The following is a 56,787-nucleotide window of genomic DNA, read 5'->3' as shown; positions in this document are numbered from 1 at the left end:
CGAATGGACGGGCGCGGCATGACTTTTTTGGCCTTGAAATCCACCTGGGTCAGGCATGAACCGTACTGCCCACGTTGCGCCGGCAGCCAGCCAAAACTGAAGTTGTTACGGTCGCCGTTGACCTCGCCGATGCTCGGCACCAGGTTGTGCAGGTCCGCCTCGGCGCGTTTGAACACATCATCATGACGCGTACAGTTTTTGCGCCCGCCGGTTTGCCAGCACTGGCGTTGATGCCCGATTTGCCAGGCCGGGACGATATGTTCCCATTCGATGCGTGCGGCACGGTTGGCATTTTTGCGCGGTACGTAACCGCAGGCTTTCAAATCCACGCGGTTGCCGGTGTATTTACAGCCACAGTAGAACTCCGTGGATTGCGGGGCGTAGAGCTTCCAGGCGACTTTCTTGGCCTCGCTGAAGGTTCGAGGCGCCTGGGCGTGGGCTGTAACGGCAAAAAACAGGCAAAAAACAGCAATAAAACGGCAACTCATTGAATCAATCTTCCTTCGGCACAACCCAGAAAATTTGCACGCCGTCGTCATCCCGGTAGGCGAGGGTGACGTTGTCGTTCTCCGCAATCTCCTCCAGCAAACGCGCCCATTCGTCCTCCGGCTCATTCGGCAGGCGGAAGATCAAGGCAGCCTTGGCTTTTTGGGCATTGGTCGAATTGATGATTTTTTGCACGCGAACGGCAAGGCGTGCGTACGCGTCGGGGGTTGGCGCTGCGGAAGAGGACGTTGCCACGGAGTATTCCTTAGTGTGCTGTACGGGCATACAGTATTTAACTGTTACGATTTTCGCAACTGCTTAAAATTCAGGAGGTTTGTCTGGCAGCGTTTTCAGCGAGGTAATACAGCGCGGGGAGTCGTATCGAGGTGCAAGAGGAGAGGTAGAAGCGGGTTAACCCGCCTCTACCCGTGTTACCGGGGATCAGTACTCCCAGAACATCCGTTGCAGCTCTTTGCTGTCCTGGGTCTTGGTCAGGGCAACCATCGCCAGAATCCGGGCTTTTTGTGGGTTCAAGTCATGTGCGGCGACCCAGTCGTACTTGTCGTCAGGCTGTTCAGCATTGCGCAGAACGAAGCCGCCGGCATTCACGTGGGAAGAACGAATGATCTGTACGCCCTGCTTGCGCAGTTCCTGCAGGGCAGGCACCACCTTGGAAGACACCGAACCATTACCGGTACCGGCATGGATGATGGCTTTGGCGCCGGCCTGGGCCAGGGCTTTGACGGCAGTGTCGCTCACGTTGCCGTAACCGTAGGCGATTTCAACGTCCGGCAGGCTCTTGATGGTCTTGATGTCGAATTCCGAATCCATGGTGTGACGCTTGGCAGGCAAGCGGAACCAGTAGGATTTGCCTTCAACCACCATGCCCAGCGGGCCCCATGGGCTCTTGAATGCTTCGGTCTTGATGTTGATCATTTTGCTCACGTCGCGACCCGATTGGATCTCGTCGTTCATGGTCACCAGCACGCCCTTGCCGCGCGCGTCTTTGCTGCCGGCCACGGCCACGGCGTTGTACAGGTTGAGCATGCCGTCCGCCGACATGGCGGTGCCTGGGCGCATGGAGCCGACTACCACGATTGGCTTGTCGGTTTTTTCCACCAGGTTGAGGAAGTAAGCGGTTTCTTCCAGGGTGTCGGTACCGTGGGTGATCACGATGCCGTCCACATCCTTGCTGTCGGCCAGCTCGGCAACACGGCGACCCAGCTGCAGCAGGTTTTCGTTGTTGATGCTTTCGGACGCAATTTGCATTACTTGTTCGCCGCGTACGTTGGCGATCTGACTAAGCTCAGGAACGCCGGCGATCAGTTGTTCGATGCCGACTTTGGCCGCCTGGTAGGTGGCACTGTTGGCCGCACTGGCGCCGGCGCCAGCAATGGTGCCGCCCGTGGCGAGGATCACCACGTTGGACAGTTTGGTCTTGGTTTCAACTTCCTTTGCCTGAGCGGCAACGGGGAACAGCAGCAGGAGGGCGAGGGCCCCAGGAACGAAGGTTTTCAGTGCAGATTTCATTATTTTTCTCTCTGGTTTTTGATGAGTGCTGGTGCAGATTCATCTAGAACACCCGGGCAGTTCTGAACGCCGCGAGGTGCTGAGAAAGAGCAGGATTTGTACCAAGCTGATTGTGTGCGTGGATATAAATTAACGTGTTGATTTAAAACAACTTACGTTGGTTTTTTGGGTTGGAGTGGGCAACGCTCGTCCGGCTTTCCGAACAGCGGGACAGTATTGCGTTCGGTTGTCCGAAAATCATGATGGAATATGGGTCTGAACCTGTGTGACAGCAGCGTCACAGTCTGTCGTTTTAGAGAACGATCGGGTGAGGGCGATGTTTAACCACTGCGAGGGCAGGTGGCTTTGATGAAAGACGTTTTTCAGCCGTTGACAAATCTCGACAAGGTTCTCATAGTTTGATCAACGCAAACGTTTGCGAGATGTTTCATAGTGCAAGCGTTGCTCACAATAATCATAAGATCGGAGTGAACCCATGAAGCTGCCATTTGCTGGACGTCTTCTTGCTGTCGCTGTGCTTGCTGCCGCATCCGCTGCTCTGCCCCTTTCCTCTGCTTTTGCCGATGACGCCGCCGCCAAACCCAAGGTCGGCCTGGTGATGAAGTCCCTCGCCAACGAATTCTTTGTGACCATGCAGGACGGCGCCAAGAAGTATCAAAAAGACCACGCCGCTGATTTCGACATGATCACCAACGGGATCAAGAACGAAACCGATACCAGCGCGCAGATCGATATCGTCGACCAGATGATCCTCGCCAAAGTAAACGCCATCGTGATTGCTCCGGCTGATTCCAAGGCGCTGGTTACTGTGTTGAAAAAAGCCTCGGATAAAGGCATCAAAATCGTCAACATCGACAACCGCCTGGACGTCGATGTGCTGAAAAGCAAATCCCTGGATATTCCGTTCGTTGGCCCTGACAACCGCAAGGGCGCGCGCCTGGTCGGTGAAGAACTGGCCAAGCACCTCACCAAGGGTGATGAAGTCGCCATCATCGAAGGTGTATCCACCACCACCAACGCCCAGCAACGTACCGCAGGTTTCAAGGATGCGATGGATGCCGCTGGCATGAAAATCGTTTCTACCCAGTCGGGTGAGTGGGAAATCGACAAGGGCAACTCGATTGCCGCGGCGATGCTCCAGGCAAACCCGAATATCAAGGCACTGCTGGCCGGGAACGACAACATGGCACTGGGCGCCGTCTCCGCCGTGCGTGGCGCAGGCAAGGCCGGCAAAGTACTGGTTGTAGGCTACGACAATATCGAAGCCATCAAGCCGATGCTGCAAGACGGCCGTGTACTCGCGACGGCCGATCAGGCTGCTGCTCAGCAAGCGGTATTCGGTATCCAGAATGCGCTGAAGCTGGTCAAGGGTGAAAAAGTCGACGCGGTTGACGGCATGATCGAAACCCCGGTCGAACTCGTCCTCAAGAAGTAATCCTGGCAGCACCCAACAGCGCCCGCTCGTCCTGAGCGGGCGCCTGGAGATTTTCCTATGTCATCTTCCGCCCCGAACGCTGTCCTCTCGGTCAGCGGTATCGGCAAGACCTATGCCCAGCCGGTGCTGTCCGACATCACCCTGACGCTCAATCGCGGGGAAGTGCTGGCACTGACCGGTGAGAACGGCGCAGGTAAAAGCACCTTGTCGAAAATCATCGGCGGGCTGGTCACGCCGACCACCGGGCACATGCAGTTCAATGGCCAGGATTACCGTCCGGGCAGTCGCACCCAGGCTGAAGAGCTGGGCGTGCGCATGGTCATGCAGGAACTCAACCTGCTGCCGACCCTGACCGTGGCCGAAAATCTGTTCCTGGACAACCTGCCCAGGAACTGCGGCTGGATCAACCGCAAGCAACTGCGTAAAGCTGCGATCGAAGCCATGGCCCAGGTGGGTCTGGATGCGATCGACCCGGACACATTGGTTGGTACGCTGGGCATTGGTCATCAACAGATGGTAGAGATCGCTCGCAACCTGATCGGCGACTGCCATGTACTGATCCTCGACGAACCCACGGCCATGCTCACCGCCCGTGAAGTCGAGATGCTCTTTGAACAAATCACCCGTCTGCAGGCTCGGGGCGTGGCGATCATTTATATTTCACACCGCCTTGAAGAGCTCGCCCGTGTAGCCCAGCGCATTGCCGTGCTGCGTGACGGCAAACTGGTCTGCGTCGAGCCGATGGCCAACTACAACAGCGAGCAGTTGGTGACCTTGATGGTCGGCCGCGAGCTGGGTGAGCATATCGACCTTGGGCCGCGCACCATCGGCGGTCCGGCCCTGACGGTCAAGGGCTTGACCCGTTCGGACAAGGTTCGCGATGTGTCCTTTGAGGTGCGTGCCGGCGAGATCTATGGCATTTCCGGCTTGATCGGCGCCGGCCGCACTGAATTGCTGCGTCTTATCTTCGGTGCCGACCTGGCCGACAGCGGCACTGTGGCCCTGGGTTCTCCAGCCCAGGTGGTGAGTATTCGCTCGCCGGTGGACGCGGTCGGCCATGGCATCGCGCTGATCACCGAAGACCGCAAGGGCGAAGGCTTGCTGCTGACCCAATCCATCAGCGCCAACATTGCCTTGGGCAACATGCCGGAAATCTCCGGTGGCGGCGTGGTCAACAGCCGCGACGAAACTGCCCTGGCCAAGCGTCAGATCGACGCCATGCGCATCCGCAGCTCCAGCCCGGCGCAGTTGGTATCCGAGTTATCGGGCGGCAACCAGCAGAAGGTCGTGATTGGCCGCTGGCTGGAGCGCGACTGCGCGGTAATGCTGTTCGATGAGCCGACTCGCGGTATCGACGTCGGCGCCAAGTTTGACATTTATGCCTTGCTCGGCGAATTGACGCGCCAGGGCAAAGCGCTGGTGGTGGTATCGAGTGACCTGCGCGAACTGATGCTGATCTGCGATCGCATCGGTGTGCTGTCCGCCGGGCGCTTGATCGAGACCTTCGAGCGCGACAGCTGGACCCAGGACGAATTGCTCGCCGCCGCCTTTGCCGGCTATCAAAAACGTGACGCGCTGCTCAATGACGCAGTGCTTAGGGAAACCCCATGAAAACCACCTCTTCCCCGGGCAAAACCGGCGGCAACTTCTACGGCCTGGGCACCTACCTGGGGCTGGCCGGCGCCTTGCTCGCGATGATTGCGCTGTTCTCGGTGCTCAGCGACCACTTCCTGTCCTATGACACTTTCAGCACCCTGGCCAATCAGATTCCGGACCTGATGGTGCTGGCGGTGGGCATGACGTTCATCCTGATCATCGGCGGCATTGACCTGTCGGTGGGCTCGGTGCTGGCATTGGCCGCTTCGGCGGTCAGCGTGGCGATTCTGGGTTGGGGCTGGAGCGTCTTGCCGGCGGCGTTGCTGGGCATGGGCTGCGCGGCGTTGGCGGGCACCATCACCGGTTCGATCACGGTGGCCTGGCGCATCCCGTCGTTTATCGTGTCCCTTGGCGTGCTGGAAATGGCGCGTGGCGTGGCCTACCAGATGACGGGCTCGCGCACCGCCTATATCGGTGACTCTTATGCCTGGCTGTCGAACCCGGTGGCGTTCGGGATTTCGCCGTCGTTCATCATTGCCCTGTTGGTAATCATCGCTGCGCAGTTGGTGTTGACTCGCACTGTATTCGGCCGCTACCTGATCGGCATCGGCACCAACGAAGAGGCTGTGCGCCTGGCTGGTATCAACCCCAAGCCCTACAAGATCCTGGTGTTCAGCCTGATGGGCCTCTTGGCCGGCGTGGCGGCACTGTTCCAGATTTCCCGCCTGGAAGCGGCGGACCCGAATGCCGGCTCCGGCCTGGAGCTGCAAGTGATCGCCGCTGTGGTGATCGGCGGCACCAGCCTGATGGGCGGGCGTGGTTCGGTTATCAGCACCTTCTTCGGTGTGCTGATTATTTCGGTACTGGCTGCCGGCCTTGCGCAAATCGGTGCGACCGAACCGACCAAACGCATCATTACCGGCGCCGTAATCGTGATTGCCGTGGTCCTCGACACCTACCGCAGCCAGCGCGCCAGTCGGCGGGGCTGAACCATGGCAACGATCAAGGATGTGGCCGCGCTTGCAGGTATTTCCTACACCACCGTGTCCCATGTGGTGAACAAGACGCGGCCGGTCAGCGAGCCCGTGCGCATCAAGGTGGAAGCGGCGATCAAACAGCTGGACTACGTGCCAAGCGCCGTCGCGCGCTCGCTCAAGGCCAAGACCACTGCGACCATCGGCCTGCTGGTGCCCAACAGCCTTAACCCGTATTTTGCCGAGCTGGCGCGGGGTATCGAGGATTACTGCGAGCGTAATGGCTATTGCGTGATCCTCTGCAACTCCGACGATAACGCCGAAAAGCAGCGCAGCTATCTGCGTGTGCTACTGGAAAAGCGCATCGACGGCCTGATCGTAACCTCGGTGGGCGGCGACGACAGTGGCCTTGCCGCAGGCTTGAGCGCAGTGCGCACGCCCATGGTGATTGTCGACCGCGCATTGGACGGCATTGATGTCGACCTGGTGCGCATTGACCACGAACAAGGCGCTTACCTGGCGACCCGGCATTTGCTGGAGCTTGGCCACCGCGACATCGCCTGCATTGGCGGCCCCAGCCATACCCGCGTGGCGCAGATGCGTCTGGCCGGTTATCACCGTGCGCTGCGTGAAGCGGGTGTGGACGTGGCGGCCAATCGCACCCAGGAAAGCGATTTCACCAGCACCGGTGGTTATGCCGCAGCGGTAAAACTGCTGTCGGAAAACCCGCCCAGCGCGATTTTCGCCAGTAACGATATGATTGGTTTCGGCGTGTTGCGTGCAGCAGCCGAACGCAACATCCGTGTGCCTGGCGAGCTGTCGGTGATTGGTTTTGACGATATTCAAATGGGCCGTTATGTGTACCCGGCGCTGACGACGGTCGGGCAGTCGATCGTGCAACTGGGCGAGACGGCGGCCGAGCTTTTACTGCGACGAATTGCAACACCCCAATTGCCGATCGATCAGCGCATCGTGACGCCGAGCATTGTTTTGCGTGAGTCGACGGCGCCATTTGCCGGTGTGTTCGCCCAATACCGCTGAACCGAATTGATGAGTACTGATGTATGCCAGCAAAAGTAGTGGTAATAGGCAGCTTGAACATGGACCTGGTCACCCGCGCCAGTCGCTTGCCGCGCGCCGGTGAAACCCTGGTCGGCCAGACGTTCTCCACCGTGCCGGGCGGCAAGGGCGCCAACCAGGCGGTGGCGTCTGCGCGCCTTGGCGCTGAGGTCGCGATGATCGGCTGTGTGGGCACGGATGCCTACGGCGCTCAATTGCTTGATGCGTTGCTGGTGGAGGGCATCGATTGCCAGGCCGTCAGCACGGTGGATGGCTCCAGCGGCGTGGCGTTGATTGTGGTGGATGACAGCAGCCAGAACGCGATCGTGATCGTGGCCGGCAGCAACGGTGAGCTCACGCCCGCGTCGTTGCAGGCCGCTGACGCGGTCGTGCAGGCAGCGGACGTTATTGTCTGCCAGTTGGAAGTGCCGATGGACACCGTTGGTCATGTGCTCAAGCGCGGTCGTGACTTGGGCAAGACCGTGATCCTCAACCCGGCACCGGCCAGTGGCCCGTTGCCGGAGGAGTGGTATACCTCGATCGATTACCTGATCCCCAACGAAAGCGAAGCCAGCGCCCTGAGTGGCGTGACGGTCGACTCCCTCGACAGCGCCAAGGTGGCTGCGACGCAGCTGCTCAAGGCGGGTGCCGGCAAGGTCATCATCACCCTTGGCGCCCAGGGCGCGTTATTTGCCGATGGCAAAGGCTTCGAGCATTTGCAGGCGCCCAAGGTCAAGGCGGTGGACACCACGGCTGCCGGTGACACCTTTGTCGGTGGCTTTGCCGCGGCGCTGGCCAATGGCAAAAGCGAAGCCGAAGCTATCCGGTTTGGCCAGGTCGCTGCCGCGCTGTCGGTCACGCGGGCCGGTGCGCAACCCTCTATTCCTACGCTGCAGGACGTACAAGGTTTTATGCCCTCATGAAAAAGACGCCATTGCTCAATATCGCGCTGTCGCGCGTGATCGCATCCCTCGGCCATGGTGACATCCTGGTGATCGGTGACGCCGGCCTGCCAGTGCCGCCAGGCGTCGAGTTGATCGACCTGGCGCTAACCCAGGGCATTCCGGATTTCATCAGCACCCTGCGCATCGTGCTCAGTGAAATGCAGGTAGAAAGCCACGTGTTGGCCGAAGAAATCCTGCTCAAGCAGCCAGCTGCGCTGACGCCACTCAATGTGTTGACCGAACAGGCCGCCTTGGGCGAGCGCCGTTTGGTCAGCCATGAAGAGTTCAAGCAGCTCAGCCGCAAGGCCCGCGCCGTGGTGCGCACAGGCGAGTGCCAGCCGTATTGCAATATCGCGCTGGTGTCCGGCGTCACCTTCTAGAGTTTCCCTACGACAAGGAGTGTTTCATGCAACGTGGTCTCCCAACCCTGAAAAACCTGTTTAGGAGTGTCCTGCTTTTGTCCGCACTCACCGCAGCCAGCGCCCAAGCGGCGGAAAAAATCGACCTGATCATCGACACCGACCCAGGCGCCGATGACGTCGTGGCGTTGTTGTTTGCCATGGCGTCTCCGCAGGAGCTGAGCATTCGTGCGCTGACCACCGTGGCCGGTAACGTGCGCCTCGACAAGACCTCCCGTAACGCACGCCTGGCCCGTGAGTGGGCAGGGCGCGAGGACATTCCGGTGTACGCCGGCGCGCCAAAGCCGATGCTGCGCACGCCGATCTATGCGGAGAATATCCACGGCAAGGAAGGTATTTCCGGTGTCGCCGTGCATGAACCGAAAAAAGGCCTGGCCGAAGGCAACGCCGTCGATTACCTGATCAAGACCCTGAGCACCGCCAAGCCGCACAGCATCACCATCGCCATGCTCGGCCCGCAGACCAACCTGGCACTGGCGTTGACCCAGGCGCCGGAGATCACCCAAGGCATCAAGGAAGTGGTGGTGATGGGCGGGGCGCATTTTAATGGCGGCAATATCACCCCGGTGGCTGAGTTCAACCTGTTCGCGGACCCGATCGCGGCTGAAATCGTGCTCAAGAGCGGCGTCAAGCTGACTTACCTGCCGCTGGACGTGACCCACAAAGTGCTGACCAGTGATGCGCGTCTGAAACAGATTGCCGACATCAAGAACAATGCGAGCAAGGTGGTGGGCGATATTCTCAATGAATACGTCAAGGGCGACATGGAACACTACGGCATCCCGGGTGGCCCGGTGCATGACGCTACCGTGATTGCCTACCTGCTCAAGCCGTCCCTGTTCAGCGGCCGTGAAGTCAATGTGGTGATCGACAGCCGCGAAGGCCCAACCTTCGGCCAGACCGTTGTCGATTGGTATGACGGCCTCAAGCAACCGAAGAACGCATTCTGGGTTGAGAACGGCGACGCCCAGGGCTTCTTCGACCTGCTGACCGAGCGCCTGGCACGTCTGAAGTAAAGCGTTTGCCGGTCGGCGCTCGCCGGCCGGGTCTTATTCGCGCTCGGGGTTATGGGCGCCCATATGATCGGCCGGGTATTTCTCGAATACCTGGCCGATGAAGGCCTGTGCGGCCTGAGTGCCGAGCTCCTTGACCAGCAGGTCGATTCCGATGATGGCCAGCTCCTCCGGGCTTCCGGGGCTGTAGGAGCTTTGTCCTTGAGGCCACTTGGCTTTGATGTCGGCTTGGAGGGTCACGGTACTCATGGGCGGGGCTCACGGGGCTGAAATGCTGGGCAGTGCGCTGGAGCGCGGTTCTAACCGGGGCAGTTAACCATTTTTGCGTGGCGTTTGGCAGTGCTACTTAGGCATGAGACGTTTCGGGATGAGGCCGTTGCTGTGCGACACTGTTGCCCCATTCAATTGCCGGGGACACCAGGTGCAGATCGATTTGAGCAACCCCGAGAACCTCACGCTGGGAGCCGTGCGCCAATTGCTCGCGAGTGCCAGTGACTACGAGCACACCCAGTTGCGGGTGACCAAGGGCGGTATCGCGTTTATTTCCTCCGGGAAGTCCGTGGGCGGTGTGGACATCGACGGCCTGCTGTTTCGCCTAGAGACCTGGGCCAAAGGTTCGGGTTATGTCGGTAACGTCGCGGCCAGCGATGAAGTCTGGGTCACGCAGATTTTCAATGCGCTCCAGCAGAACTGGCCAAAGCCACCGTTTGACTACATCGACATGTATTGAATTCGTTCATATCTGGTGACGATTGATCAAGCGAATGCTCGCCGTGAGTCAGGCAGACTTGCCCTTCGGCGATTTACGTCTTGAAACCAAACCGCCAGATCGCTGTCGCACGATCTCTGTCCATTTTTTAAATAGGAGGCTTCATGCCTTGGAAGCTCGCATCATTCGGTACTTTGTTGGCAGCACTCGCGTTGGCGGGTTGCAGCACCCCGGGTGCCCCTGAGCCAGGTAAAGATGCCGCCGTTGCCGATGCAGGTCACACTCGCTGCGAATCGAAAGCCGCCGAATTCGCCATCGGTCAGAAAGCCTCGCCTCAATTGCTGGAGCAGGCGCGTACCCGTGCCGGCGCGCAGAACGCACGCATCCTCAAGCCTAACGACATGATCACCCTGGAATACCGCTCCGACCGCCTGAACCTGAACACCGACGACAACCTGGTGATTACACGGGTCAACTGCGGCTGACAGCCTCGCGGCTTTTGCAATGCCCATAAAAAACCCCGTCACATGGACGGGGTTTTTTTAGCTCAGCGGAGAATTACTCGCCGCGAACCTGTGCAGCTTGCATACCCTTTTGGCCTTTCTCAGCCACGAAGGAAACGGTTTGGCCTTCTTTCAGGCTTTTGAAACCGTCGCTTTCGATAGCTTTGAAGTGTACGAACAGGTCGTCACCGCCACCTTGAGGAGTGATGAAGCCGAAGCCTTTTTCATCGTTGAACCATTTAACGGTGCCGGTTTGGCGATTAGACATGGTGTATCTCCAAGAAACATATATTTTCAGTAGTGCTGTGCTGCTCAGGCCAACTGGGCACACCGGGGTATCATAGTCGAAATGTTCGGCTTGTAAGCCCCCCCAAGGCATTGTTTGCTAATCAATAGCGTTGCGTTTAGTGCCTTGGTCGGCTGAAAGCCCCGATATACGGGGCTTTGCTGCGAAATATCAGCTGTTAAAAAAAGCCGTAAAAGCTGCGTAATTTGTGCGAAATGGCATTTTTGAGGCTGTTTTTTCAGCCAAATGGCCGTCTGATCAGTGGTCGTTCTTACCTTTTCTTCACGACTTTGCAGGACGAAATAGCGGTGACCGCTTTGGTTTTCAGTGCCTGGCTGGCTTTCGGGTTGGTCATCAGTTCCTTGATTTCAGCAGTGCTCAATTCGGCATTGAGCTTGTCCGCGCCACATTCGCAATGGTCTTTGGCGGTTTTGGCATCAACGCTCTGCTGGGCTGATGAACTGCAATCTGCGATAAAGCTGTCGCGCGCACCGGCTGGCCAGTTCGACGGGGCGGCAGCCTGCGCGCCAAAGGAAAGGAGGGTCAGGGAAGCGGCGAGAGCGAGGGTCGAGGTAAAGCGCATCATGAAGTGCTCCTTTGATTCGTGGACAAACAGCGATTCTCAGCGGGTTTGAGGGCTTTCGTACAGCCCAAGTTCACTTTTGCAGGCATCAAGCGCGGGAATTTATGTTTCATCAAGCGGGGCAGGCGCGATGACCGTTCATCTGTGCTAGCATCACTCGCTTGGCTATTTCCAGGCGCGCCCATTGCCGCCTTGCCATGTTTTCTTTGAGTTCACTCCAGTCACTCTGGTTCGATTATCGGTTGGCCGAAAGGCTCCTGCCGCTGTAAGGCAGGCGTTCATTATTGAACGGCCTGGTGTTGGATCTTGTACTGGCTCATCCCAACCCACGTGACCTTTGGTAGGGGTCACCACTAGGAGAGGAGGCGCCATGCCAACTATTACTCTTCCCGACGGCAGTCAACGTTCATTCGATCATTCGGTTTCCGTAGCCGAGGTCGCCGCATCCATTGGTGCAGGTCTTGCCAAGGCCACCGTGGCCGGCAAGGTCGACGGCAAGCTGGTGGATGCCAGCGACCTGATCACCAGCGACGCCAGCCTGCAAATCATCACGCCCAAGGACCAAGAGGGGCTGGAGATCATTCGCCACTCTTGCGCCCACCTGATTGGCCATGCGGTCAAGCAGCTGTACCCAACAGCAAAAATGGTGATTGGCCCCGTCATTGACGAAGGCTTCTATTACGATATCGCCTATGAGCGTCCTTTCACTCCGGACGACCTGGCTGCTATCGAAGCGCGCATGCACGCGCTGATCGAAAAAGATTACGACGTGATCAAGAAGGTAACGCCGCGCGCCGAAGTGATCGACGTGTTCACCGCCCGTGGCGAAGACTACAAGCTGCGTCTGGTGGAAGACATGCCGGACGAACAGGCCATGGGCCTGTATTACCACGAAGAATATGTCGACATGTGCCGTGGCCCGCACGTGCCGAACACGCGCTTCCTCAAGTCGTTCAAGCTGACCAAGCTGTCCGGTGCCTACTGGCGCGGCGACGCGAAGAACGAGCAATTGCAGCGGATCTACGGCACGGCCTGGGCTGACAAGAAGCAGCTGGCAGCCTACATCCAGCGCATCGAAGAAGCTGAAAAGCGCGACCACCGCAAGATCGGCAAGCGCCTGAACCTGTTCCACCTCCAGGAAGAAGCGCCGGGCATGGTGTTCTGGCACCCGAACGGCTGGACCCTGTACCAGGTGCTCGAGCAGTACATGCGCAAGGTTCAGCGCGACAACGGCTACCTGGAGATCAAGACGCCTCAGGTTGTTGACCGCAGCCTGTGGGAGAAATCCGGGCACTGGGCCAACTACGCCGACAACATGTTCACCACTCAGTCGGAAAACCGCGACTACGCCATCAAGCCGATGAACTGCCCATGCCACGTGCAGGTGTTCAACCAAGGCCTGAAGAGCTACCGCGAGTTGCCGATGCGCCTGGCCGAGTTCGGTGCCTGCCACCGTAACGAACCATCGGGTGCACTGCACGGCATCATGCGTGTGCGTGGCTTCACACAGGATGATGCCCACATCTTCTGCACCGAAGAGCAGATGCAGGCTGAATCCGCCGCGTTCATCAAGCTGACCATGGACGTTTATCGCGATTTCGGCTTTACCGAAGTCGAAATGAAGCTGTCCACTCGTCCGGAAAAACGCGTCGGTTCCGATGAGCTGTGGGATCGCGCCGAATCAGCATTGGCCGCTGCGCTTGACAGTGCGGGGCTTGCGTACGATCTGCAGCCGGGTGAGGGCGCCTTCTACGGTCCGAAGATCGAGTTCTCGCTGAAAGATTGCCTTGGTCGCGTCTGGCAGTGTGGTACCCTGCAGCTCGATTTTAACCTGCCGATCCGTTTGGGAGCCGAATACGTCTCCGAAGATAACAGCCGTAAGCACCCGGTTATGCTGCACCGGGCGATCCTCGGCTCGTTCGAACGGTTCGTCGGTATCCTGATCGAGCACTACGAGGGTGCATTCCCTGCGTGGCTGGCTCCGACCCAGGCAGTGATCATGAATATCACTGATAAACAGGCCGATTTTGCCGCAGAAGTTGAAAAAACTCTCAACGAAAGCGGATTTCGTGCCAAGTCCGACTTGAGAAATGAAAAGATCGGCTTTAAAATCCGCGAGCATACTTTGCTCAAGGTTCCCTATCTTTTGGTTATCGGAGATCGGGAAGTCGAGATGCAGACTGTCGCTGTGCGTACTCGTGAAGGTGCTGACCTGGGCTCGATGCCCGTCGCCCAGTTCGCTGAGTTCCTCGCGCAAGCGGTTTCCCGGCGTGGTCGCCCAGATTCGGAGTAATTATTATTAAGCGTGAAATGAGACAAGATAAACGAGCTGCACCGAAAGCCCCGATCAACGAGAATATCTCGGCACGCGAGGTTCGGTTAATTGGCGCTGACGGCGAGCAGATTGGCATCGTCTCGATTGATGAAGCGCTTCGTATTGCTGAAGAGTCCAAATTGGACCTGGTGGAAATCTCCGCCGATGCAATCCCACCTGTTTGCCGGGTGATGGACTACGGCAAATCGATCTTCGAGAAGAAGAAACAGGTTGCCGCAGCGAAGAAGAACCAGAAGCAGATTCAAGTAAAAGAAATCAAGTTTCGTCCAGGGACGGAGGAAGGGGATTACCAGGTAAAACTGCGCAACCTGGTACGTTTCCTGAGTGATGGGGACAGGGCCAAGGTATCCTTGCGATTCCGCGGCCGTGAGATGGCCCACCAGGAGCTGGGGATGGAACTCCTCAAGCGGGTTGAAGCTGACCTGCTCGAGTACGGTTCGGTCGAACAGCATCCTAAGATGGAAGGACGCCAGCTTATTATGGTCATCGCCCCGAAAAAGAAGAAGTAATCAACAGGGCACGGCAGGCCTTCTGATTATGTTTATCAACTGAATGCGGAGTACCGAACATGCCAAAGATGAAAACTAAAAGTGGTGCTGCTAAGCGGTTTCTGAAAACTGCTAACGGTATCAAGCACAAGCACGCTTTCAAGAGCCACATTCTGACCAAAATGTCGACCAAGCGTAAGCGTCAACTGCGCGGTAGCAGCTTGCTGCATCCGTCTGACGTGGCAAAAGTCGAGCGCATGCTGCGCCTTCGTTAATTTTAGTCAAGAATAGAGGAATAACTCATGGCTCGTGTAAAGCGTGGCGTCATTGCCCGTAAACGTCACAAAAAAATTCTGAAACTTGCTAAAGGCTACTACGGCGCGCGTTCACGCGTATTCCGTGTTGCCAAGCAAGCGGTAATCAAGGCTGGCCAATACGCCTACCGCGACCGTCGTCAGAAAAAACGTCAGTTCCGCGCTCTGTGGATCGCTCGTATCAACGCTGGTGCACGTGTTAACGGTCTGTCCTACAGCCGTTTCATCGCTGGCCTGAAAAAAGCGTCCATCGAAATCGACCGTAAGGTTCTGGCTGAACTGGCCGTGAACGAAAAAGCGGTGTTTGCTGCGATTGTCGAGAAAGCTAAAGCCACCTTGGCTTAAGTACCCCCGACAGTCACCCTGGGTTGCTCCTGTAGCCCAGGGTGGTAAACGTCATAAATAGGGGAAGAGCCTTCAAGCTCTTCCCCTATTTTGTATCTGGAGTCTGTACATGGAAAACCTGGACGCGCTCGTTGCCCAAGCTCTTGAGGCTGTGCAAAGCGCTGAAGATGTAAATGCCCTGGAGCAAATCCGGGTTCACTACCTTGGCAAAAAAGGTGAATTGACTCAGGTGATGAAGACCCTGGGGAATTTGCCGGCTGAAGAGCGTCCGCAAGTCGGTGCGCTGATCAACGTCGCCAAGGAGCGTGTCACAGAGGTGCTGAATGCGCGCAAGGCGTCGCTCGAGGAGGCCGATCTTGCGGCCAAGCTCGCCGCCGAGTCCATTGATGTAACCTTGCCTGGCCGTGGCCAGGCCTCGGGCGGCCTGCATCCGATCACCCGGACTCTGGAACGTATCGAGCAGTTCTTTACCCACATCGGCTACGGCATTGCCGAAGGCCCTGAGGTTGAAGACGACTATCACAACTTCGAGGCGCTCAACATCCCAGGCCATCACCCGGCCCGGTCGATGCACGACACCTTCTATTTCAACGCGAACATGCTGTTGCGCACCCATACCTCGCCGGTACAGGTCCGCACCATGGAAGCGAACAAGCCGCCGATCCGCATCGTCTGCCCAGGCCGTGTGTACCGCAGCGACTCGGATATCACCCACTCGCCGATGTTCCACCAGGTCGAAGGCCTGCTGGTCGATCGCGACATCAATTTCGCCGACCTCAAAGGCACCATCGAAGAGTTCCTGCGGGTGTTCTTCGAGAAGGAGCTGGCGGTGCGTTTCCGTCCATCGTTCTTCCCGTTCACCGAGCCATCCGCTGAAGTCGACATGGAATGCGTGATGTGCAGCGGCAAAGGCTGCCGCGTCTGCAAGCAGACCGGCTGGCTGGAAGTGATGGGCTGCGGCATGGTTCATCCTAATGTGCTGCGCATGTCCGGGATCGACCCGGAAGAGTTCTCGGGCTTTGCCTTCGGCATGGGCGTTGAGCGTCTGGCCATGCTGCGTTACGGCGTGAACGACTTGCGTCTGTTCTTCGACAACGACTTGCGGTTCCTCGCGCAATTTCGCTAGTCGTAACGAATCTTTAGGAGAGCAGGATGAAATTCAGTGAACAATGGCTGCGTGGCTGGGTAAGCCCGCAGGTAGATCGCGACGAGCTGGTTGCTCGTCTGTCGATGGCCGGCCTTGAGGTCGATAGCGTGACGCCGGCCGCCGGTGTTTTCACCGGCGTGGTAGTGGGCGAGGTGCTGAGCACCGAGCAGCACCCCGATGCCGACAAATTGCGTGTGTGCCAGGTCAGTAACGGCACGGAAACCTTCCAGGTCGTGTGCGGAGCGCCCAATGTGCGCCCGGGCCTGAAGATCCCGTTTGCCATGATCGGCGCCGAACTGCCGGGCGACTTCAAGATCAAGAAAGCCAAGCTGCGTGGCGTTGAGTCCAACGGCATGCTGTGCTCCCAGGCTGAACTGCAGGTCGGCGAAGGCAATGATGGCCTGATGGAACTGCCGGCCGACGCGCCAGTGGGTCAGGACATTCGCGTTTACCTGGAGCTGGAAGACGCCAGCATTGAGGTCGACCTGACCCCGAACCGGGGTGACTGCCTGTCCCTCGCCGGTCTGGCCCGTGAAGTGGGCGCGCTGTACAACGTCCCGGTCACTCGCCCAGTGGTGGCCGCAGTCGCTGCAGTCCACGACGAAGTGCGCCCTGTCGACGTACTGGCGCCAAACGCCTGCCCACGCTATCTCGGTCGTGTGATCCGCAACGTCGACCTGTCCAAGCCAACCCCGCTATGGATGGTCGAGCGCCTGCGTCGCGCCGACGTGCGCAGCATCGATGCCGCCGTGGACATCACCAACTACGTGATGCTGGAGCTGGGCCAACCGCTGCACGCCTTCGATCTTGCCGAAATCAATGGCGGCATCCGCGTGCGCATGGCCGAAGAAGGCGAGAAACTGGTATTGCTCGATGGCCAGGAAGTCAGCCTGCGCGCCGATACCCTGGTGATTGCCGACCATTCCCGCGCCCTGGCGATTGCCGGTGTGATGGGTGGCGAGCACAGCGGCGTGTCCGCAACCACCCGCGATATTTTCCTTGAGAGCGCATTCTTCGACCAGATCGCCATCGCTGGCAAGGCCCGTTCCTACGGCCTGCACACCGATGCCTCGCACCGCTACGAGCGTGGCGTGGACTGGAAACTGGCCCGTGAAGCCATGGAACGCGCCACTGGCCTGCTGCTGGAAATCACTGGTGGCGAAGCCGGGCCGATCACTGAAACCGTCAACGAGCAGTTCCTGCCGTCGATTGCGCCGATTACCCTGCGAGCCAAGAGCGTCGAGCAAATGCTTGGCCTGGTGATTGAGCCTGCGCAAATCGAGCAACTGCTGTCCGCACTCGGCCTGGGTATTTCCGCCGGTGGGGAAGGGCAGTGGCACGTTGAAGTGCCAAGCCATCGCTTCGACATTAGCCTGGAAGTTGACCTGATCGAAGAACTGGCCCGCCTGTACGGCTACAACCGCCTGCCGGTTCGTTACCCGCAAGCGCGCCTGGCACCGCAACCCAAGGCCGAAGCGCGTGCGCACCTGCCAGAGTTGCGTCGCCTGCTTGTTGCCCGTGGCTACCAGGAAGCGGTGACTTATAGCTTCATCGATCCAAAGCAATTTGAGCTGTTCAACCCAGGTGTTGAGCCGTTGCTGCTGGCCAACCCGATCTCCAATGACATGGCTGCCATGCGTTCGTCGCTGTGGCCGGGTCTGGTCAAGGCACTGTCCCATAACCTGAACCGTCAGCAAGACCGCGTGCGCATGTTCGAAAGCGGCCTGCGTTTTGTCGGCCAACTCGACGGCCTCAAGCAAGAGCCGATGCTGGCGGGTGTTGTCTGCGGTAGCCGCCTGCCGGAAGGCTGGGCACAAGGCCGCGACACCGTGGACTTCTTCGACGTTAAAGCCGATGTGGAAGCAGTATTGGGCTTTGCTGGCGCACTGAATGACTTCACCTTCGTGCCTGGCAGCCACCCGGCGCTGCACCCAGGCCAGACTGCACGTATCGAGCGCGAAGGGCGTTTGGTGGGCTTCGTCGGCGCCATCCACCCTGAGCTGTCGAAAACCTTGGGTCTGGACCGTCCGGTGTTCGTTTTTGAGCTGGTCCTAGCTGAAGTTGCGTCGGGCAAGATGCCTAAATTCAGCGAGTTGTCGCGCTTCCCTGAAGTGCGTCGTGACCTCGCGCTGATCGCCGACCGTGAAGTGGCCGCCACTGCCGTTTTGGACGTAATCCGTGAAAATGCAGGGGAATGGCTGACAGACCTCAGGCTATTTGACGTCTATCAGGGTAAAGGCATTGATCCGCATAGAAAAAGCCTCGCAGTTGGCTTGACCTGGCAGCATCCATCGCGCACTCTTAATGACGATGAGGTGAATACCACGACACAAAATATCCTCACCTCGCTCGAACAAAGGTTGAACGCCACGTTAAGGAAGTGACGTATGGGGGCTTTGACGAAAGCTGAGATGGCGGAACGTCTGTACGAAGAGTTGGGTCTGAACAAACGCGAAGCCAAGGAATTGGTCGAGCTGTTCTTTGAAGAAATTCGGCACGCTCTGGAAGACAACGAGCAGGTCAAATTGTCCGGTTTCGGCAATTTTGACCTGCGGGACAAACGCCAGCGGCCTGGCCGCAATCCAAAAACGGGAGAAGAAATCCCGATCACGGCTCGCCGTGTGGTCACCTTTCGTCCAGGGCAGAAGTTGAAGGCCCGAGTTGAGGCTTATGCTGGAACCAAGTCATAACGACGAGCTACCCGTCATCCCAGGCAAACGCTACTTCACCATTGGTGAAGTCAGCGAGCTTTGTGCGGTCAAACCGCACGTGCTGCGCTATTGGGAGCAGGAGTTTCCTCAACTCAACCCCGTCAAACGCACCGGGAACCGTCGGTATTATCAGCGCCAGGATGTGCTGATGATCCGACAGATCCGTGCGTTGCTGTACGACCAGGGGTTCACCATCAGCGGCGCGCGCCAGCGTATGTCCGGTGATGAAGCCAAAGACGACACCACCCAATACAAGCAAATGATCCGCCAGATGATCTCCGAACTCGAAGATGTGCTGGTGGTTCTGAAGAAGTGATACAAGCTTTTAAAATACTTCCACATTTCAAAAGCTTGCGGTATATTCCGGATCGCTTCGTTGCGAAGCAAACCCAGTAACACGCCTAGTCGGGGCGTAGCGCAGTCCGGTAGCGCACTAGCATGGGGTGCTAGGGGTCGAGTGTTCGAATCACTCCGTCCCGACCATATTTTTCAATGACTTGGCCGAACTCTAACCAGTTCGGCTTTTTCATGTCTGCGAAAACCCCTACCGCGCCGTGGGCTGTTGTGGGCCCTGCCTCCCCTCCGTGACCTTTCCCGGCCACTGCAGCCCTGGCGCCATTTGATCTAGGAGTTGGATCAAATGGTGGGCGTACCGATGAACACAGCAGTTCAGCCGCACGCTTCAGACGACTCCATGTTCGGGGCGGATGGCGCCTCTGCTGGATATCCGGCTCGCATCGAATTCCGATGCTGTGCGTTGTCGCTGGAATTTCAATCACACCTACTGGGGCTGTCGACCTCGCCGGTGTCATCCCTGTTGATTACGCAGGCGAACAAATGAGTTGAAGCAAGTTGTTCAATCCCGGGGCTGTGTACGAAATATCCCAATTCTTTAATTCATGGGCTTTTTCTATGGATTTTTTTTGGAAAATCTATTATTCGGTCAAGTTCATACGGTAGGTCTGCGAATGACCCGTTACGCACTGAGACGGTGCCGGTAGTGCCAGTGCGTCCAATTTAGTCAGGCGCAGTTCCGTGTTGGCAGAAGACCGGCTTGTGCGCTTGAAGCCCAGGAGACCGCGGGTCAACGGTGCATGCGGATTACACAGAAGGTATTCATGGAGGAAGAATGTTCAACGAGTGGAGCCAAAAAACGATTCCGGTGATGAGGGAAATCCTCACCTCAATTAGGCAGCCGTCCATCACTGAGGCCCTCGCGCGGTTCTCCGCTGACATCGGTGCCCCACGTATCCGTCTGATGCCGAATCCGCTCGTCGTTGGTGGCTAAGTATCTCTCCCATTCAATCAGGCTGCCGGCAAATGTTCGATGGGTGGTCGAGAGGCTGTATTGCGCGATGGTCCACTTTTTCTTTTAGCCTGATCGGATGCGTCGGTTTGGCATTTCCACACATGGCGGGCCTGGCTTTCGTGGGGCGGTGGGTTAATTCCGGCTGCGCGGTTTGCAGCGCCTGCAGCAAACAACGCGTCGCCTAGCGGTCGTTGTCTCACAGTGTGCGGTAGTACCGCAGCACTCGCATTTCTTCGCGTGTCAGCCGCAGTGCGCCCTGCTAACCAATACGGTTTAGCCCCCAAACCGCATGTCTTTTTTCATTCCCCAGTACATTTCCGATCACGCTGTCGGCAATACAGTTGCGGGCTGTAAGACACTGCCTGTTACGGTATTAGAAGGTCCTGAGTGATGGCAAGCGTCCGACGCGCATCCTCATAAGTATCTGATTCAATATTCAGGACTGAGCCGTTTGATGCGGCGTTGGCGCGTCTTGCCGATAAAACGCCAGGGGCTTCACCTGCGTCTGCACATAACTGTTCGCAACAGTGGTTGGTGAGCTGACCATGACCAGAACATTCAAGCGGTGATCTTTCAAGTCGACTGAACCTGACAGGCACTGCGCCGTGAAGCCTGAACCTCCTGCTGCCGTCAGGCTAACCGATTGCAATGCCAGCCCGCTGGCTCGGGCATTGATGTCGGTGAAGCCGGACACTTCGGCCTCGCCTGTATCGACTGACAGCGTGCCGCTGACATAGCCAAACGCAGGGTGCTGGCAGGCCTGTACACGCAGGTTCAAGCGGCTTCCATCAGCGGCTGCCCAGGTACCGCTTAGGGGATCTTCAATGTCTGGCCCCGATGTGGGGGCTGTAAGCGGTGGATTTTCCGGTTCGTGGGCAACTCGGTGGTACTGCAACTTGTCGACGTAGGTCCCTGGGTCAGCAAGCCCTGGGAAGTCACTGGAGGCGACCAACAAGTGCGACAGTGTCAGCCTGTCCTCATTTTTAACCCGCAGCATTTGTCCGCTGAGCCCAGAAGACCAGTTCCAGCTGGGATCAGAGGGTTCATCACCCAAGGAGTGCCATTCGATGGCCAATGCTATCGGAAGGCCTTGTTCTGTGTGGGCACCAGGCGGCGTTTGATAGCCGGCCACGGCATATTTGCCTGTCGAACCCGTCGAGGATTGGTAGGTGCCGCAGATCCGATTCCCTTCAACCGTCAGCGTCATGACCGAACCATAGTCATTCTGCCAGGTGCCGGCGACCGACATCGGTCGCAAAGGCGCTTCGGCCTTGTCCGCGGCGCTGAAGATGAGCTTTCCGTGGGTAAGTGGTCTCGGTGCCGTTTCGAACGGTTGCGAGGACGAACGTGTGATGAGCTGCGGGCCGCCCGGGCGATTGAAGAGCCACACGCCAGCAGGCGCCAATGAGTAGGCCCCCGGACGACATTGGACCACGCGGTACTCATAGACGGTGTAGCAGTGCTCCATCACCAATGAACCCACCAGTACCAGGTCCGCCAGTCCGAGTGGCTCAAATTGAGGCAGGGTTTTGCCTTTGCTGGGGCCTTCTTCAATCAATACGTTGTAGAGGTTGGCCCCGAGCGTAATCTCGCCATCGGCAAAGCCAAGGACCACGTCAGGGGAGCCACCTTGAGCGATGCGCGCCAGGGTCTGGCGCATCAGCCGGTCGTCTCCCTTGAACCGAGAGGAACCGGAATCCAGGGCAAAGCTCAGGTCTTTGGACAACACCTCGCCGCCGACAGCGTAGGAAGTGAGTGGCGTAGACCAGATGTACTCCACGCCAGCGACCTGGGTGTATAGCGACCAGGGCAGAAATAGATGCGGGCCTTTGGTCTTGGTGGCATCAACGCCGCCCAACTGACAGCTGCCGCACCGTGATACGGCATCCCAATCGAAGGCGATGAAAGGGTGTGCTGGATCAACCTTGCCGGTGTTCATCAATTCCTGGAACACGAACGAACTCCGGCCGTCGACATAGGCGCTGCTGCTGGGCAAGCCAATGCCGCCGTCCCAATCCAATTGGCGAAACTGTGCACCGTCATAGTCCGCCGCCAGTAGAAGCTGGGTGGGCAACGTCGTCTGGTTGACGTGCAGCACGTCCGCGCCCGACTCGACTTGCATGGTTCCCCATGGGCCAAAGCTGTAGGGCCGTTACAGGCAGTCGGTGAGGGTGAAGCTGCTGGACGCTTGATAGTCAAACCGGCCTGCGCTGTAGTGTTGGCACCGATCTGATGCGCAGAGGCTGGAGGTAACCCAGGTGATGTTGGTGCCCGTGTCCAGCGAGAGCTTTAAGGGTTGCCCCGGGGTACCGACATGCAGGGTTGAGTACCAGGGTGTGGCCCCGTTGTTCTGGTAGGGGCCACGTTGCATGGCGAGGGGCATTCCCTCCACCCGATGTTCATTGTTCATGGTGAATTCCGTTTCTGATAAGCGTGATCGACGCTGATGTAGAGAGGCTGTGGAAGCGACCGGTGAGGGTCGCAGCCAGAGGCGCTCCGCTATTCAACCGCAGTCACTGGCGGGCTTATGTCGGTGACGGCCGAGCGCCCTTGTGTGAAAGCGCGATGAGCTGCACGTCAATCCAGCGTCTTGCCTTCGGTTTCGGGAATGAACAGCGTCAGCACCACGGTGACCAGCATGAAGGCGTTGATGAAGGTGGTAGTGATGTTGAACGATGCGCCATAAGCCACCAGCGCACCGATCAAGGAGGGCGCCAGGATGTTGGCAATGCGCTGGGCCAGAATCGCCCAGGCGTAGCCGATGGTGCGTAGCTGGGTGGGGTACAGCTCGGCGATCCAGGTGCCCCAAACACCCCAGGCACCCAGGCTGAAGAAGGCCAGCGCAAAGTTGCTCAGGTACAGCATCTCCAGCGTTTGTGAGTTGGCAAAACCATAGCCGGCGATCACCGAGGCGCTGATAAAACCGACGACGATCTTCTTGCGGCCATAGCGATGGGTCAACCATGACGCGGCCATGTAACCGGGGATCATGCACAGGGCTGACAGCGCGATGAACCCATAGCTCTGCGGCAGGGTCAGGCCGCGTTGTTGCAGCAACGTCGGCAGCCAGGTTTGCAGGCCCCAATAGCCCCAGGAAAACGTGAAGTTGACCAGGATTTGCAAGGTGCTGATTTTCAATAGCGCCGGGGCGAACAGTTCCCGTTGCCGGCCACGGCTGACGGGGTCCACCTGGAGCTGGCAGTCCTGTGGTACCTGCACGGCACCTCGGCTCAGGCGGGCGAGCACCGCGCGTGCCTGCGTCTGGCGCCCGACACTGGCCAGCCAGTACGGCGACTCCGGCACCCAGCGCGCCACCACCAGCGCCCATAGGCCGCCGAGGGAACTCACCGCAATGACCGTGCGCCAGCCATAGGGCATCAGCCACACCGTAGCTCCCAGCGCCAGGAGCATGCCGATGGGCCAACCCGACGCCAGGTACACCGTCAAGGCGCCCCGCTGGCGCACTGGCAACAACTCCTGGTAGTGGGCGAAGGTGACCACCATCATGCCCACAGCCGCCACGCCGGACAGCAGCCGCAACACGTATAGGGTGGTGTAGTCTGGCGCGAAGGCGCTGGCCAGCGAGATCACGCCGTAACTGGCCAGGCTCCAGATCACCGCGCCTTTGCGCCCGATACGTTCTGCCAGCTTGCCCCAGATCAACGAGCCCAGCAGCATGCCGATGAACATGGCGCCAATCAGGTGGCCCACGGCTAAAGCATCCAGCGCAAAGTCCTGGGCGATCAGCGGCGCGGTGTAGACAATGATCATCATCTCCCACGCCTCGATGGCGAAGACAAAGAACAACGCGAGGCAACACTTGAGGTGCTCGCGGGTCAAGGGCACATCGTGGAAAACATCGCCCACTTGCCGGGTGGAACGTGCTTGGTGCTCGGGCATTGCAATGGCTTCGCTCATGAGGGGGAGGTCCCTGTGAGGGAGATGGCCGCTCGGCCATCTCAAGGTTGAGGGGCTAGGCGTCCACGCGATTGCCGATGGGCACAGGGCCCTGGAACAGGCCAAAGGTTTTTATTTCGCTTTCCGGCGGCGGCTCGCAGCTGCCAACGCGACTGGGAGACCAGCCGAAGCGTTGCTTCATGCCAGCCAGGGCTTCGGCCATTTTGAACGCGGCCACCACGGGGTCGATGACCGGCACGCCCACCTCACGCTGCACCTGCTCAAAGAAGCCGAACTCAATGGTGCAGCCCAGAATAATGGCTTCGGCGCCGTCTTCTTCGACGGCCTGGAAGGCTTGTTCAATGATGCGGCGCCGGGTAAGGGCGGGGTCTTTTTGAAACTCATCGACCCCCATTCCCAACGCGCGCATCGACGCGAGCCGATCCCCTGCGCCGTAGCCACGTACTCGCTCGCGCATCTGCTCCATCCATTTGTCACGCCCGACAATAATCGAGTAGCGGTTGGCCAGTTGTGCGGCCACCTGCAGGCTCGCCTGGCAGGGGGCGACGACCAGGCAGTTACCGGAAATTTCCCGCGCGTCTTCCAGGGCAGGATCGTAGAAGCAGCCGATCACCAAGGCATCAATGTTTTGCTGGGCGCAATCGCGGGCGATGCGCACGGTGCGTTCATAGGTCAGTGCCTCATAGGTCCGGTATTCCAGGTGTGTCGGACTGGGCGTCATGTCAAAGGACACCACTTCAACATGGGTCGACGGTTGTTTGATGCTGTGCAGTAAATCGGCGATCGGCGCATCAAAGGTGGGGCAGCCAATCGGATTGAGCCAGCGTACCGAAACCGGTACATCGTGGGACTGGAGGGGAGGGGTTGTTGCCGTATCCATGCGGGATGTCCTCAAATGAAAGGGGTTGCCAGGGCTAGAAAAACTTCACCAGCGCCATGGTCAGTTCAGTGGAGCGCGGCAGGTTGGCGCTGTGGTAGTAGTCGACATTTATATTGGCGGACAGGTAGAGCTCTTGTTGGGCAAACCCGGTGTAGGTCATGGAGGGGCCGATCTTTCCCACCCGTGATGATGCAAAGCTGGAGGCCGCACGGTTGTTGACGTGGTAGACGTGGTGCAGGCCCAGCCACAGGTCGTCGCGCACCAGGTAGCCTGCGGCGATGTCGGCGAACCAGTAGCTGATGCCGCCACGTAATTGGCGCGGGTCGCCGTCACCCAGGTCGGTGGCGTTGCGATTGCGTGCGGCGTAATGCACGCCGACGGGAGTGAAGGTGGCGGCGAATTTGCCCTGCCGCCAATAGTTGGCCACGCTGAAACTGACCGCGTAACGGTTGGCAAAGGCACCGTGGCCGGCGACATCGTTGTTGCCGTTGGGGAACTCGACCATCAGTGTCGGGTTGACCCAGAACGTGGTGTAGTCCGCCGCACCGTAGGCGCTGGTGGGTTCGAGCACGTTGTAGTAGTAGGCGAAACCGAGATTGGGAGAGGCAACGCCCCACGGGCTGGTGTTCTTCGCCCCTTGGGTGCTGGCATAACCGGGCACGGCGCCGACCCAGAACTGCAATTGATCGCGGGTGGTGTCGGTAAAGCCGGTTTCGGAAAAGTACGCCAGCACCGTATTGCCCCCGGCGCGTACAGTGCCGTCGACGTTGCGGTTGAACACGGGAAAGGTTTCCAAGGCCCAGCGCCCGGGTAACCCAGGTTGTCCAAAGCCAATGAACTGTTCAGCGTGGGCCGAAGGGCTGTTGCCCAATGCCAGAGCCAGTGAAACCACAGCGCCTAAGCGCGATAACGGCTGTTGCAACATGACGGTTCCCTCTTTTTGTTGTAGGTGAACGCATGGGAAGGTCGCCGCTTGGCGGCCGGTTGAATCAGGGCATGACGCCGTACACGGCGTAGGCGGTTGGCTCGTCGAGGTAGCCGTTTTTCAGGTCTTCGCGCACGGCGGCGGGGTCGCGTGCCGCCGGTGGTCCGTAGCCCCCGCCGGCTCCGGTGCGCACGCGCACCAGGTCGCCCGCGTTCAGAGGGACACCGCTGGCCATGGCGTAGCGTTCCGGCGGCTGCTCACCGCGCAGGACTTCAACGTAGTTGGGCGTGCCGTCCAGCCCCCCTTGCAGGCCCCACGGCCGCACAACCGAGCGGGTGTAGCCGCAGGTCAGGAAGCTGCCGTCGGCCCGCACGCGGTAGTCAATGCAAATGCCGCGACCGCCGCGGAACTGCCCGTGCCCGCCTGGTTCGTCGTTCAACGCCATGCGCTCCACGTACAGGCCATAGCGGGCCTCGCACACCTCAACCGGGCAGTTATAGGTTTCGCCATGCAGCCCGGAGTAGACCGCGTTGTTGCCATCGCGCCCAGGCTCAGCGCCCCAGCCACCGATCTCGGGTTCCACCAGGGTAAAGACGCGATCGGTGTCCGGGTGCCGACCGCCGATGATGGTGGCGCAGACCGAGGCGAAGTTGCCGGCGGGCAGGTGGTTGGGGAACTGCTGCGCCAGGCAGCGCAGGATCAGGTCATGCACGCGGATCAGGTTCTCGAAATAGAAGCCTTCAGCCGCCGGCGACTGGGCATCGAACAGCGAACCGGGACGCGTCAGCACGGTGAGCGGACGAAAGGTGCCGCCGTTGGTGATGCCCTGCGGTGCCGTCAGCGCCTTGAAGGCCATCTGCGCCGCCACTACGGTTCCGTCCCGGCTCAGGTTGGTCGGCCCTGCGCACTGGTCGGGGTTGTCGCGCAGGTCGATGGTCAGCGTGTGGTCATCGATCTGCACGGTAACCTTGAAGACGCTGCCATCGTCCTGCGGTTCCTCCAGAAACAGGCAGGCGTTGGGGAGCTCCGTCAGGGCCTTGCGCGAAACCTTTTCGCCCAAGTCCATGAAGTCCTGCATGGCCAGCAGGAACAGGTCCGTGCCGTATTTGGCGGTCAGCTCACGCAGGCGCAGGGCCCCGCCCCGCACCGCAGCCACACCCGCCCACAGGTCGCCCTCCATGAAGTCCGGCATGCGTGTATTCGCACGCAGGATCTGCAACACGGAGCGGATCGGTTGGCCGCGGCTGATCAGTTTGACCGAGCACAGGCGTAGACCTTCCTGGAAGATATCGGTGGCCTGGGTCGACAGTGATCCAGGCACCATGCCGCCGACATCGTTCCAATGCGCAATGTTGGCGGTCCAGGCCACACGCCGCCCTTCGGCAAATACTGGCATGGCCAGTACCACATCATTGAGGTGGGTCACGGCACCGCTGTGAGGGTCGTTGCAAATGAAGACATCGCCGTCTTGGATATCGTCGGGGCCGGTGTGTTGGAGCAGGATCTGTTTGACCGCCTTGTCCAGCACGCCGACAAAGGCCGGGATGCCGGCTCCGGAACTGGCGATGTCACCGTTGGCGTCAGTGATGCCGGTGCCCATGTCCAGCACCTCATAGATCACCGGGCTCATTGCCGCTTTGCGCATGGCGGCGAACATCTCGTCGGCAATGGCTTGCAGCGAGTTCTGGATAATGTCGCGGGTGAAGATGTCGAGTGTATGCATGGTGATAATCCCTTCAGCCGTTGAGCGTGATGTGCAGGTTGCCGAGGCGGTCCACGAGCACGTGGTTGTGCGGGTGGACTACGACGGTGGTGCCGGCGTCTTCAACCACGGCAGGGCCGTCAAAGCACATCTGCGGCTCCAGCAGGGCGTAGTCATAAATGGCCGCTTCGTGGATGCCCTCAGTGGCGTAATCGACGAGGCGTTGGCCTTTGCGGGCGGCGTCAATCGTGCGCCCGGTGATGGGCAGGGCCTGGGGGATCAACTTGTCGATTTGGGCGACAGCGACCAGATGGAAACCGACAATCTCCAGCGGCGCCTCGAGGCGGTAGGTGTAGTGCTGCTCGTAGAGCGTGTGGAAGCGCGTTGCGATGTGCTCCCAGTCAGTGTCCAATCGTTCATCAAGGCCCAGCGGTACTTCCACCGAATGCTCCTGGTTCTGGTAACGCAACTTGCAATGCACCTGAAGTTCGACCTGTTCCGGGGGCACCGCCTCGGCCGTGAACTGCTCACGGGCGCTGGCCGTCAGCTCGTCCAGGAACCCTTGGGTTTGCACGAGGGCCTGTGACTGCGTAGCGTCAACAAAGCGATTGATGAACAAGTCACGACGCAGATCCGAAAGCGTCATGCCCCAGGCCGAGAACACCGAGGCCCCACGGGGGACGATGACCTTTTTGACGCCCAGTTCCCGGGCCAGGGCCACCGCATGCAGCGCACCTCCGCCGCCAAAGACCATTAAGGTCAGCTCGCGTGGGTCGTGGCCACGGCTCAATGACACCAGCTTCAAGGCGTTGACCATATTATTGTTGGCCAGGCGTATCACGCCGCGTGCGATCTCATCGGCAGGCAGTTGCAGGCGTTCGCTCAGCGTGTTGAAACCCTGGGCGACAGCCTTGAGGTCGGCGCTCACTTCGCCACCGCAGAAGTACTGCGCATTGATGCGGCCCAGCGCCAGATTGGCGTCGGTGGTGGTGATGTCGCTGCCGCCATGGCCATAGGCGGCCGGGCCGGGCACTGCACCGGCGGACTGGGGGCCTACGTGCAGTTTGTCGAAGGCATCGACCCAGGCGATGGAACCGCCGCCATTGCCTATTTCCACCAGGTCCACCACCGGAACCATGATCGGGTAGCCGGCGTTGATTCGGTCGCGTTCGATCCAATAGTCCGTCTTGATCGCAACCTGGCCGTTGCGGATCAGCGCGCATTTGGCCGTGGTGCCGCCGATGTCCAGCCCTAGCAGGTTGGGCTCGTCGATCAACCGGCCTAGCTCGGCCGCTGCCCAGAACCCACTGGCCGGCCCCGATTCGACCATGGTGATGGGGATATCGCGGGCATGGGCCACGCTGTCGACACCGCAATTGGACTGCATGATGTACAGCGGCGCCTGATAGCCCTCGCTGCGCAGGCCGGCTTCCAGCTCATCAAGGTAGCGCGCGGCGATCGGTTGCACATAGGCCGAGAGGGCCGTGGTGCTGGAGCGCTCGTATTCGCGCCATTCGCGGGTGATCTGGTGCGAGGCAACCACCGAGACCTCGGGCCATAAGCGTTTTACCTCGTTCAGCACCGCTTGTTCGTGGTTGGGATTGGCATAGGCATGCAGCAGGCAGATGGCGATGGCTTGAACACCATTGGCGCGCAAGCCCTCAATCATGGCCGGCAGTTCATCCAGCGCCAACGGCTCGCGTTCGCGCCCATCGGTGCACAGGCGTCCGGCAATTTCCAGGCGCAGGTAGCGCGGAACAAACGGTGCGGGCTTGACCCACTTCAAGTTGAAATAGTCGGGCCGGTTAGCGCGTGCGATTTCCAGGATGTCGCGAAAACCCCGGGTGGTAATCAGGGCGGTTTTGACCCCACGGCGTTCGGTCAAGGCGTTGATGACCACCGTGGTGCCGTGGGCGAGAAAGTCGACCTCCGACAGGGTGACCCGAGCCTTTCGGATCACGTTCAGAATGCCCTGGGCAAAGTTCGGTGGAGTGGTATCCACCTTGGCGGTACGGATCGTCTGCTCACCAGTGACGGGGTCGTTCTCGAAATACACCAAGTCGGTGAAGGTGCCCCCCACATCGGTCGCGACGCGCACAGTCTTGCGGTTTGATTGCACAGTGCATCTCCTGAAGTTTGTTGTTCTTGTCAGGCACAGGAGATGACCACCGTCGCGACCATCCTCCGCGGATGGTCACAATGCTAGGCAGTGCAGGGGGCGAGTTACCATGGGTGGGGCGGGTAGGGGACGAGCGATTGCCCGTTGCACCTACCCGGTTGGGTAGGTTGGCGGCTTAGAGCGAGGCGTCGAGATAGCCTTGGCGCAGTGCCGCGCTGATTGCGGCTGTGCGGTTGTCCACCCCCAGCTTGGCGAACAGGTGCTTGAGGTGAAACTTCACGGTGTTTTCCGAGATGTCCAATGCGAGCGCGATCGCTTTGTTGGATTGACCGTGGGAGAGCAGGCTCAGTACCTGGCGTTCTTTTTCACTCAACACGCTGTGTGCGGGCATTGGATGCGCCCGCCAGCCACGCAACCGCTTGATCACCGAGGTGAGCATGGGCGGCGGCGCCGGATAATCCAACAACGCCGGCAGCAGGCAAGGCCCCACTTCCAGAAGCAACCCTGACAGGCCATATTGGATGATCGGGGCCAGGGCCTGTGCGGTGTCCTCGGCATCCAGTGTTCGCACCTTGCTGCTGGCGGCCAAGGCCATCAACCTCAGGCGCCAGGCCGGCAGCAGCAGCCCTTTTGTCTCTAGCTCCGTCGCGGCACGTCGCAAGCGGGTCAGCGCCGCAGCCGAAAACCCGCTCTGCAACTGCATACGGGCCAACGCCAGCGTGGCGGCCTCTTGACTACGCCAGTCTCTGGCATCGTTAGCGGTGCGTTCAAGATCCATCTGCAAGAGCGCCTGGCGGGCTGTTGGCAGTTGGCCACCTTGCACCCACGCATCGATACGCCAGGCCTGCACCAGCCCCGATAGACGTGGCCAGTGGCGGGCATCGGCCAATTGTTCCACACGGTTCAGTTCCAATAGCGCCGCGTGCAGGCCATGGCTACGCAACCGCGTACGCCAGGTGACTTCAGCCGTTACGGCGACAATATCCAGCCAGCCGTCGGCATGCTCCAGCGCGGCCCAGCCGTCCTCGAGCCAAGGGCTGGTCTGCGCCCATTCACCCTGCCAATACAGATGCCTGGCCTTGAAACAGCCCACCAGTGCCCGCAACGAACTTTCCTGGCCGAATTGCTGGGTGGCAAAGGTCAGGGCCTGCTCCAGTAACACGCCGGCGTTGTCGATGCGTCCAGCGAGCGCCAGGGCTTGCGCTTCGTGAATACGGCAATAGTTTTCGCCGCGTGGGCTGGCAATGACGCGCATTTTGACGTGCGCATCTCTGATCGTGCGCAGGCTCGCTTCCAGTTCGCCGCGCGTCAGGGCCGCCAGGGCCAGCACGCATTCCAGGGTGGCTTGCGCAAGTGTCTGGTCGAGTGGGGATGGGCTGGTGTGGACGGTCAGGGATTCGGTATCAAGACAGTCCAGGTGGTCCTGATAGGCCGCGGCGAGGGTTTGGATGACGTGGAAGTCACGGGCCAGCCGTGCGTCGCCTGCGACCTTGCTGCTGGCGCGTTGCAACAATTGCGTCGAAAGCGCGTGATCGCCTAGCTTGGCGTGTAGATAAGCCTGGAGCAGCAGGAGGTCGGGGTGGCTGCTGCATGTGGCGGCATCGAACTGCTGCAGCAAACTTTGGGCATAACGGATGCCTTGGTGCAGCACCAGCTCCCAACCCCCCGCGCTGACCACCAGGCTCACCGCCAAAGGGATGTCGTCAGCCTTGAGCGCATGGTGAACAGCCTGGCTCCAATCCCTCTGGCCCGCGAGCCAGTGTGCCGCCGCACGATGAATAGCCTGGCGCTGCTGGCCGTTGACACGCAGTCGCAGGAAGTCACGCAGAAGGGTGTGGTAGCGGAACCATTGGCGCTCCGGATCCAACGGAATCAGCAAGGCGTCCAGGTGGGCCAGTTGTCGCAGCTGTTCGGCACTGTCATGACGACCACACACCACGTCTGCCAGGTCGGCATTGAAGCGTTGCAGCAGACACGTCTGTAGCAGCAGTGCTTGGCAGTCATCGGACAGGCGGTTGAATATGTGTGTGGTGAGGTAGTTGGCGACATCCGCCACACCACCGGAGAAGGCGGTCAAACCGTAAATCGAAGCATCGTTACTCGTACGCCATAAACGGGCCAGTTGCACCGCCACGGCCCACCCTTCGGTGGCCTTGTGTATCTGGCACAAGGCAGTGGCGTCCAGATCAGCGCCAAGAATGTCGCGGGCTTCCTCAAGGGAAAGGGTCAACGCCTGCGCACAGACTTCGTGTACCCAGCCCTTGGCTTTCCAACGTGACAGGGGCCACTCTGGATGTGTGCGGCTGGCCACCACCCAGTGCAGCCAGGGCGCCGCGTGCTCCAGCAAATGGCTCAAAATGGCGTTTATTTCGGGGCTGGCAGCGAGATGGTAGTCATCCAGAAACAGGGTGACTACACGGTTCTCTCGGGCAAGGGCCTGCAACAGTGCGTTGAGTGTGCGTTGGGGCTGCACGTCCATCGCCTGTGACGCCGCAAGGTGTGGCAAGTGCTCCAGTTCAACGCCAGCCTGGTCCAGGGCCAGGATCAGGTACGCCAGAAAGCGATTGGGTTCGACATCCGCCTCATCCAACGACAGCCAGGCCGATACCGTATCGGGCACTTGTTGCCGCAGGGCTGCATGCCATTGCATCAGCAAGGTGGTTTTGCCGTAGCCGGCCGGAGCCGTCAACAGCGTCAGTGGGACAAGCGCGTTCTCCCTCAGGGAAGCCAACAGCGCTTCTCGCGCAACAGACGTCGGCAACACCTGCGGCGGCGTTAGCTTGCCCATCCAGTACCCTGCATTAGATGAACGGGAGGGGAGCTTTTGATTCATGGTGAGTGTCACCGGCGAAGAGGTTTTGGCGTTGTTGTAACAGCAAACCCGGGGAGGTGTTGGTTAACTGTGTTACAGCTTTTGCATACAGTGACGGCGTCTTTGTCGTAGACCTTCGCGGGCGGGCGTCAGCATGGCCGGGCGTATAAGTGATCTCTGCGGGAACTGATATTTCGCTGGCCGCCACAATCATGGAGGACTGTCCAAAGTGTCCAGTTGCGGTGCGATCAAGGTAAAACTGAAAAAGGAGAAAGAGTTTATGCCGTCGGATCAAGCCTTGAACTGGGGGATTGGTCAAAGGCTCGCGCCGTACGTTTGACTGATGTAAGTCAGTACCCTCGTTGGCAAGGCCAAAACGAGTGGCCTGAGGGCGGCCACTATGAATGGAAGTGCAATGTGCGTAGCGAGCAGGACGCGACGGTGGTTCGCTGGCAGAGTGGCGACAACACATCGTTCTCAATCAGACGCTGACTCAAGTGTCGAAAACATCGGCATTCGGTGGTGCTATTCTCTATGCCTCAATCGGTGGCAGGCGCTGGTGCGCTACTGCGATGACGGGCGAATTGAGATCGACAACAACGCTGCCGAACGGGCGTTGCGAGCCATGGCTTTGAGCCGAAAAAAACTACCTGTTCGTCGGTTCCGATGCAGGTGGAGAGCGGGCTGCTGCTATTTGCAGCCTGGTGGGCTCAGCCAAACTCAACGACCTGAGCCCGCAAGCCTATTTGACCCACGTGCTGGAGCGTATTGCCGAGCATCCGGTTAATCGGATTGACGAGTTGCTGCCCTGGAACGTTTCTTTAACCCCACAGAAATAAGCGAGGCTGCCTGACCTATGGCCAACAATGTCCGTTCGCTAAGATCCGAGCCTGATTTGTTGCTGCTGCATATAGAGTTGAAGTGGGTCGAACCCACTGTCTGGCGCCGCGTAGCGGTGCCAGAGAACATTACCTTGGACACATTGCACGCCGTGATCCAGGTTGCGATGGGGTGGGACGACGACCATCTACATGAGTTTGAAATAGACGGTGAAACCTACGGAATTCCTGACCTCGATGGGTGGGGCCGTCCCATACACACGGAGATTCGTAAGACTCTGGCGAGTGCTCTGAACAGAAAAAGGTCATTCCGATATCTCTATGATTTTGGTGACGGCTGGGATCATCGCATTAAGGTTGGAAAGAGGCTGCCCCCTGCGGCATGCCCTCAAGTGCCATATTGTGTCGAAGGTGCCAATGCTTGCCCGCCAGAAGATATCGGCGGTTGGCCAGGATATTCCGAGTTCCTTGAGGTAATGGCAGATCCTGGCCACCCCGAGTATGAAAATATGTTGGAGTGGCATGGAGATGACTTTGACCCGGCAGCATTTGACGCGCAGCGCGTTAACCAGAGGCTAAAGAGCATTAGAGGATAAGTTGAAAGGCGGTGGTGCTCGGACGGTTACCTCGCAGGAGTGTAGGAGTCGTATCCTTTTGCAGGAAACCACGCCCTGGTCGAATTCCGCAGAGGGTTCAGGTACGACTATCTCGTCACTGGATTCCCGGAGTTCATCCTGAAAAAAAAGGCGGAGGAGGGATTCTTCTTGAGTTCGGAAACGCTCACCGCCACATCAGCCAGAATATATTGCATAGATAAGACCCCTAAATAGGTCTTTATTCTGGTCTTTTTTCGCGAGTTACAAGTGCATAGCAAATCTGCTCGAGCTTCTTGGTCGGCTACTTTCAGTGATTGCACTTTCTAAGTGGTGCCAGCTGAGTACGCAGATGTTTCTCGTCCCGCCGAATGGGTCACTGCGCTGGGCGCTTGGATAAACAGGACCGGGAACTGGTGCACCCGAGACATCCGGCGCAGGCAGTATTCATATACGGTTTTTCCGCGCCTAAGGATGAAAGTATCCGAGATGAAAGGTTGCATAAAGCACCCAGCGTCTTGGAGAAACTCATGAGTTGTGAACAGCAAACCCCTACCACCCATGCTCGTGGCATTGATGTATCGCGCTGGCAAGGAGAGATCGACTGGCGCCGCGTCGCGTCAGCCGGTATCACCCATGCCATCGTGAAGATGACCGAAGGGGGCACCTACACTGACCCTCGGTTTGCGACGAATTTTGCCGGGATGCTGGCCCACGGTTTGACTGCGGGGGTTTACCACTACTTTCGTGCACTGAGCAGTACCCCTGGCGAACAACTGGCCAATATTCGGCAGCGGCTTTGCGAGGCCAACTTCGAGGTCGGGAAGCACATCCTGGCCATTGACGTAGAAACTTCGCGCAACGAAGAGGCGAGCCCGGATCAGATGGCCGATGCCCTGCATGAGCTGGTAACGCTGCTCAGCACGCAAGTGCTCGATGGCGCCCATCCCTACATTTACACGTCACCCAGCATCTGGGCTGACCGCGTGGCGTGGCGCAAGTACGATTTCAGCCCGTGCCCGTTGTGGATCGCCAACTGGGATGCCAGGCAGCCGACGGTGCCCGAAACCTGGAGTAGCCACGGCAAGGGCTGGCACTGGTGGCAGCACAGCAGCAAAGGCCAGGTCGATGGTATTCAAGGTGCCGTGGATCTTGATTGGGTCAAGCGCTAAAGACTTCAGCCAGCCGAACGTCCTCGCTGGCTGAGGTACTCCACAAACGGCCCGATATCCGTACTGCAGAGCAAATGCGCCACCTCACGCACCTCCGACTCCGGCCAGTCCCACCAAGCGGATTGCTCAAGAATCAGCCGAGTCGGTTCATCAAAACGCCAGCGGATATGTTTGGCCGGGTTGCCGCCCACAATGGCGTAAGGCGCCACATCCTTGGTCACAATCGCGCCCGCAGCCACGACTGCGCCATTGCCAATCGTCACGCCGGACAGAATTTTCGCGTGGGAGCTGATCCAGCAATCATTGCCAATGATCACGTCGCCTTTGCTGCCACCAAAGTCGGTAATGTGCGCGAGACTTTTCATCTTGGCGGGGAAGGGGTAGCAACTGAGCCAGTCGGTGCGATGATGGCCGCCCAAATACACTTCCACATTGCCGGCAATCGAGGTGTAGGCGCCGACACGCAGGGTCGTGCCCTCATGCCAGTCGTGCACCTTCAAATCGCCGTAGGTGCCTATGCCAAAGCTGTAATTTGGATAACGGTTACGCAGTTTTTGCGTAGAGCGCTCAAGTGGAGAGAGCGCGCGTATTGCCTTGCGCGCTTTTTTTTCGCGCCATTTACGCAATAGCTTCATGCGTTGAGCCTTCTTGCAGAGATTGAAATCAGGCGACATCGTGAGCAATGGCTGCCTTCTATGCAAGACGAAGGCTTTATCTTCTGAAAAAATCGCCAACGCCTGTCCCTTTTTTGCGCCTCGCCTGTCATTGCAGGTAAGTGAACAAAATCGAGAGCTTCTCCCCATGCCCGCAGTCCGACCCATGCGCTTGCGCCCGTTGCTGAACCTGAGCCTGATGCTGAGCCTCAGCGCCAGCCCGTTATTTGTCCCGCTCGGCTATGCCGAAGACAGCACCGCCCGCCGCAGTTACCAGGTGCCGGCCGGTAGCCTGAGCGCCGCATTGACGCGCTTCGCCGGGCTCGCCGGGATCAACCTGTCGGTGGACCCGGCGCTGGTCAGCGGTCGCAGCAGCGCCGGCTTGTCGGGTGAATACGGCGTGGAGGAGGGCTTTGCGCAGTTGCTGACGGGTTCGGGCCTGCAATTGCAACCGATGGGCGCGCAGGCCTACAGGCTGATGCCGGTGCCGCAAAGTGGCAGCCTGCAATTGGCACCCACGTCCATCGTTGGCACTACTGGGTTGGCCGATGGCGATACCTACGCCGGTGGCCAGGTGGCGCGGCGTGGCTCGCAAGGCCTGCTCGGCTCGCGGGACTTTATGGAAACCCCGTTCAGCATGACCACCTACACCGCCGATGCGGTGAAGAACCAGCAGGCGCGCACCCTCGGCGACCTGATTGCCAGCGACCCATCGGTGCGCGCCACCAACCCGGCAGGTGGGCGTTATGAACAGTTCACCATTCGCGGTTTCAGCCTGTTCAACAGTGATGTGGCCTACAACGGCCTGTACGGCGTGTTGCCGACATACACCATCGACATGGAGATGGCTGAGCGCGTCGACATCCTCAAAGGCCCGAGCCAGTTGATCAACGGCATCTCGCCGCGCGGCAGCGTGGGCGGTGGGATCAATGTGGTGCCCAAGCGCGCCACCGACAAGGACATCACCTCGCTGACCGGCACCTGGGCGTCCGGCAGCCAAGCCGGTGGCGCGGTGGACGTGGGACGGCGCTTTGGTGAGGACAACAAGTTCGGCATCCGTTTCAATGGCGTGAAGCAGTCCGGCGATACCGAATGGGATCACCAGAGCGTCGACCGTGAAATGGCGGTGCTGGGCCTGGATTTTCGCGGCGAGCGCCTGCGCCTTTCCACGGATATCGGCCACACCGAGCGCGACACCGATGCGCCGCAAGAGCGCGTGCAGGTCGGCGCCAATGCGCGTGTGCCGAGCGCCAACGATGTGCGCCGCAACTATGCGCAGCCCTGGAGCAAGGCCCGCACCGATGACACCTTCGGCACGGTTAACGGCGAGTTCGACCTCAGTGACAGCGTGATGCTGTATGGCGGCGTGGGCGCGCGTAAAAGTAATCACGACTTCTTGCGTCACGCGGTTTCCGTCACCGACAACGCCGGGGATTTCAGCGTATTGCCACGGGATTTCACCCGCGATGAAAACGTGCGCACCGCCACCGCCGGTGTGCGCAGTTGGTTGCATACCGGGCCGGTCAGCCATGAGATCAACCTGGCGGCCAGCTACTTCTACATGGACTTTGAAAACGGCGGCGCCCGTTACGCGGCGGCGCCGAGCAACCTGTACAACCCGGTAGAAACCCCGACCCCTTCACGGCCAACACGCCTGGATTCCAAGGTCTACACCGAGAACCGCTTCAGTGGCGTGGCGCTGTCCGATACCCTGGGCTTTTTCGACGAACGTTTACTCCTGACCCTTGGCGCGCGCTGGCAGCGGGTCAAGGTCGACGACTGGACCGACAACGTCAAAGGCGCTACGGCCTACGATGAGGAAAAAGTCTCGCCCTCCGGCGGCATCCTGTTTAAAGCCACCGACAAACTGTCGCTGTACGCCAACTACATGGAAGGCTTGAGCCAAGGCAAAATCGCGCCGTCGACCTCGATCAACGAAGATGAAATCTTCCCGCCGTTTGTCAGCCGCCAGGTGGAAGTAGGCGCCAAATACGACGCCGGCGCGTTTGCCGTGACAGCTGCGGTGTTCCGCATCAAGCAGCCAGCCTACGAGACCAACGCTACTACGCGAGTGTTCGGCCCCAACGGCAAACGCCAGAACGACGGCGTGGAACTGAGCGTGTTCGGCGAGCCGCTCAAGGGCGTGCGCCTGCTGGGTGGTGTGATGGTTATCGACAGCGAACTGACCCACACCACCAACGGTACTTTCGACGGCAACCGCGCCCCGGCCACCCCCAAGTACAACGTCAACCTGGGCGCCGAATGGGATCTGCCGACGGTGGAAGGCCTGACTCTGACCAGCCGTGGTATCTATTCCAGCTCGCAGTACCTGGACCAGTCCAACGCCAAGGAAATCGACGCCTGGACCCGCCTTGACGTCGGCGCGCGTTATGCGTTCAAGGTCGACGATAAGCACATTACCTTGCGGGCGAATGTCGAGAACGTCGCCGATAAACGCTACTGGAGTTCGGCTGGCGCCTCGGATGACAGCGAGCCTGGCCTCACCCTGTCAACGCCGCGCACCTATTTGCTGTCGGCCACGGTGGACTTCTAAACGCAACGATCATCCGGGGAAGACTAATGTAGGAGCTGGCTTGCCTGCGATACAGGCACCTCGGTCTGTCAGTAAGACCCGGTCGATGCTATCGCAGGCAAGCCAGCTCCCACACAAGCCAGCTCCCACACAAGCCAGCTGCCACACAGCCCTGACCACATAGGCCAGCACACACCACGGACTCGCCGCGTTAATAAGAATGTTTTTTGATTGCATCGACTCAATATGGAATAGTACCCGCCGTTTTCCCCAGCCCGTCCAGCAGGGGTGTTTTAACGCCGAGGTCTTTGTCATGCGAATGCTGCGCTCCATCCCGACCCTTGCCGCCTGCCTCCTGGCGTTGTCTTGCAGCGTATTGAACGCCGCGCCCATCGACCTTAATGACGGCCAGCACGCGGTGCACTTGCCGGATGCGCCCAAGCGCGTAGTGGTACTGGAGTTTTCCTTTCTCGACAGCCTCGCCGCCGTTGACGTCACGCCGGTCGGCGCTGCGGACGATGGCGATGCCAACCGCGTCTTGCCGCGTGTGCGCCAGGCCATCGGCCAATGGAAGTCGGTGGGCCTGCGTTCGCAACCGAGTATCGAAGAAATCGCCCGGCTCAAGCCGGACTTGATCGTCGCCGACCTCAATCGTCATCAGGCGTTGTACAGCGACTTGGCGAGCATCGCGCCGACCTTGTTGCTGCCATCCCGTGGCGAAGATTACGAAGGCAGCCTCAAATCCGCCGAACTGATCGGCACGGCACTGGGCAAAAGCCCGCAGATGCAAGCACGCATCGCCCAAAACCGTGAGCACTTGCAGGCGATTGCCAAGCAGATTCCGGCGGGTGCCAGCGTGTTGTTCGGCGTCGCGCGTGAAGACAGTTTTTCTGTGCACGGGCCTGACTCCTACGCCGGTAGCGTGCTGCAAGCCATCGGCCTGAAAGTGCCTTTGGTACGCGCCAAGGCCGCGCCGACTGAGTTTGTCAGCCTGGAACAATTGCTCGCGCTTGACCCTGGCTGGTTGCTGGTCGGTCACTATCGCCGCCCAAGTATCGTCGACACCTGGAGCAAGCAGCCGTTGTGGCAAGTGCTCGGCGCGGTGCGCAATCATCAAGTCGCTGAAGTCGATGGCGACAGTTGGGCGCGTAACCGAGGTGTATTGGCGTCGGAGCAAATCGCTGAAGACACCTTGGCGATTCTCAAGGGCGGCAAAGCCGTATTGAGCCAATAACCATGCAACGCAGCTTCGCGGCGGCAGGCATTGGGCTGCTGGGTGCCGTGTTGTTCTGGTACTCACTGTACAGCTGGTCGCCCTTCACCATCACTGCGACGGATGCCTGGAACGGCCTGGTTCACCAGGGCAGCGTGGGCGGCAATATGGCCTACATCGTGGCGCAACTGCGCGTGCCGCGTGCGCTGTGCGCGGCGTTGGTCGGTGCCTGCCTGGGGCTGGCCGGTGCACTGATGCAAGGCATCACCCGCAACCGTCTGGCGTCGCCTTCATTGTTCGGCGTGACGGCTGGCGCGGCATTGGGATTGGCCTTGTTTTCGACCGGGTTGGTCGCGCCGCCTTTTGCCGGTGGCGCCCTGTTGATGACCTGCCTGGGCGGCGCGTTGGCCTGGGTCACGGTGTTCAGCCTGGGCGGCGCGTGGTCGCCGACCACCGCGCAAGGTCGGCTGGTATTGGCCGGTGTGGCGGTTGCAGCGCTGTGCGCGGCCTTGACCCGGCTCACGGTGATTCTGGTCGAGGCCCAGGCCCAAAGCGTGCTGAACTGGCTGGCGGGGTCGCTGGCCAATGTCGGTGCGGCCCAGGTGCAACTGCTCTGGCCGTGCACGCTGATCGGCGGCGTGTGGGCGCTGTGGTGCGCGCCGCGCCTGAACCTGATCAATCTCGGCGAAGACGCCGCGCGCTCGTTGGGCGTCGGTATCGCCAGCCTGCGCTTGCAGGTGTTTGTCGCCAGCTTGCTGCTGGTGGGCGCCAGCGTGTGCGCGGTCGGCCCCATTGGCTTTGTCGGGCTGATCGCGCCGAATATCATTCGCCAGTTTCTCGGTAACGACTACCGTTGGCTGATTCCGCTCAGCGCCGCATTCGGCGCGGTGATCGTGCTGGGCGCCGACTTGCTCAGTCGCGCGGTGGCCTTTCCGGTGGAAACCCCGGCGGGCGTGGTCACTGCATTGATCGGCGCACCGTTCTTCCTGTTTCTTGCCAGGCGCACGCTATGATTCGGCCACGCTTACGTTTATGGCTGCTGCTGGGCTTGCTGCTGGTGGCGTTGCTGGCGAGCCTCAGCGCCGGCGCGGTGTGGCTCAAACCCGCCACCGTGCTGGAGCGCCTGCTGGCCCACGACGCCCTCGATTTTGAAGTGTGGAACCACCGCCTGCCACGCAGCCTGATCGCCATCCTGGCCGGCTGCGCGTTCGGCCTGGCCGGTGCGATTGTGCAGGGCGTGATCCGCAACCCGCTGGCCTCGCCGGAAATTCTCGGTGTGACCCAGGGCGCCGGGCTGGCACTGACCGTGGCGATCATCAGTTGGCCGCACCTGCCGATTGCCTGGCTGCCACTGGTGGCCTGCCTGGGCGGTGCCGGTGGGGCCTTGCTGCTGGCGCTGTACAACACCGGCGTGAGTTTTTCCGGGGTGCGTTTTGCGCTGTCGGGGGTGGCGATTGCGGTGACCTTGTCCAGCGTCACCGAGTTTTTGATCCTGTCCCACCCGTTGGATATCAACACGGCATTGCTCGCGCTGACAGGCAGTTTGTGGAGCCGTAATTGGCACCACGTGGCGCTGGTGCTGCCGTTTTTGCTGTTGATCCCGTTGGGCTTGTGCCTGGCTAAACCTTTGAACCTGATCGCGCTTGGCGATGAGGCCGCCCACAGCCTGGGCACTGCGCTTGGCCGCACCCGCTGGTGGGCGATGGCCTGCGCGGTGCTGCTCACCAGCCTGGGCGTCGGCGTGATCGGGCCGATAGGTTTTATCGGCCTGGTCGCACCGCACATGGCGCGGCGCCTGGTGGGCGGGCATCACCAGTACTTGCTGCCGGCTGCGATGTTGATTGGCGCGTTATTGCTGGTGCTGGCCGACACGCTTGGACGCACGTTGATCGCGCCCAGCGAGATCCCGGCGGGCGTGCTTACGGCGGTGATCGGCGCACCGTATTTTCTTTGGTTGCTGGCACGGTTCAAGGGTTGATCACATGAGTATTTTGCAGGCACACCAACTCGATATCGGCTACGGCGCCACGCGTATCGTGCAGGGCCTTTCGTTTGCACCGCCGACAGGTCGCGTCACCGCGCTGATCGGCCCCAACGGCTGTGGCAAGTCCACCTTGCTCAAGGCGTTTGCACGCATCCTCAAACCCACCCAGGGCGAGTTGACCCTGGATGGCCACGCCTACGCCAGCTTGTCCGCGCGCCAATTGGCGCGGCAGATCGCATTTTTACCGCAGGTATTGCCGGTGCCGGAAGGCGTCAGCGTGCGCCAGTTGGTCGCCTATGGCCGCAGCCCGCATAACTCGCTGTGGGGGCGCCTGAGCGGCAACGATCAGACCCAGGTGACCCAAGCCATGCAACGCCTGGAACTGGACAACCTCGCCGACCGCGCGTTGGCGGACCTGTCCGGCGGCCAGCGCCAGCGCGCCTGGCTGGCCATGGTGCTGGCGCAAAACGCGCCAGTGGTGCTGCTCGACGAACCCACCACTTACCTCGACATCAGCCATCAGGTCGAACTGCTCGACCTGATGGGTGAACTGGCCGCCGAGGGCAAAACCGTGATCACCGTACTGCACGACATCAACCAGGCTTGCCGCTACGCCGATCACTTGGCGGTGATGCACGCCGGCAAGCTGGTTGCCGATGGCGGGCCCGCCCAGGTCATCAGTGCCGAGCTGATGCGCCAGGTGTTCGACGTACAGGTGCAGATCCTGCAGGAGCCCATTTCCGGCACGCCTATGTGCCTGGTGGAAAAAAGCACCCGCACCCACGCCTGACCCTGCTCGTTCCCACGCTCCGCGTGGGAATGCAGCCCGTGACGCTCCGCGTCACAAGGTTGCCGGTTGCAGGGCGGGACGCGGAGCGTCCCATGAGGCATTCCCACGCGGAGCGTGGGAGCGATCAGTAAAAACATTATTTATATGAATAAAGTTATTCGTAAATAATGAAAGTAGAGAATATTAGCTTATGCCCAAATAGCATTATATTTTTAAAATCCATTCCGTTATGTTTGACCGCAACAGCCTACCCCTGACCTCGGATGGTACCCAGCGTGATTCAGATTCTGCGCGCCATAACCGGGTAAAGACCCCGCGGCAGAATCGTTGGAAGGGAGTTCAACGTATGTTGCCGATTCAAAGCCCTCGCTCGCTCCACACCTAGTTCCCCATCGCAGCTACACCCTGAAAAACGAGCACCGCGCCCGCCCGCGCGACTGCCCGACTTCGCGATTCGGAATGTATGGAGTGGCTATGAAGCAAGTCTTGCAACCCACCGCCGTTATGACGCTGGCCCTATTGGCCAGCGCAGTTCAGGCCCAGGACGACAGCACCTTGTCCACCGTGGTGGTCACCGGAAACCGTGGCGCCGAGCAGCGCACCGTCACCAGCAGCCCGGTGCCGATTGATGTGGTCAGCGCCAAGCAGCTGCAAAGCACCGGCAAGCCCGGCTTGATGGAAGCCTTGAGCGCGGTGATCCCGTCGCTGACCCTGCCGGAAAAAACCGGTTGGGACGCCAGCGGCATTGCCCGTGCCCCCAACCTGCGCGGCTTGAGTGCTGCCGAAGTGCTGGTGCTGGTCAATGGCAAACGCCGCCACACCAGCGCCACGCTGAACATCAATGGCATCAACACCGGCGCGGCGCCGGCCGACCTGGATTTGATCCCCATCAGCGCTATCGACCACGTGGAAGTGCTGCGCGACGGCGCCGCCGCCCAGTACGGCTCGGATGCCATCGCCGGGGTCATCAATGTGATCCTCAAGGCCGATACCAGCGGCACCGCCGTCACCAACGTCGGCCAAGGCTACGACGGCAAGAAGCAAACCGTGCAACAAAGCCTCAACAAGGGTTTTGAAATCGGCAACGGCGGCGTCGTGCAATTGGCCCTGGATGCGCGCAGCCAGAATGACGACAACAAAGCCAGCGCCAACGGCTACACCTATGAGCAAGCCTACAACCAGGCCGGCAGATCGACCTACGGCGGTTACGGCACGCCCAAGACCAACCTGCTGACCCTGGGCTACAACGCCGAACTGCCGATTGATGACAGCCTGAGCCTGTATTCCTTCACCACTTATTCGCGACGCAAGGCCGAGCAGGGGCAGAACTACCGCCTGCCGACCATCACCAATACCATCACCACCGGGCCGAATGGCTACCCGGCTGGTTACACGCCGACCTGGTACATCGACGAAGACGATTTTCAGGCCGCGTTCGGCGGCAAAGGCACCGTCGGCGCGTGGGACTGGGACTTGTCCACCACCTACGGGCGCAACGAGGCGGAGCAGGGCACCACCCATAACCAGAACCCGTCGCTGGGCGAGTACACGCCCAACAGCTTCACCTCCGGCACCTGGATCTCCACCGAGCTGACCACCAACCTCGACTTCAAGCGTGGCTTTGATGTGGGCCTGCAAAAACCGTTGGACCTGTCCTACGGTTTCGAACATCGGCGCGACACCTATGAGGTGCAGGCCGGTGACTACGCGTCCTATGCCAATGGCGGCTACTGCGTGGCGCCGGGCAACTGCGCGTCATCCGGGGCGCAAGTCACCAACGGCATTTCGCCGGATGAAGAAAGCAGCGCCTCGCGCAACAGCCTCGCCAGTTACGTCGATGTGGGCTTCAACCCGCTGCCGGACTGGTACATCGGCACCGCCTTTCGCTACGAGCATTACAACGAAGGCGTCGGCGCCACCCGCAGCGGCAAGCTGACCACGCGCTACGATTTCACCCCGCAATTTGCCGTGCGTGCCACCGTCAGCAATGGCTTTCGCGCGCCGTCCCTGGCCAACAGCCTGTTCAGTGCGCGCTCCACCACCTATGGCGTGGTCGACGGCGTGTATCAGTCGATCAACTACGGCGTATTGCCGGTGGGTTCGGCAGCAGCCAAGGCCCTTGGCGCCCAGGAATTGAAGCCCGAGCGCTCGACCAACTTCAGCCTGGGTTTCACCCTCACGCCCACCGACCGCCTCAACTTCACCGCCGACGCCTACGTGATCAACCTGCGCGACCGCATCACCCTGACCGGCACCTTGCTCGGCCCCGAAGTCACCCAGGTACTGCAAAGCAACGGCATCAACTCCACCTCCGGCGGCCAGTACTTTATCAACGGCGCCGACACCCGCACCAAGGGCGTGGATCTGGTCAGCAACTACAACCAGGACCTCGGCCAGTTCGGCGCCTTGAAGTGGACCGCCGCGTTCAACTGGAACCAGACCAGGATCCTCAACTACAAGGCCTCCACCGACATCCTCGGCACGCCCTATGACCTGATGGACCGCCAGGCCCGTGGCCTGATCACCGATGTGCAGCCCAAGACCAAACTCATCCTCGGCGGCGACTGGAGCATCGAGCGCTTCAATCTCAACCTGGCCCTGACCCGCTACGGCGCCTACAAAGAGGTCAACTCCTCGGCCAATCGCGACCTGGACCGGGTTTACAACGCCCGCTGGATCACCGACCTCGACCTTGGCTACAACCTCACCAAAGCCCTCAACATCGCCGTCGGCGCCAAGAACCTGTTCGACCTTTACCCCAAGAAACAAGGCGTGCCGAGCAGCACCATGCTCGCCAGCTACGGCACTTATTCGCCCTACGGTTTTACCGGCGGGTACTACTACACCCGGCTGACTTACGCCTTCTAAGGCCGCAACCCGCGAGGAATAGAACATGCCCATTGTCGCTAAATCCTACGACCTGATCGACGAGGTCAGCCCGGTTCGCCAGCGCCGCGTCGCAACGCCCATCAAGGCGCTGCAAGTGGTGCCCGCCCGCCACCCGTGGCGCTGGGCCGGGTCGATCTTCGCCGCGCTGGTGCTGCTCGCCATCGTACATTCCCTGGCCACCAACCCGCGTTGGGAGTGGGGCGTGTTCGGCCAGTGGTTCTTTTCTACCTCGGTGCTGCGCGGCCTCGGCCAGACGCTGCTGCTGACGTTGCTCAGCACCGTGTTCAGCATGCTCTTCGGTACGGCATTGGCGCTGGCACGGCTGTCGGGCTCGCCACTGCTGGCGGCGTTGGCCTGGGGCTATATCTGGTTTTTCCGCTCGATGCCGGCGCTGCTGGTGCTGATCATCCTCTACAACTTTGCCTACCTGTATGACCACATCGTGCTCGGCGTACCGTTCACCAGCGTGGTGTTCGCCGAGTGGTCGACCGTGGATGTGCTCAGCCAATTCACCGTGGCGGTGTTGGGCCTGAGCCTGATGCAGGCCGCCTACGCGGCGGAGATCATTCGCGGCGGTTTGATTGGCGTGGACGCCGGCCAGCATGAAGCGGCGGCGGCCCTCGGTTTGCCGGCTTCACGACGGATTTTTCGCATCATCCTGCCCCAGGCACTGCGCTCCATTTTGCCGTCGGGGTTCAACGAAATCATCGGCCTGGTCAAGGGCACGTCCATCGTCTACGTGCTGGCTCTGCCGGAGCTGTTCTACACCGTGCAGGTCATCTACAACCGCACCCAGGCGGTGATCCCGCTGCTGGTGGTGGCGACCGTGTGGTACCTGATCATCACCACGGTGCTGACCAGCGCCCAGTATTACGTCGAGCGCCACTTTGCGCGCGGTACGGCGCGGGTTTTGCCGCCCACGCCGCTGCAACGCCTGCGCGGCTGGCTCAAGGAGAAAACCCATGGCTGAAGCACGCGCCGGGCGCATTCAGATCCAGGGCGTGGGCAAGCGCTTTGGCAACCAGCAGGTGTTGAAAGACATCGACCTGACCATCGACCCCGGCAAAGTCACGGTGATTCTCGGGCCATCCGGCTCGGGCAAATCCACCTTGCTGCGCACCATCAATCACCTGGAAAAAATCGACAGCGGGCACATCACCATCGACGGTGAATACGTCGGCTACCGGCGCAAGGGTGACCTGCTCTACGAATTGAAAGAACGCGAGATTCTCAAGCGCCGCATCGACGTGGGTTTTGTGTTCCAGAACTTCAACCTGTTCCCGCACCTCACCGCCTGGGAAAACGTCGCCGAGGCACCGCTGGCGCACAAGCGCTGGAGCAAGTCCGAGGCGCAGGCCTGGGCCTGCGAGCTGCTGGCCAAGGTCGGCCTGGCCGACAAAGTCGACGCCTACCCACGCCAGCTTTCCGGCGGCCAGCAACAGCGTGTGGCCATCGCCCGCGCCCTGGCGCTGGACCCCAAAGTGCTGCTGTTCGATGAACCCACCTCAGCCCTCGACCCGGAGCTGGTGGGCGAAGTGCTCGACGTGATCAAGGGCCTGACCCAACTGGGCGTGACCCTGGTGATCGTCACCCACGAAATCGGTTTTGCCCGCGAAGTGGCCGACCACGTGGTGTTCCTGTGTGACGGTCAACTGATCGAAGAAGGCCCGCCCGAACAGATGTTTCGCCAACCCCGACATCCCCGCACCGTGGCCTTTCTGGGCAAGGTGCTTTAGTTCAAGGAGTGACTGCCCATGTTCATCAATACTGCCCGCGTGGCCTTGCTGACGCTTGCCGTCGGTGCTGCGCAAACCGCGTTCGCCGTGCAACAGGTGGATTTCAGCCCCGACCGCGTGCGCATCCATGTACCGCGCAATGAAGCAGCGATTGCGCAGATCCCGCCGGGCTTCAAGTTTGCCCAGCCCGGCAAATTCACCGTGGCGGTGTCCGGCGTGGCCGGGCCGCCGTTGGCGCTGCTGGCCAATGACGACAAGACCACCATCGGCAGCGAGGCCGACACCGCGCAGTTGGTGGCCGACAGCCTCGGCCTGCAACTTAATGTGGTGCAGACCAGTTGGGAAGACTGGCCGCTGGGCGTCAGCTCCGGCAAGTACGACGCGGTAATCAGTAACGTCACCGTGACTGAGGCGCGCAAGAAGCGTTTTGACTTCGCCACCTATCGCCAGGATGTGCTCGGCTTTTACGTCAAGAGCACCAACAAGATCACCGAGATCAAACAGGCCGCCGACATTGCCGGGCTGAAGATCATCGTCGGCTCGGGGACCAACCAGGAAAAGGTTCTGCTGGCCTGGAACGAGGCCAATGAAAAAGCCGGTATCAAGCCTGCGCTCCTGCAATACATCGACGACCAGGCCGCCGCGCAACTGGCGGTGCAATCCGGTCGCAGCGATGCGTTGTTCGGGCCTAACTCGGTGTATGCCTATTCGGCGGCGGTTACCGGTGGCATCAAGCTGGTGGGCACGGTGAACGGCGGCTGGCCGTTGAAGGCCGATATCGCCGTGACCACCCGCAAGGACAACGGCCTGATCCAACCGATTCACACCGCCCTGCAAGGCGCGATTGCCGGCGGCCAGTACGAGCAGGTGCTGCAACGTTGGGGCCTGGACATCGAGCGCGTCGACACGTCGCTGATCAACCCACCGGGCCTGCCGGACTAGGAGCATCGACATGGGACTGACACGCCGTGAAGCGCTGTCGAGCATCGCCGCTGTAGGCGGTGAAAAGGCCGTCAAGGATGCATTGGCGGTATTGGGTTTGGGGCCGTCGTCACATCGCCGCCCGCAACCGCTGAAACTCAAGCCTGGTCTGGGGCAGGGCACTCGTGTACTGGTGCTGGGCGCCGGGATTGCCGGGTTGGTGACGGCGCTGGAACTGAGCCGCGCCGGGTTCAGCGTGCAAGTATTGGAGGCCCGCAACCGCGTGGGCGGGCGCACCTGGACCCTGCGCAATGGTGACCACGTGGACTACAAGGATGGCCGTACGCAAACCGTAGCGTTCGATAAAGGCCAGTATTTCAACGCCGGCCCCGCCAGGATTCCGAGCCAGCACCGCACGATTCTCGACTATTGCAGCGAACTGGGTGTGCCACTGGAAGTGTTGGTCAACAGCAGCCACGGCGCCCAGGTGCGGCCCGACCTGCAACAGCCGGCGTTTACCGTTGGCCAGGCGATCAATGACACCCGCGGGCACCTGTCCGGCTTGCTGGCCAAAGCCGTGCAGCGCGATGCCCTCGATGATGTGTTGAACAGTGAAGAGCGCACGCGCTTGCTGGCGTTTTTGCAGGTGTATGGCGATCTGTCGCAGGAACTGGCCTTTGAGGGCAGCTTGCGCTCCGGTCACCTGGAGTCGCCTGCCCACCCCGGCGCCTTGCCCGCCAGCCTTAGCCCGCTGGCGCTGGACCGGCTGCTGCATCCGGAGTTGTGGGGCGCGTTATTGCACACCGAATTCCCGGAATTTTCCGCCACCATGTTCCAACCCGTCGGCGGCATGGACCGCATCACCGACGCCTTCTACCAACGCGTGCGCGACCATGTGCAACTGGGCGCCCAGGTGCGGCAGATCCGCCAGCTTGAAGACGGCGTGGCGGTGACCTACCACGACCAGTTCAGCGGTCGTGAACAAGTGGTGCGTGCCGATTACCTGGTCTCGACCTTGCCGTTGCCGCTGCTGGCCAAACTCGACACCGACTTCAGCGACCCGGTCAAAGCCGCCTTGCTCAGTACCCGCAGTGATCAGGCGACCAAAGTGGCGTGGCAATCGCCGCGCTTCTGGGAAACCGAGTACCGCACCTTTGGCGGCCTGTCGTGGATCGAACACCCGGCGCGCCTGCTGTGGTACCCCAGCAACGACCTCAACACCCGCGACGGTTTGCTGGTGGCCGGTTACGTGACCGGGGAGGGCGCCGACGTATTTGGTGCCAAGCCATTCGACCAGCAGTACGCCACGTCCAAAGAAGCCGTGGAACTGCTGCATCCGGGTTATTCAAAACACCTGCGCCACCCGCTGGCGGTGTCCTGGGAACAGATCCCCTACAGCGAAGGCCCCTGGCTGCAACGCGAACACTTCCCAGCCGACGCCGGTGCCTTGCTGGAACAGGCCCACGGCCGCGTGTACTTCGCCGGCGACGGCCTGGTGCAAAGCGGTGTGGGCATCTGGCAGGAGTCGGCAGCCAACTCGGCGCGGCATGTGGTCGCGCAGCTGGCCGAGCGCATTACCCAACAGCAGCAGAGTGCGGCACTCGCCGCCTCCTGAGGAGCACTACCATGAGCGACAGTATTCAACGCACCAGCGTCGGCGATTTTCCAATCTCGCAAACCGTCACCGTACCGGCCTCGGCCAGCCTGATTTTCGTCAGCGGCACCTTGCCCGACCTGGTCGACCCGAACGTGCCTGGGGATTACGGTAATACTGAAGTGCAGACGGTGTCGGTGTTCAACAAACTGCGCAAGATCCTCCAGCAGCAAGACCTGGACCTGGGCGATATCGTGCAATTGCGCGTGTTTCTGGTGGGTGCCGAAGAGACCGATGGCAAGCTGGATTTCGCCGGATTGCAGCGCGGTTACACGCAGTTCTTCGCCACACTCGAGCAGCCGAACAAGCCTGCGCGCACGGCGTTGCAGGTGGTGGCATTACCGTTGCCGGGGGCGTTGGTGGAAGTGGAGGCGATTGCGGCGCGAACGGCGTAACCCCGATACTCTGTTCACGGTCAGTCGATGAACTGTGAACAGAGCCCCCAATCACTCAGTAAAGTGATGTCACTTTTTTGTCGCTTGCAGTCTCTACCTTGTCTTGAGCGTTTTTATCTCAAGCACCCCAGGGATCGAATAGTGCCATGCCAACTCTCACCCGCCGTACCCTGCTGAAGGCCGCCGCCATCGGCTCCGCCTACACGCTGCTGCCCGACTCCATCCGCCAGGCCTTGGCGATCCCTGCCAACAACCGTACCGGCACGATCATGGATGTGGAACACGTGGTTATCCTGATGCAGGAAAACCGCGCGTTCGACCACTACTTCGGCACCTTGCCCGGTGTGCGCGGTTTCAGCGACCGCTTCACCATTCCGCTGTCGGGTGGGCGCAAGGTCTGGGAGCAACAGGGCAAGGGGCGCCGCGTGTTGCCGTACCACTTGGACAGTTCACGCGGCAATGCCCAGCGCGTGGACGGCACGCCGCACTCCTGGGTTGACGAACACGCCGCCTGGGGCAGCGGCCGCATGAGTGCCTGGCCGACCTACAAGACCAACACCTCCATGGGCTATTACCGCGAGCAGGAATTGCCCTTCCAGTTTGCGCTGGCCAACACCTTTACCCTGTGCGATGCCTACCATTGTTCGGTGCACGCCGGCACCAACCCGAACCGGCTGTTCCATTGGACCGGCACCAACGGCCCGACCGGCGCCAACGTGGCTGCGGTGGTCAACGAATGGGACGGCCCTGGCGCGGTGAGCGTGGGTTACACCTGGAAAACCTACCCCGAGCGCCTGGAAGAAGCGGGCGTGAGTTGGAAGGTCTATCAGTTTTTGCCGGATAACTTTGGCGACAACCCGCTGGCGGGTTTTCGTCAGTACCGCGCCGCCAGTGTCGCGGCCGGTAACCCGGCGGAACCGCCGAAAGACTTCAAGGCCTTTGTGCCTTACAGCGATCAACTCAACGCCCGCGTGCCTTTGTACAAAGGCAACGGCAATACACTGCCGTCCGCCAACGGCAGTGACCTGGAAGCGATCATCCAGGGCTTTCGCGATGACATCAAACACGGGCGTCTGCCCCAGGTGAGCTGGCTGGTTGCGCCGGCCAACTACTCCGAACATCCTGGGCCTTCCAGCCCGGTGCAGGGCGGCTGGTTCACTCAAGAGATTCTCAAGTCGCTGACCGAAAACCCGCAGGTTTGGAGCAAGACTGTACTGCTGGTCAATTACGATGAAAACGACGGGTTCTTCGACCATGTTCCCTCACCATCAGCGCCGTCCAAGCGTGCCGATGGCAGCTTTGCCGGTAAGTCCACGGTGAAGTTCGAGAGCGAAATCTTCACCCATCCGGCGCCGCCTGGCACCACGCAACAGCCTGCGCCGGACGGTGGCGTCTACGGGCCTGGCCCACGGGTGCCGATGCTGGTGCTATCGCCCTGGAGCCGTGGCGGCTGGGTCAACTCCCAAGCGTTTGATCACACCTCGGTGCTGCAATTTCTGGAACAACGCTTCCAGGTGCGTGAACCCAATATCAGTGCCTGGCGTCGCGCCGTCTGTGGCGACCTCACCTCAGCGTTCAACTTCGTCAATCCCAACAGCGAACTGTTGCCGCCATTGCACGACACCACTCGCCAGGCCGCGGATTTGCTGCGCCAGCGCCAAGAGCAACTGGCCCAGGTCGCGGTGCCCGCAGAGGGCCGGCAGCAGGCGCCGCATCAGGCGCGCATGGCTCGGCCCTCCCGTGCATTGCCTTACCAGTTGAATGTGGAGGGCGCGGTTGATCGTCGCGCCGCTGAGCTGACGCTGAACTTCTTTAACCATGGCGACCAGGGCGCGGTCTTCCACGTTTACGACCGACTGCACCTGGAAGACATCCCACGGCGCTACACCGTGGGCGCTGAAAAGCACCTCAGTGACACCTGGCCAGTCGCTGGCAGCTATGACCTGTGGCTCTTGGGGCCGAACGGTTTTCACCGGTCATTCAAGGGTGACTTGCAACGCCGCGAACCCGAACTGTCCTTGGCTTATCAAGGTGACAGCGTGCTGCTGACGGTGATCAACCCCAGCAAGCATCCGGTCTCGGTGACGATCAAGCGCTGCCCTTATACCCATCAAGGGCCATGGCTGCTGGAGATTGCTGGCCACAGCTCGCAGCAGCGCACGTTCTCCCGCCAGCCGAGCGGTGGCTGGTATGACTTCACCGTGCGCAATGAGCATGGCTGGGTGCGTCGCGTAGCGGGACGGGTTGAGACGGGGGCGCATAGCATCAGCGATCCGTTGATGGGCAAGCCGGTGTAGCAGACCCTGAGGCGGCGGATAGCGTTAAGCCGATCCGCTGCCTTTGGCCTGTTGCAGGTATTTTGAGAAATATCCTACGTTCATAAAGGATTAAACATCCGCTCTTTTTCCGGGCAGTTTTAGACAATCGTTGGCTCCACCGCCAACGAGCCCACGCTAATGACGAGCCAGCCTTTACGCGTCCTGATCCTTGAGGAACACGCCTCTGCGCGCGCCGTCGTCGTGAGCCAGTTCAAATGGTTGGGGCACGCGGTGATCGAGGCGACGCATGCCATTGAAGCCTTGGCCCTTCTGGAAAGCGTGGGCGGGGTGGATGTCGTGCTGTGCGACTTGTCCATGACCGGCATGGATGGTCTGGAGTTCGTGCAACACGCCGCCCAACGAGGGTGGCTGCAGGGCGTGATTGTCAGCGGCCACCAGCCGCCCGGAATCAACCAGGCCCTGCAACAGTTTACCCGCTTGCTCGGCGTGCGTTTACTGGGGCATGTCGATAAGCCCACAACGCTCAATCAGCTTGAAGGGTTATTGCGTCGCCATCTGCGTGATGGGGAGATCGCGCCTGAGGTTTCACCGGCACTGCCATTATTTACTCCGACGCAGGTGTGCGAAGCGCTCGCTGCCGGCCAGTTACACGCGTACTACCAACCCAAATTCAGTCTGTGGACCAACGAGATGACCGGTGTGGAAGTGTTGAGCCGCTGGCAGCACCCGCTTTACGGTCTGTTACCCGCAATGGCCTTCATGCCGGTGCTGGAGCGTTGCGGGCGGCTCGATGAATTGTTGTTTGCACAGATGCACCAGGCCTTGACCCTGCAACAACACGTCAGAGCAAGCGGCATGACCTTGAACCTGGCGTTCAACCTGCACGCTCAGCAGCTGGCTCAGGGCGGGTTGAGTTTGAAGATCAAAGACGTCATGGCACCGTTCAAGGCACCGCGCTCCAGCGTGACGTTCGAGCTGACCGAAAGCGGCATGCTGGAAGCCTCGGCGAGCAGCCTGGCGTGCCTGATGCGTTTGCGCATGCTCGGTTGCAACCTGTCCCTGGATGATTTCGGTGCCGGGTTTTCATCCTTGCAGCGCCTGTGTCAGCTGCCATTCAACGAGATCAAGCTGGATGCCGAGTTTGTGCGCGGCATGACCACCGAACCACGTTGCCGCGCGGTGATCCACAGCACCCTGGCGCTGGGCGACAGCCTGGGCATGACCGTGGTGGTGGAAGGCATCGAAACCCAGGAGCAGCAGCGGCAATTGCTGGCGATGGGCTGCAGGGTGGGCCAGGGTTATGTGTATGCGCCGGCGATGAGTGGCGAACAGCTGTTGTGGCGGTTGCAGAACGTGGCTTGATGGGTGTTGGGCGAATGCAGGTGGCAGGTGGCTCACCACCATTTCCAGCGGCCTTGTTTTTTCAGGGTGGCGATAATGTCTTCGCGCTTGTGGCGGATTTCGACCATCTTGTGGCGCAGTTCGCGGCAGCGGTTGCTGTTGAGGATCAGCAGGCCGGTCAGTGAGCCGATGAGGGTCATGGAGTAGAGGTGGACGTTGGGGCGGTACGCGATGGCGGGAAGTGATACCAGCAGACATATGAGGTATATCGCGACGTTTAGCCAGACCCAGTGTATGCGGCCGTACAGCACTTGGTATTTGGCAATGGCATATACAGCGCCAAGCCCGGTCGCGCTGAAAAAAAATGTCTTGGTCGCAAAGCTTATGGGGTATGACGAAAGGTAAGTAAGCATTGTCAGGGTAGCCGTCAATGCTATCGAGGCGCATGCGACGAGAAGGTCGGCACTGATTACCGGCGTGTACCGTTTGATGATTTTCCAAGGGTTTTCAATGAAAACAGCTGAGTAATACGCGTTTTTTTCTTCGCCCTTTTCGCTCATGGGTTGACCTCCTCGTAGACGCCGACTGCCAACGTCTTGAGATTTCCGTTGGTTGCACTGCTGGTAAAGCTGAGCGATGCAGCCAATGCATCCATGATGTGGGTAGCGGTTGCATGCTGCATTGCCGCAGCGCTGACACGTTTGGAAAGTTTACCGTTAGCTTTTTCCAACTTAAGCAGTCTGCTCGTTAACCTTGGGTCACGGATCTTGAGCAACTCATCGTTCAGCTTTGCCCGCTCTTGCCGAGTCAGGCCTTTGAGCACCTGGCGGATGGATTTTCCGGTTACCCGCGTAGTTGTAATGATGGCTTTCACTGTGACCAACATCGAAGTTGCAACGCCCAGTAGCGCTACACCATCCAGTACTGCCGTCGCGTCTTGATACCAGGGTTCGCTATCTAAATAGTCATTAAACTCGGGGAATGCAGCTTCTGACGCAATTCGCAGAGCGCCGGCGATACACTGAACCGTACCCGCTGCCGCTGCAGCCTGGCCGATAACCGTGATCACCGCACTCGTCCCCGCCGTAAATGGCATCAACATCACACCACTCGTAACCACAGCCCAACTCAACAACGCCCCCGCACAAGTGATCGTCGTGTTTAGTGCCTCAGCCACCAAACGGGACTCGCGAGGCTCATGCTCCAACATCCGCTTGAACTCCACCGGCCCCACATACTTCGGCGCCTCACGCAGCACGACCTTGATCGGCCGCACACTGCAAATTGCCTGAAACTCGCGCAATACCACCACGTTAAACATGTCATCGATATACACCGCCCCCGCGCCAATCAGTGCCGGGTCGCTGTCAATGGCAAAGAACAACTTACGCAGATCGATGCTGCTTTCAATCCGCTGACGCGTGGTGCGGTGGGCCGAAGGGAATCCATCTCTGAGCAGGGAAGCCGTCATCCTTAACTCCTGTTTTTGCGTGAGGCGAGAGCGTAAAGATGAGGAGGTACCGCTGAATGTCGGAAGGTTCGCCATTTCACGTCGGGTGCGTCTGTAACTGTCTTCTGCGTCTTGCGCGCACCGCTGCGGCTGAGGAAAAGTGCGCTCCACGTCACTACCGACGCATACCAAGGCAGGGAGCAAACATGGCAGTCGATATGTTTTTGAAGCTGGGTGATATCAAGGGTGAATCAAGGGACCAGGCCCATCGCGACGAAATCGACATCACCCAATGGGCGTGGGGCATGTCGCAGTCGGGTTCGATGCACAGCGGTACGGGCGGCGGTGCGGGCAAGGTCAATATTGCCAACCTGAACCTGACTAAACCACTGGATAAATCCAGTCCCAACCTGATGATGGCCTGCGCCAGCGGCAAGCATTACCCCGAGGCCAGGTTGGTGCTACGCAAGGCCGGCGGTGCCAGCCCGGTGGAGTATCTGGTGATGACCCTCAAGGAAGTCATGGTGGTGTCCTACAGCACGAACGCTGAAAGCAGCACCGACGTCGTGTATGACAGCTTTGCCCTCAACTTTGCCACCGTCGACGTCAGCTACCAGCCGCAGAAAGCCGACGGCGCCAAGGACGGCGGGCCGGTGAAGTTTGGCTGGAACATTCGGCAGAACATCAAAGCCTGAGCCCCAGCCAGCCTTTTATTCTTCCAACTGCAATGCCTGCTGTTTGAACCTGCGTTTTTGTTCAAACGGCAACTTCTCATCATCCCCATACGGCGCGCTGTACCAATTGCCGTAACTCGGGTTCGGCAGCAGGAACCAGCGCTGCCCCAGCCAGCTCACATAGGGTTCCACCGCCTTGCGTTGGGCGGCGAGGGTATTGTGTTCGGCCTGCACGAAATCACCCAGCGAGTCCCCGGCCATCAGCAACACGCGTGCATGGCTGGCGACCCACTGACGGCGACACGTCTTGCCGTAGCCGGCACTTTCGCAATGGCCGATTGGCGTACTGGCCGCCAGGACTTTTTCGTCGCCGCTCACCGGAAACCCGCGCAGGCGCAGGTTGGCGACCGTGGCCGCGACCTGGCTGTGTTCGCGGTTAGTGAGGTAGTAAACCTTGATGCCCTTTTGCTTAGCGGCCTGCAGGAAAGCCACTGCGCCCGGCAATGCCTGGGCCTTGGCCTGGTTGACCCAGGTGTTCCAGCGGTCATAGGAGTAGACCTGGTTGTTGATGATGTCGCGAGCGTTCAGCGGCACGTTATCCAGCAGGGTTTCGTCGATATCAACCACCACCGCTGGAGGCAAGCCGTTCAGATTGCGAGGTGGAAAGGGCAGGGCATCCCAGGTCGGATCGGCCAGGGCCACGTCGAGTTGGCGGGTGGCGTTGGCGAACAGCTGGCGGTAGATCAACTCGTGTTCGATGGAGGTCTGGGTCCAGAGCACGGCGTCGAGTTGGTCGTTGGCCGGCGGGGTCTGCTGGCAGCCGGTCAGGGCGGTGGTGAGCAGGCAGATGCTGGCGAAAATCAGGTGGCGCATGGGATGTCTCGGCGGTGGAAGCGTGTGGCCAGCACCTTAGCCTAATCAGGCTATACATCAATCCCGACTGTGGGGGCGATTTCAGATCAAGCTCAAAAGAGCAGATCAAAAGACCGCTGACTTCGTCATCGAAAAGAATGTAAGGGCCGGATCGAAGCAGACCTCATCGTCAAGACTGCACGCGGTCGAATGTGGGAGCGGGCTTGCTCGCGAATGCGGTGGGTCAGTGACAGATGAATTGACTGACACACCGCAT

53 protein-coding genes, 1 tRNA gene and 1 pseudogene (1 of these 55 only partly in view) are annotated in these 56,787 nt (G+C 60.0%); 37 read left to right on the top strand and 18 right to left on the bottom strand.

Features of this window, described 5'->3' with window-relative positions; translation table 11 throughout:
• The 3 genes from ACTD9P_RS05700 to ACTD9P_RS05690 all read right to left on the bottom strand — a co-directional run.
• Positions 1–488, bottom strand: partial view of an endonuclease gene (locus ACTD9P_RS05700; protein WP_438866998.1) — the 5' portion only. 202 nt of this gene lie to the left of the window's left edge; the window shows 488 of its 690 coding nt (coding positions 1–488); its start codon is at positions 486–488; its stop codon lies off the left edge, out of view.
• A 4-nt stretch (positions 489–492) separates the two neighbouring features.
• Positions 493–741, bottom strand: coding sequence for a DUF1654 domain-containing protein (locus tag ACTD9P_RS05695; protein ID WP_438866997.1), 249 nt, complete (start codon positions 739–741; stop codon positions 493–495).
• A gap of 186 nt (positions 742–927) precedes the next feature.
• On the bottom strand, positions 928–2,016 hold the full coding sequence (locus tag ACTD9P_RS05690; RefSeq protein ID WP_056861272.1) for an asparaginase: 1,089 nt from the start codon (positions 2,014–2,016) through the stop codon (positions 928–930).
• A gap of 475 nt (positions 2,017–2,491) precedes the next feature.
• On the opposite strand from ACTD9P_RS05690, the gene ACTD9P_RS05685 reads away from it, so the two are divergent.
• The 7 genes from ACTD9P_RS05685 to ACTD9P_RS05655 are packed head-to-tail and all read left to right on the top strand — an operon-like array spanning position 2,492 to position 9,459.
• Positions 2,492–3,451 carry a sugar ABC transporter substrate-binding protein gene (locus tag ACTD9P_RS05685; protein ID WP_438866996.1) on the top strand — a complete coding sequence of 320 codons (960 nt, stop codon included), beginning with the start codon at positions 2,492–2,494 and terminating at the stop codon, positions 3,449–3,451.
• A gap of 57 nt (positions 3,452–3,508) precedes the next feature.
• A complete protein-coding gene (locus tag ACTD9P_RS05680; RefSeq protein WP_065911833.1) occupies positions 3,509–5,062 on the top strand; it encodes a sugar ABC transporter ATP-binding protein in 1,554 nt (517 codons plus the stop codon).
• The gene (locus ACTD9P_RS05675; RefSeq protein ID WP_017138769.1) at positions 5,059–6,036 is read left to right on the top strand and encodes an ABC transporter permease; all 978 of its coding nucleotides are present in this window, start codon (positions 5,059–5,061) and stop codon (positions 6,034–6,036) included. The genes ACTD9P_RS05680 and ACTD9P_RS05675 overlap by 4 nt, the downstream gene beginning before the upstream one ends.
• Before the next feature lie 3 nt (positions 6,037–6,039).
• Positions 6,040–7,062 (top strand): LacI family DNA-binding transcriptional regulator, encoded by a 1,023-nt coding sequence (locus ACTD9P_RS05670; protein WP_438866995.1) that lies wholly within the window; start codon positions 6,040–6,042, stop codon positions 7,060–7,062.
• A gap of 23 nt (positions 7,063–7,085) precedes the next feature.
• Complete coding sequence (rbsK, locus tag ACTD9P_RS05665) at positions 7,086–8,003, top strand: ribokinase (RefSeq protein WP_438866994.1); 918 nt, start codon at positions 7,086–7,088, stop codon at positions 8,001–8,003.
• Positions 8,000–8,404, top strand: a complete 405-nt coding sequence (gene rbsD, locus ACTD9P_RS05660; protein ID WP_438866993.1) for a D-ribose pyranase — start codon at positions 8,000–8,002, stop codon at positions 8,402–8,404. Before rbsK ends, rbsD begins: the two co-directional genes overlap by 4 nt.
• Before the next feature lie 26 nt (positions 8,405–8,430).
• Positions 8,431–9,459: a nucleoside hydrolase gene (locus ACTD9P_RS05655; RefSeq protein WP_438866992.1), complete on the top strand. Its 1,029-nt coding sequence runs from the start codon at positions 8,431–8,433 to the stop codon at positions 9,457–9,459.
• Positions 9,460–9,492: 33 nt separating this feature from the next.
• Here ACTD9P_RS05655 and ACTD9P_RS05650 read toward each other — a convergent pair whose 3' ends face one another.
• Positions 9,493–9,705 (bottom strand): hypothetical protein, encoded by a 213-nt coding sequence (locus ACTD9P_RS05650; protein WP_017138774.1) that lies wholly within the window; start codon positions 9,703–9,705, stop codon positions 9,493–9,495.
• 172 nt (positions 9,706–9,877) lie between these two features.
• Between ACTD9P_RS05650 and ACTD9P_RS05645 the strand changes: the two genes are divergently transcribed.
• Positions 9,878–10,186 carry a hypothetical protein gene (locus tag ACTD9P_RS05645; protein WP_438866991.1) on the top strand — a complete coding sequence of 103 codons (309 nt, stop codon included), beginning with the start codon at positions 9,878–9,880 and terminating at the stop codon, positions 10,184–10,186.
• A gap of 143 nt (positions 10,187–10,329) precedes the next feature.
• A complete protein-coding gene (locus ACTD9P_RS05640) occupies positions 10,330–10,650 on the top strand; it encodes an I78 family peptidase inhibitor (RefSeq protein ID WP_017138776.1) in 321 nt (106 codons plus the stop codon).
• Positions 10,651–10,723: 73 nt separating this feature from the next.
• Here the strand turns inward: ACTD9P_RS05640 and ACTD9P_RS05635 are convergent, their stop codons facing one another.
• Positions 10,724–10,936: a cold-shock protein gene (locus ACTD9P_RS05635; RefSeq protein ID WP_003234260.1), complete on the bottom strand. Its 213-nt coding sequence runs from the start codon at positions 10,934–10,936 to the stop codon at positions 10,724–10,726.
• A gap of 289 nt (positions 10,937–11,225) precedes the next feature.
• Complete coding sequence (locus ACTD9P_RS05630) at positions 11,226–11,540, bottom strand: hypothetical protein (protein WP_438866990.1); 315 nt, start codon at positions 11,538–11,540, stop codon at positions 11,226–11,228.
• Between the two features lie 367 nt (positions 11,541–11,907).
• Between ACTD9P_RS05630 and thrS the strand changes: the two genes are divergently transcribed.
• From thrS to ACTD9P_RS05580, 10 genes are all read left to right on the top strand, one after another.
• Positions 11,908–13,830 (top strand): threonine--tRNA ligase, encoded by a 1,923-nt coding sequence (gene thrS, locus ACTD9P_RS05625; RefSeq protein ID WP_219268829.1) that lies wholly within the window; start codon positions 11,908–11,910, stop codon positions 13,828–13,830.
• Positions 13,830–14,381: a translation initiation factor IF-3 gene (gene infC, locus ACTD9P_RS05620; RefSeq protein WP_015884933.1), complete on the top strand. Its 552-nt coding sequence runs from the start codon at positions 13,830–13,832 to the stop codon at positions 14,379–14,381. The genes thrS and infC overlap by 1 nt, the downstream gene beginning before the upstream one ends.
• A 59-nt stretch (positions 14,382–14,440) precedes the next feature.
• A complete protein-coding gene (rpmI, locus tag ACTD9P_RS05615) occupies positions 14,441–14,635 on the top strand; it encodes a 50S ribosomal protein L35 (RefSeq protein WP_002553160.1) in 195 nt (64 codons plus the stop codon).
• 27 nt (positions 14,636–14,662) lie between these two features.
• Positions 14,663–15,019: a 50S ribosomal protein L20 gene (rplT, locus tag ACTD9P_RS05610; protein WP_003174975.1), complete on the top strand. Its 357-nt coding sequence runs from the start codon at positions 14,663–14,665 to the stop codon at positions 15,017–15,019.
• Positions 15,020–15,128: 109 nt separating this feature from the next.
• Entirely contained in the window at positions 15,129–16,145 is a 1,017-nt protein-coding gene (gene pheS, locus ACTD9P_RS05605) for a phenylalanine--tRNA ligase subunit alpha (RefSeq protein WP_003192486.1), read from the top strand.
• A 26-nt stretch (positions 16,146–16,171) separates the two neighbouring features.
• Positions 16,172–18,550 carry a phenylalanine--tRNA ligase subunit beta gene (pheT, locus tag ACTD9P_RS05600; RefSeq protein WP_438866989.1) on the top strand — a complete coding sequence of 793 codons (2,379 nt, stop codon included), beginning with the start codon at positions 16,172–16,174 and terminating at the stop codon, positions 18,548–18,550.
• A gap of 3 nt (positions 18,551–18,553) precedes the next feature.
• Positions 18,554–18,856 (top strand): integration host factor subunit alpha, encoded by a 303-nt coding sequence (gene ihfA / locus ACTD9P_RS05595; RefSeq protein ID WP_002553164.1) that lies wholly within the window; start codon positions 18,554–18,556, stop codon positions 18,854–18,856.
• Positions 18,837–19,193 (top strand): MerR family transcriptional regulator, encoded by a 357-nt coding sequence (locus tag ACTD9P_RS05590; protein WP_003219935.1) that lies wholly within the window; start codon positions 18,837–18,839, stop codon positions 19,191–19,193. Before ihfA ends, ACTD9P_RS05590 begins: the two co-directional genes overlap by 20 nt.
• 90 nt (positions 19,194–19,283) lie before the next feature.
• Positions 19,284–19,360 (top strand) — tRNA-Pro (locus ACTD9P_RS05585).
• 646 nt (positions 19,361–20,006) lie between these two features.
• On the top strand, positions 20,007–20,165 hold the full coding sequence (locus ACTD9P_RS05580; RefSeq protein WP_438866988.1) for a hypothetical protein: 159 nt from the start codon (positions 20,007–20,009) through the stop codon (positions 20,163–20,165).
• Between the two features lie 457 nt (positions 20,166–20,622).
• On the opposite strand, the gene ACTD9P_RS05575 is transcribed toward ACTD9P_RS05580, so the two are convergent.
• The 8 genes from ACTD9P_RS05575 to ACTD9P_RS05540 all read right to left on the bottom strand — a co-directional run bounded on the left by ACTD9P_RS05575 (position 20,623) and on the right by ACTD9P_RS05540 (position 32,518).
• Entirely contained in the window at positions 20,623–22,308 is a 1,686-nt protein-coding gene (locus ACTD9P_RS05575) for an avidin/streptavidin family protein (protein WP_438866987.1), read from the bottom strand.
• Positions 22,309–22,338: 30 nt separating this feature from the next.
• On the bottom strand, positions 22,339–22,596 hold the full coding sequence (locus ACTD9P_RS05570) for a pepsin-like aspartyl protease (RefSeq protein ID WP_438866986.1): 258 nt from the start codon (positions 22,594–22,596) through the stop codon (positions 22,339–22,341).
• 167 nt (positions 22,597–22,763) lie between these two features.
• Positions 22,764–24,104: an MFS transporter gene (locus ACTD9P_RS05565; RefSeq protein ID WP_438866985.1), complete on the bottom strand. Its 1,341-nt coding sequence runs from the start codon at positions 24,102–24,104 to the stop codon at positions 22,764–22,766.
• A 55-nt stretch (positions 24,105–24,159) separates the two neighbouring features.
• Positions 24,160–24,984, bottom strand: a complete 825-nt coding sequence (locus ACTD9P_RS05560; protein ID WP_438866984.1) for an aspartate/glutamate racemase family protein — start codon at positions 24,982–24,984, stop codon at positions 24,160–24,162.
• Positions 24,985–25,018: 34 nt separating this feature from the next.
• Positions 25,019–25,909 (bottom strand): hypothetical protein, encoded by an 891-nt coding sequence (locus ACTD9P_RS05555; protein WP_438866983.1) that lies wholly within the window; start codon positions 25,907–25,909, stop codon positions 25,019–25,021.
• A 64-nt stretch (positions 25,910–25,973) separates the two neighbouring features.
• Entirely contained in the window at positions 25,974–27,632 is a 1,659-nt protein-coding gene (locus ACTD9P_RS05550) for a hydantoinase B/oxoprolinase family protein (RefSeq protein WP_438866982.1), read from the bottom strand.
• Positions 27,633–27,645: 13 nt separating this feature from the next.
• Positions 27,646–29,730 (bottom strand): hydantoinase/oxoprolinase family protein, encoded by a 2,085-nt coding sequence (locus ACTD9P_RS05545; protein ID WP_438866981.1) that lies wholly within the window; start codon positions 29,728–29,730, stop codon positions 27,646–27,648.
• A gap of 175 nt (positions 29,731–29,905) precedes the next feature.
• On the bottom strand, positions 29,906–32,518 hold the full coding sequence (locus tag ACTD9P_RS05540; RefSeq protein WP_438866980.1) for a winged helix-turn-helix domain-containing protein: 2,613 nt from the start codon (positions 32,516–32,518) through the stop codon (positions 29,906–29,908).
• 261 nt (positions 32,519–32,779) lie between these two features.
• On the opposite strand from ACTD9P_RS05540, the gene ACTD9P_RS05535 reads away from it, so the two are divergent.
• From ACTD9P_RS05535 to ACTD9P_RS05520, 4 genes and pseudogenes are all read left to right on the top strand, one after another.
• A complete protein-coding gene (locus ACTD9P_RS05535) occupies positions 32,780–33,034 on the top strand; it encodes a carbohydrate-binding module family 20 domain-containing protein (protein ID WP_438866979.1) in 255 nt (84 codons plus the stop codon).
• 46 nt (positions 33,035–33,080) lie between these two features.
• A pseudogene (locus ACTD9P_RS05530) lies at positions 33,081–33,381 on the top strand (transposase domain-containing protein); the annotation flags it as partial.
• 17 nt (positions 33,382–33,398) lie between these two features.
• Positions 33,399–33,977 (top strand): plasmid pRiA4b ORF-3 family protein, encoded by a 579-nt coding sequence (locus tag ACTD9P_RS05525; RefSeq protein WP_438866978.1) that lies wholly within the window; start codon positions 33,399–33,401, stop codon positions 33,975–33,977.
• Positions 33,978–34,504: 527 nt separating this feature from the next.
• Positions 34,505–35,146, top strand: coding sequence for a glycoside hydrolase family 25 protein (locus tag ACTD9P_RS05520; protein WP_438866977.1), 642 nt, complete (start codon positions 34,505–34,507; stop codon positions 35,144–35,146).
• A gap of 5 nt (positions 35,147–35,151) precedes the next feature.
• Here the strand turns inward: ACTD9P_RS05520 and ACTD9P_RS05515 are convergent, their stop codons facing one another.
• Positions 35,152–35,781 carry a CatB-related O-acetyltransferase gene (locus ACTD9P_RS05515; RefSeq protein ID WP_438866976.1) on the bottom strand — a complete coding sequence of 210 codons (630 nt, stop codon included), beginning with the start codon at positions 35,779–35,781 and terminating at the stop codon, positions 35,152–35,154.
• A 166-nt stretch (positions 35,782–35,947) separates the two neighbouring features.
• Between ACTD9P_RS05515 and ACTD9P_RS05510 the strand changes: the two genes are divergently transcribed.
• The 13 genes from ACTD9P_RS05510 to ACTD9P_RS05450 all read left to right on the top strand — a co-directional run bounded on the left by ACTD9P_RS05510 (position 35,948) and on the right by ACTD9P_RS05450 (position 53,555).
• Positions 35,948–38,353 carry a TonB-dependent siderophore receptor gene (locus tag ACTD9P_RS05510; RefSeq protein WP_438866975.1) on the top strand — a complete coding sequence of 802 codons (2,406 nt, stop codon included), beginning with the start codon at positions 35,948–35,950 and terminating at the stop codon, positions 38,351–38,353.
• 298 nt (positions 38,354–38,651) lie between these two features.
• The gene (locus ACTD9P_RS05505) at positions 38,652–39,566 is read left to right on the top strand and encodes a Fe(3+) dicitrate ABC transporter substrate-binding protein FecB (protein WP_438867026.1); all 915 of its coding nucleotides are present in this window, start codon (positions 38,652–38,654) and stop codon (positions 39,564–39,566) included.
• Between the two features lie 2 nt (positions 39,567–39,568).
• Positions 39,569–40,558: an iron-dicitrate ABC transporter permease FecC gene (gene fecC, locus ACTD9P_RS05500; protein WP_438866974.1), complete on the top strand. Its 990-nt coding sequence runs from the start codon at positions 39,569–39,571 to the stop codon at positions 40,556–40,558.
• Positions 40,555–41,523, top strand: coding sequence for a FecCD family ABC transporter permease (locus ACTD9P_RS05495; protein ID WP_438866973.1), 969 nt, complete (start codon positions 40,555–40,557; stop codon positions 41,521–41,523). The genes fecC and ACTD9P_RS05495 overlap by 4 nt, the downstream gene beginning before the upstream one ends.
• A gap of 4 nt (positions 41,524–41,527) precedes the next feature.
• Positions 41,528–42,319 carry a Fe(3+) dicitrate ABC transporter ATP-binding protein FecE gene (fecE, locus tag ACTD9P_RS05490; protein WP_438866972.1) on the top strand — a complete coding sequence of 264 codons (792 nt, stop codon included), beginning with the start codon at positions 41,528–41,530 and terminating at the stop codon, positions 42,317–42,319.
• A 474-nt stretch (positions 42,320–42,793) separates the two neighbouring features.
• Entirely contained in the window at positions 42,794–45,187 is a 2,394-nt protein-coding gene (locus ACTD9P_RS05485; protein ID WP_438866971.1) for a TonB-dependent receptor plug domain-containing protein, read from the top strand.
• 25 nt (positions 45,188–45,212) lie between these two features.
• Complete coding sequence (locus tag ACTD9P_RS05480; RefSeq protein ID WP_438866970.1) at positions 45,213–46,178, top strand: amino acid ABC transporter permease; 966 nt, start codon at positions 45,213–45,215, stop codon at positions 46,176–46,178.
• The gene (locus tag ACTD9P_RS05475; RefSeq protein ID WP_438866969.1) at positions 46,171–46,944 is read left to right on the top strand and encodes an amino acid ABC transporter ATP-binding protein; all 774 of its coding nucleotides are present in this window, start codon (positions 46,171–46,173) and stop codon (positions 46,942–46,944) included. The genes ACTD9P_RS05480 and ACTD9P_RS05475 overlap by 8 nt, the downstream gene beginning before the upstream one ends.
• 18 nt (positions 46,945–46,962) lie before the next feature.
• Entirely contained in the window at positions 46,963–47,886 is a 924-nt protein-coding gene (locus tag ACTD9P_RS05470) for an ABC transporter substrate-binding protein (RefSeq protein ID WP_056861290.1), read from the top strand.
• A 10-nt stretch (positions 47,887–47,896) separates the two neighbouring features.
• Positions 47,897–49,480 (top strand): flavin monoamine oxidase family protein, encoded by a 1,584-nt coding sequence (locus ACTD9P_RS05465; RefSeq protein ID WP_438866968.1) that lies wholly within the window; start codon positions 47,897–47,899, stop codon positions 49,478–49,480.
• Positions 49,481–49,491: 11 nt separating this feature from the next.
• Positions 49,492–49,914: a RidA family protein gene (locus ACTD9P_RS05460; protein WP_438866967.1), complete on the top strand. Its 423-nt coding sequence runs from the start codon at positions 49,492–49,494 to the stop codon at positions 49,912–49,914.
• Positions 49,915–50,060: 146 nt separating this feature from the next.
• Positions 50,061–52,211: a phosphocholine-specific phospholipase C gene (locus ACTD9P_RS05455; RefSeq protein WP_438866966.1), complete on the top strand. Its 2,151-nt coding sequence runs from the start codon at positions 50,061–50,063 to the stop codon at positions 52,209–52,211.
• A gap of 159 nt (positions 52,212–52,370) precedes the next feature.
• A complete protein-coding gene (locus ACTD9P_RS05450) occupies positions 52,371–53,555 on the top strand; it encodes an EAL domain-containing response regulator (protein WP_438866965.1) in 1,185 nt (394 codons plus the stop codon).
• A gap of 32 nt (positions 53,556–53,587) precedes the next feature.
• On the opposite strand, the gene ACTD9P_RS05445 is transcribed toward ACTD9P_RS05450, so the two are convergent.
• Both ACTD9P_RS05445 and ssp4 read right to left on the bottom strand, forming a co-directional pair.
• Positions 53,588–54,094, bottom strand: coding sequence for a hypothetical protein (locus ACTD9P_RS05445; protein ID WP_438866964.1), 507 nt, complete (start codon positions 54,092–54,094; stop codon positions 53,588–53,590).
• The gene (ssp4, locus tag ACTD9P_RS05440) at positions 54,091–55,005 is read right to left on the bottom strand and encodes an Ssp4 family T6SS effector (RefSeq protein WP_438866963.1); all 915 of its coding nucleotides are present in this window, start codon (positions 55,003–55,005) and stop codon (positions 54,091–54,093) included. Before ssp4 ends, ACTD9P_RS05445 begins: the two co-directional genes overlap by 4 nt.
• Before the next feature lie 185 nt (positions 55,006–55,190).
• Here ssp4 and ACTD9P_RS05435 point away from each other — a divergent pair, with 185 nt between their 5' ends.
• Entirely contained in the window at positions 55,191–55,679 is a 489-nt protein-coding gene (locus tag ACTD9P_RS05435; RefSeq protein WP_438866962.1) for an Hcp family type VI secretion system effector, read from the top strand.
• A 15-nt stretch (positions 55,680–55,694) separates the two neighbouring features.
• On the opposite strand, the gene ACTD9P_RS05430 is transcribed toward ACTD9P_RS05435, so the two are convergent.
• A complete protein-coding gene (locus ACTD9P_RS05430; protein WP_438866961.1) occupies positions 55,695–56,531 on the bottom strand; it encodes an HAD family acid phosphatase in 837 nt (278 codons plus the stop codon).
• Between the last annotated feature and the right edge of the window lie 256 nt (positions 56,532–56,787).

It is taken from the genome of Pseudomonas onubensis (assembly GCF_965653655.1).
Lineage (GTDB): Bacteria > Pseudomonadota > Gammaproteobacteria > Pseudomonadales > Pseudomonadaceae > Aquipseudomonas.
This window is presented reverse-complemented; position numbering and strand designations above follow the sequence as displayed.

Coding starts and splice junctions, on each gene's coding strand:
- ACTD9P_RS05680 (WP_065911833.1), top strand. CDS start 3,509: ATGTCATCTTCCGCCCCGAACGCTGTCCTCTCGGTCAGCGGTATCGGC.
- ACTD9P_RS05495 (WP_438866973.1), top strand. CDS start 40,555: ATGATTCGGCCACGCTTACGTTTATGGCTGCTGCTGGGCTTGCTGCTG.
- ACTD9P_RS05540 (WP_438866980.1), bottom strand. CDS start 32,518: ATGGGCAAGCTAACGCCGCCGCAGGTGTTGCCGACGTCTGTTGCGCGA.
- ACTD9P_RS05655 (WP_438866992.1), top strand. CDS start 8,431: ATGCAACGTGGTCTCCCAACCCTGAAAAACCTGTTTAGGAGTGTCCTG.
- ACTD9P_RS05475 (WP_438866969.1), top strand. CDS start 46,171: ATGGCTGAAGCACGCGCCGGGCGCATTCAGATCCAGGGCGTGGGCAAG.
- ACTD9P_RS05510 (WP_438866975.1), top strand. CDS start 35,948: ATGCCCGCAGTCCGACCCATGCGCTTGCGCCCGTTGCTGAACCTGAGC.
- ACTD9P_RS05445 (WP_438866964.1), bottom strand. CDS start 54,094: ATGAGCGAAAAGGGCGAAGAAAAAAACGCGTATTACTCAGCTGTTTTC.
- ACTD9P_RS05570 (WP_438866986.1), bottom strand. CDS start 22,596: ATGAACAATGAACATCGGGTGGAGGGAATGCCCCTCGCCATGCAACGT.
- ACTD9P_RS05460 (WP_438866967.1), top strand. CDS start 49,492: ATGAGCGACAGTATTCAACGCACCAGCGTCGGCGATTTTCCAATCTCG.
- pheT (WP_438866989.1), top strand. CDS start 16,172: ATGAAATTCAGTGAACAATGGCTGCGTGGCTGGGTAAGCCCGCAGGTA.
- ACTD9P_RS05435 (WP_438866962.1), top strand. CDS start 55,191: ATGGCAGTCGATATGTTTTTGAAGCTGGGTGATATCAAGGGTGAATCA.
- ACTD9P_RS05515 (WP_438866976.1), bottom strand. CDS start 35,781: ATGAAGCTATTGCGTAAATGGCGCGAAAAAAAAGCGCGCAAGGCAATA.
- pheS (WP_003192486.1), top strand. CDS start 15,129: ATGGAAAACCTGGACGCGCTCGTTGCCCAAGCTCTTGAGGCTGTGCAA.
- ACTD9P_RS05580 (WP_438866988.1), top strand. CDS start 20,007: ATGTTCAACGAGTGGAGCCAAAAAACGATTCCGGTGATGAGGGAAATC.
- rbsK (WP_438866994.1), top strand. CDS start 7,086: ATGCCAGCAAAAGTAGTGGTAATAGGCAGCTTGAACATGGACCTGGTC.
- ACTD9P_RS05555 (WP_438866983.1), bottom strand. CDS start 25,909: ATGTTGCAACAGCCGTTATCGCGCTTAGGCGCTGTGGTTTCACTGGCT.
- ACTD9P_RS05565 (WP_438866985.1), bottom strand. CDS start 24,104: ATGAGCGAAGCCATTGCAATGCCCGAGCACCAAGCACGTTCCACCCGG.
- ACTD9P_RS05520 (WP_438866977.1), top strand. CDS start 34,505: ATGAGTTGTGAACAGCAAACCCCTACCACCCATGCTCGTGGCATTGAT.
- ACTD9P_RS05650 (WP_017138774.1), bottom strand. CDS start 9,705: ATGAGTACCGTGACCCTCCAAGCCGACATCAAAGCCAAGTGGCCTCAA.
- ACTD9P_RS05635 (WP_003234260.1), bottom strand. CDS start 10,936: ATGTCTAATCGCCAAACCGGCACCGTTAAATGGTTCAACGATGAAAAA.
- ACTD9P_RS05560 (WP_438866984.1), bottom strand. CDS start 24,984: ATGGATACGGCAACAACCCCTCCCCTCCAGTCCCACGATGTACCGGTT.
- ACTD9P_RS05550 (WP_438866982.1), bottom strand. CDS start 27,632: ATGCATACACTCGACATCTTCACCCGCGACATTATCCAGAACTCGCTG.
- ssp4 (WP_438866963.1), bottom strand. CDS start 55,005: ATGACGGCTTCCCTGCTCAGAGATGGATTCCCTTCGGCCCACCGCACC.
- ACTD9P_RS05675 (WP_017138769.1), top strand. CDS start 5,059: ATGAAAACCACCTCTTCCCCGGGCAAAACCGGCGGCAACTTCTACGGC.
- ACTD9P_RS05575 (WP_438866987.1), bottom strand. CDS start 22,308: ATGCAAGTCGAGTCGGGCGCGGACGTGCTGCACGTCAACCAGACGACG.
- ACTD9P_RS05465 (WP_438866968.1), top strand. CDS start 47,897: ATGGGACTGACACGCCGTGAAGCGCTGTCGAGCATCGCCGCTGTAGGC.
- ACTD9P_RS05525 (WP_438866978.1), top strand. CDS start 33,399: ATGGCCAACAATGTCCGTTCGCTAAGATCCGAGCCTGATTTGTTGCTG.
- ACTD9P_RS05630 (WP_438866990.1), bottom strand. CDS start 11,540: ATGATGCGCTTTACCTCGACCCTCGCTCTCGCCGCTTCCCTGACCCTC.
- ACTD9P_RS05455 (WP_438866966.1), top strand. CDS start 50,061: ATGCCAACTCTCACCCGCCGTACCCTGCTGAAGGCCGCCGCCATCGGC.
- ACTD9P_RS05505 (WP_438867026.1), top strand. CDS start 38,652: ATGCTGCGCTCCATCCCGACCCTTGCCGCCTGCCTCCTGGCGTTGTCT.
- ACTD9P_RS05640 (WP_017138776.1), top strand. CDS start 10,330: ATGCCTTGGAAGCTCGCATCATTCGGTACTTTGTTGGCAGCACTCGCG.
- ACTD9P_RS05690 (WP_056861272.1), bottom strand. CDS start 2,016: ATGAAATCTGCACTGAAAACCTTCGTTCCTGGGGCCCTCGCCCTCCTG.
- rbsD (WP_438866993.1), top strand. CDS start 8,000: ATGAAAAAGACGCCATTGCTCAATATCGCGCTGTCGCGCGTGATCGCA.
- ACTD9P_RS05670 (WP_438866995.1), top strand. CDS start 6,040: ATGGCAACGATCAAGGATGTGGCCGCGCTTGCAGGTATTTCCTACACC.
- fecE (WP_438866972.1), top strand. CDS start 41,528: ATGAGTATTTTGCAGGCACACCAACTCGATATCGGCTACGGCGCCACG.
- rpmI (WP_002553160.1), top strand. CDS start 14,441: ATGCCAAAGATGAAAACTAAAAGTGGTGCTGCTAAGCGGTTTCTGAAA.
- ACTD9P_RS05485 (WP_438866971.1), top strand. CDS start 42,794: ATGAAGCAAGTCTTGCAACCCACCGCCGTTATGACGCTGGCCCTATTG.
- ihfA (WP_002553164.1), top strand. CDS start 18,554: ATGGGGGCTTTGACGAAAGCTGAGATGGCGGAACGTCTGTACGAAGAG.
- ACTD9P_RS05450 (WP_438866965.1), top strand. CDS start 52,371: ATGACGAGCCAGCCTTTACGCGTCCTGATCCTTGAGGAACACGCCTCT.
- ACTD9P_RS05480 (WP_438866970.1), top strand. CDS start 45,213: ATGCCCATTGTCGCTAAATCCTACGACCTGATCGACGAGGTCAGCCCG.
- thrS (WP_219268829.1), top strand. CDS start 11,908: ATGCCAACTATTACTCTTCCCGACGGCAGTCAACGTTCATTCGATCAT.
- rplT (WP_003174975.1), top strand. CDS start 14,663: ATGGCTCGTGTAAAGCGTGGCGTCATTGCCCGTAAACGTCACAAAAAA.
- ACTD9P_RS05430 (WP_438866961.1), bottom strand. CDS start 56,531: ATGCGCCACCTGATTTTCGCCAGCATCTGCCTGCTCACCACCGCCCTG.
- ACTD9P_RS05685 (WP_438866996.1), top strand. CDS start 2,492: ATGAAGCTGCCATTTGCTGGACGTCTTCTTGCTGTCGCTGTGCTTGCT.
- fecC (WP_438866974.1), top strand. CDS start 39,569: ATGCAACGCAGCTTCGCGGCGGCAGGCATTGGGCTGCTGGGTGCCGTG.
- ACTD9P_RS05470 (WP_056861290.1), top strand. CDS start 46,963: ATGTTCATCAATACTGCCCGCGTGGCCTTGCTGACGCTTGCCGTCGGT.
- ACTD9P_RS05590 (WP_003219935.1), top strand. CDS start 18,837: ATGCTGGAACCAAGTCATAACGACGAGCTACCCGTCATCCCAGGCAAA.